The organism is Novipirellula herctigrandis (assembly GCA_007859835.1).
In the GTDB taxonomy this organism is placed as follows: Bacteria; Planctomycetota; Planctomycetia; order Pirellulales; family Pirellulaceae; genus Novipirellula_A; species Novipirellula_A herctigrandis.
In genome coordinates this window covers 950,453-1,008,123 of the sequence record SJPJ01000001.1, presented here as the reverse complement: position 1 = coordinate 1,008,123, position 57,671 = coordinate 950,453, and the positions used below count along the sequence as shown (strand labels likewise).

General features: G+C 52.8%; 39 protein-coding genes, 1 tRNA gene and 1 pseudogene (1 of these 41 cut by a window edge). 19 read left to right on the top strand and 22 right to left on the bottom strand.

Going from position 1 to position 57,671, the window contains the following annotated elements; genetic code table 11:
• The 3 genes from CA13_RS03405 to CA13_RS03395 all read left to right on the top strand — a co-directional run.
• Positions 1 to 588: the end of a CotH kinase family protein gene (locus CA13_RS03405; protein ID WP_146394600.1), read on the top strand. 1,332 nt of this gene lie to the left of the window's left edge; the window shows 588 of its 1,920 coding nt (coding positions 1,333–1,920); the start codon falls outside the window, past its left edge; it ends in the stop codon at positions 586 to 588.
• Positions 589 to 657: 69 nt separating this feature from the next.
• Positions 658 to 1,443 carry a polyphosphate polymerase domain-containing protein gene (locus tag CA13_RS03400; protein ID WP_419193884.1) on the top strand — a complete coding sequence of 262 codons (786 nt, stop codon included), beginning with the start codon at positions 658 to 660 and terminating at the stop codon, positions 1,441 to 1,443.
• A gap of 58 nt (positions 1,444 to 1,501) precedes the next feature.
• Positions 1,502 to 2,188 carry a DUF4956 domain-containing protein gene (locus CA13_RS03395; protein WP_146394598.1) on the top strand — a complete coding sequence of 229 codons (687 nt, stop codon included), beginning with the start codon at positions 1,502 to 1,504 and terminating at the stop codon, positions 2,186 to 2,188.
• A gap of 44 nt (positions 2,189 to 2,232) precedes the next feature.
• Here the strand turns inward: CA13_RS03395 and CA13_RS03390 are convergent, their stop codons facing one another.
• The 10 genes from CA13_RS03390 to CA13_RS03345 form a co-directional block, all read right to left on the bottom strand.
• The gene (locus CA13_RS03390) at positions 2,233 to 4,569 is read right to left on the bottom strand and encodes a serine/threonine protein kinase (RefSeq protein WP_146394597.1); all 2,337 of its coding nucleotides are present in this window, start codon (positions 4,567 to 4,569) and stop codon (positions 2,233 to 2,235) included.
• Positions 4,570 to 4,655: 86 nt separating this feature from the next.
• Entirely contained in the window at positions 4,656 to 5,336 is a 681-nt protein-coding gene (locus CA13_RS03385; protein ID WP_146394596.1) for a sigma-70 family RNA polymerase sigma factor, read from the bottom strand.
• A gap of 87 nt (positions 5,337 to 5,423) precedes the next feature.
• Complete coding sequence (locus CA13_RS03380; RefSeq protein WP_146394595.1) at positions 5,424 to 6,710, bottom strand: hypothetical protein; 1,287 nt, start codon at positions 6,708 to 6,710, stop codon at positions 5,424 to 5,426.
• Positions 6,707 to 9,265, bottom strand: coding sequence for a serine/threonine-protein kinase (locus CA13_RS03375; RefSeq protein ID WP_146394594.1), 2,559 nt, complete (start codon positions 9,263 to 9,265; stop codon positions 6,707 to 6,709). The genes CA13_RS03380 and CA13_RS03375 overlap by 4 nt, the downstream gene beginning before the upstream one ends.
• Positions 9,255 to 9,923, bottom strand: a complete 669-nt coding sequence (locus CA13_RS03370; RefSeq protein WP_146394593.1) for a sigma-70 family RNA polymerase sigma factor — start codon at positions 9,921 to 9,923, stop codon at positions 9,255 to 9,257. Before CA13_RS03370 ends, CA13_RS03375 begins: the two co-directional genes overlap by 11 nt.
• 215 nt (positions 9,924 to 10,138) lie before the next feature.
• Positions 10,139 to 12,064 (bottom strand): matrixin family metalloprotease, encoded by a 1,926-nt coding sequence (locus CA13_RS03365; protein ID WP_146394592.1) that lies wholly within the window; start codon positions 12,062 to 12,064, stop codon positions 10,139 to 10,141.
• Positions 12,065 to 12,175: 111 nt separating this feature from the next.
• A complete protein-coding gene (locus CA13_RS03360) occupies positions 12,176 to 12,661 on the bottom strand; it encodes a hypothetical protein (RefSeq protein WP_146394591.1) in 486 nt (161 codons plus the stop codon).
• Positions 12,662 to 12,916: 255 nt separating this feature from the next.
• Complete coding sequence (locus tag CA13_RS03355) at positions 12,917 to 13,495, bottom strand: RNA polymerase sigma factor (RefSeq protein ID WP_146394590.1); 579 nt, start codon at positions 13,493 to 13,495, stop codon at positions 12,917 to 12,919.
• 66 nt (positions 13,496 to 13,561) lie between these two features.
• Entirely contained in the window at positions 13,562 to 15,238 is a 1,677-nt protein-coding gene (locus tag CA13_RS03350) for a prenyltransferase/squalene oxidase repeat-containing protein (RefSeq protein ID WP_419193883.1), read from the bottom strand.
• Between the two features lie 325 nt (positions 15,239 to 15,563).
• Positions 15,564 to 16,178: a dioxygenase family protein gene (locus tag CA13_RS03345; protein ID WP_146403371.1), complete on the bottom strand. Its 615-nt coding sequence runs from the start codon at positions 16,176 to 16,178 to the stop codon at positions 15,564 to 15,566.
• A 1,149-nt stretch (positions 16,179 to 17,327) separates the two neighbouring features.
• On the opposite strand from CA13_RS03345, the gene CA13_RS03340 reads away from it, so the two are divergent.
• Complete coding sequence (locus tag CA13_RS03340) at positions 17,328 to 17,684, top strand: transposase (RefSeq protein ID WP_146403369.1); 357 nt, start codon at positions 17,328 to 17,330, stop codon at positions 17,682 to 17,684.
• Between the two features lie 30 nt (positions 17,685 to 17,714).
• Positions 17,715 to 17,894 (top strand): KOW motif-containing protein, encoded by a 180-nt coding sequence (locus tag CA13_RS03335; RefSeq protein WP_146394589.1) that lies wholly within the window; start codon positions 17,715 to 17,717, stop codon positions 17,892 to 17,894.
• A gap of 161 nt (positions 17,895 to 18,055) precedes the next feature.
• On the opposite strand, the gene CA13_RS03330 is transcribed toward CA13_RS03335, so the two are convergent.
• Positions 18,056 to 18,128, bottom strand: a tRNA-Arg gene (locus CA13_RS03330).
• A 140-nt stretch (positions 18,129 to 18,268) separates the two neighbouring features.
• Here CA13_RS03330 and CA13_RS03325 point away from each other — a divergent pair.
• On the top strand, positions 18,269 to 19,324 hold the full coding sequence (locus CA13_RS03325; RefSeq protein WP_146394588.1) for a thiamine phosphate synthase: 1,056 nt from the start codon (positions 18,269 to 18,271) through the stop codon (positions 19,322 to 19,324).
• Here CA13_RS03325 and CA13_RS03320 read toward each other — a convergent pair.
• The 3 genes from CA13_RS03320 to CA13_RS03310 all read right to left on the bottom strand — a co-directional run bounded on the left by CA13_RS03320 (position 19,310) and on the right by CA13_RS03310 (position 26,433).
• Positions 19,310 to 20,788 (bottom strand): hypothetical protein, encoded by a 1,479-nt coding sequence (locus CA13_RS03320; RefSeq protein ID WP_146394587.1) that lies wholly within the window; start codon positions 20,786 to 20,788, stop codon positions 19,310 to 19,312. The two genes, CA13_RS03325 and CA13_RS03320, sit on opposite strands and share 15 nt — an antisense overlap.
• Before the next feature lie 3 nt (positions 20,789 to 20,791).
• Positions 20,792 to 22,891: an AAA family ATPase gene (locus CA13_RS03315; RefSeq protein WP_146394586.1), complete on the bottom strand. Its 2,100-nt coding sequence runs from the start codon at positions 22,889 to 22,891 to the stop codon at positions 20,792 to 20,794.
• Positions 22,892 to 23,016: 125 nt separating this feature from the next.
• A complete protein-coding gene (locus CA13_RS03310) occupies positions 23,017 to 26,433 on the bottom strand; it encodes a tetratricopeptide repeat protein (RefSeq protein ID WP_146394585.1) in 3,417 nt (1,138 codons plus the stop codon).
• Positions 26,434 to 26,592: 159 nt separating this feature from the next.
• On the opposite strand from CA13_RS03310, the gene CA13_RS03305 reads away from it, so the two are divergent.
• The 6 genes from CA13_RS03305 (at position 26,593) to CA13_RS03280 (ending at position 34,180) form a co-directional block, all read left to right on the top strand.
• Positions 26,593 to 27,339: a lipoate--protein ligase family protein gene (locus CA13_RS03305; RefSeq protein WP_146394584.1), complete on the top strand. Its 747-nt coding sequence runs from the start codon at positions 26,593 to 26,595 to the stop codon at positions 27,337 to 27,339.
• 58 nt (positions 27,340 to 27,397) lie between these two features.
• A complete protein-coding gene (locus CA13_RS03300; protein ID WP_146394583.1) occupies positions 27,398 to 28,804 on the top strand; it encodes a UTP--glucose-1-phosphate uridylyltransferase in 1,407 nt (468 codons plus the stop codon).
• Between the two features lie 211 nt (positions 28,805 to 29,015).
• The gene (locus CA13_RS03295; protein WP_419193882.1) at positions 29,016 to 30,764 is read left to right on the top strand and encodes an efflux RND transporter periplasmic adaptor subunit; all 1,749 of its coding nucleotides are present in this window, start codon (positions 29,016 to 29,018) and stop codon (positions 30,762 to 30,764) included.
• Between the two features lie 65 nt (positions 30,765 to 30,829).
• A complete protein-coding gene (locus tag CA13_RS03290; RefSeq protein ID WP_146403365.1) occupies positions 30,830 to 31,579 on the top strand; it encodes an ABC transporter ATP-binding protein in 750 nt (249 codons plus the stop codon).
• Positions 31,580 to 31,670: 91 nt separating this feature from the next.
• Positions 31,671 to 33,002, top strand: a complete 1,332-nt coding sequence (locus CA13_RS03285) for an ABC transporter permease (protein WP_146394582.1) — start codon at positions 31,671 to 31,673, stop codon at positions 33,000 to 33,002.
• A 233-nt stretch (positions 33,003 to 33,235) separates the two neighbouring features.
• A complete protein-coding gene (locus tag CA13_RS03280) occupies positions 33,236 to 34,180 on the top strand; it encodes a hypothetical protein (protein WP_146394581.1) in 945 nt (314 codons plus the stop codon).
• A 16-nt stretch (positions 34,181 to 34,196) separates the two neighbouring features.
• Here the strand turns inward: CA13_RS03280 and CA13_RS03275 are convergent, their stop codons facing one another.
• Together CA13_RS03275 and CA13_RS03270 are read right to left on the bottom strand one after the other, a co-directional pair.
• Entirely contained in the window at positions 34,197 to 34,919 is a 723-nt protein-coding gene (locus CA13_RS03275; RefSeq protein WP_146394580.1) for an ABC transporter ATP-binding protein, read from the bottom strand.
• Positions 34,920 to 34,947: 28 nt separating this feature from the next.
• A complete protein-coding gene (locus CA13_RS03270; RefSeq protein ID WP_146394579.1) occupies positions 34,948 to 36,537 on the bottom strand; it encodes an ABC transporter permease in 1,590 nt (529 codons plus the stop codon).
• 154 nt (positions 36,538 to 36,691) lie between these two features.
• On the opposite strand from CA13_RS03270, the gene CA13_RS03265 reads away from it, so the two are divergent.
• A complete protein-coding gene (locus tag CA13_RS03265) occupies positions 36,692 to 37,636 on the top strand; it encodes a histone deacetylase family protein (protein WP_146394578.1) in 945 nt (314 codons plus the stop codon).
• Here CA13_RS03265 and CA13_RS03260 read toward each other — a convergent pair.
• Together CA13_RS03260 and CA13_RS03255 are read right to left on the bottom strand one after the other, a co-directional pair.
• Positions 37,610 to 38,314, bottom strand: a complete 705-nt coding sequence (locus CA13_RS03260) for a YggS family pyridoxal phosphate-dependent enzyme (RefSeq protein ID WP_146394577.1) — start codon at positions 38,312 to 38,314, stop codon at positions 37,610 to 37,612. The genes CA13_RS03265 and CA13_RS03260 overlap by 27 nt on opposite strands.
• Positions 38,307 to 40,202, bottom strand: a complete 1,896-nt coding sequence (locus tag CA13_RS03255) for a hypothetical protein (protein WP_146394576.1) — start codon at positions 40,200 to 40,202, stop codon at positions 38,307 to 38,309. Before CA13_RS03255 ends, CA13_RS03260 begins: the two co-directional genes overlap by 8 nt.
• A gap of 180 nt (positions 40,203 to 40,382) precedes the next feature.
• Here CA13_RS03255 and CA13_RS03250 point away from each other — a divergent pair, with 180 nt between their 5' ends.
• The gene (locus CA13_RS03250; protein ID WP_146394575.1) at positions 40,383 to 41,345 is read left to right on the top strand and encodes a YdjY domain-containing protein; all 963 of its coding nucleotides are present in this window, start codon (positions 40,383 to 40,385) and stop codon (positions 41,343 to 41,345) included.
• Between the two features lie 108 nt (positions 41,346 to 41,453).
• Here CA13_RS03250 and CA13_RS03245 read toward each other — a convergent pair whose 3' ends face one another.
• Positions 41,454 to 44,984: a PPi-type phosphoenolpyruvate carboxykinase family protein gene (locus CA13_RS03245; RefSeq protein WP_146394574.1), complete on the bottom strand. Its 3,531-nt coding sequence runs from the start codon at positions 44,982 to 44,984 to the stop codon at positions 41,454 to 41,456.
• Between the two features lie 180 nt (positions 44,985 to 45,164).
• Between CA13_RS03245 and CA13_RS03240 the strand changes: the two genes are divergently transcribed.
• The gene (locus tag CA13_RS03240) at positions 45,165 to 47,687 is read left to right on the top strand and encodes a c-type cytochrome (protein ID WP_419193881.1); all 2,523 of its coding nucleotides are present in this window, start codon (positions 45,165 to 45,167) and stop codon (positions 47,685 to 47,687) included.
• A gap of 87 nt (positions 47,688 to 47,774) precedes the next feature.
• On the top strand, positions 47,775 to 47,963 hold the full coding sequence (locus CA13_RS03235; protein WP_146394573.1) for a hypothetical protein: 189 nt from the start codon (positions 47,775 to 47,777) through the stop codon (positions 47,961 to 47,963).
• On the opposite strand, the gene CA13_RS03230 is transcribed toward CA13_RS03235, so the two are convergent.
• Together CA13_RS03230 and CA13_RS03225 are read right to left on the bottom strand one after the other, a co-directional pair.
• Positions 47,942 to 50,140, bottom strand: a complete 2,199-nt coding sequence (locus CA13_RS03230; protein WP_146394572.1) for a hypothetical protein — start codon at positions 50,138 to 50,140, stop codon at positions 47,942 to 47,944. The two genes, CA13_RS03235 and CA13_RS03230, sit on opposite strands and share 22 nt — an antisense overlap.
• Positions 50,141 to 50,204: 64 nt before the next feature.
• Entirely contained in the window at positions 50,205 to 52,994 is a 2,790-nt protein-coding gene (locus CA13_RS03225) for a leucine-rich repeat domain-containing protein (protein WP_146394571.1), read from the bottom strand.
• A gap of 793 nt (positions 52,995 to 53,787) precedes the next feature.
• Here CA13_RS03225 and CA13_RS03220 point away from each other — a divergent pair.
• On the top strand, positions 53,788 to 54,486 hold the full coding sequence (locus CA13_RS03220) for a PEP-CTERM sorting domain-containing protein (RefSeq protein WP_146394570.1): 699 nt from the start codon (positions 53,788 to 53,790) through the stop codon (positions 54,484 to 54,486).
• 133 nt (positions 54,487 to 54,619) lie between these two features.
• The gene (locus tag CA13_RS03215) at positions 54,620 to 56,227 is read left to right on the top strand and encodes a BNR repeat-containing protein (protein WP_146403360.1); all 1,608 of its coding nucleotides are present in this window, start codon (positions 54,620 to 54,622) and stop codon (positions 56,225 to 56,227) included.
• Positions 56,228 to 56,393: 166 nt separating this feature from the next.
• Here CA13_RS03215 and CA13_RS03210 read toward each other — a convergent pair.
• Positions 56,394 to 56,525: pseudogene (locus CA13_RS03210) on the bottom strand (ISAs1-like element ISRba7 family transposase); the annotation flags it as partial.
• 132 nt (positions 56,526 to 56,657) lie between these two features.
• Between CA13_RS03210 and CA13_RS03205 the strand changes: the two are divergent.
• On the top strand, positions 56,658 to 57,671 hold a 1,014-nt coding region (locus CA13_RS03205), incomplete at its 3' end, for a hypothetical protein (RefSeq protein WP_146403358.1).

The following is a 57,671-nucleotide window of genomic DNA, read 5'->3' as shown; positions in this document are numbered from 1 at the left end:
GCGGGTGGCCCTGGTGGCCCTGGTGGCCCTGGTGGTCGCGGTGGACCCGGTGGTCGGGGCCCAGGTATGGGTGGCCCAGGTGGTCGAGAGTTTGGTGGTTCTGGGATGCAAATGTCAGGTCGTCCTTTCGGGCAAAGGCCAGAGGCTAGAAATTCACGTCAACAGCAGTCGCGTGAGGCAGTGCCTGATGCCGGAGCCAATCGGGGGCGCCCTATGATGGCTTCATCGCCGCTTGAACTTGATCCGCTAGTTGGAATGGATGATGCGAGCAAACCGCTGCGAAGTAAAGTGCTTGCTGTAGAGAAGTACCGAGAGCAGTATCTGCGAAATATTCGTGAGATCGCTGACAAATCATTGGATTGGAGCCACATTGGTCCGTTCGTGGAATCACAATCGAACCTTATCAAAGAGTCGGTTCAGGCAGATACTCGAAAATTGGGAACGTATGAGGCGTTTATGGCTGCTGTTTCGCCAGAGCCTGAGGTCGCTAAGGAAAAGCAACCAGCGTTTCGAGGTGGCCACGGGAGTATGAATTTACGTGAGTTCGCTGACGGACGGCGCGCGTATTTATTGAAAGAAACTGAGTAGCGTTGGCTTTGGCCCGACGATGCAAATTGGTGCGGCGGCCGAAAGCCGCTGTTTGGAATGAAGGCAAACATGTCAAACGATCAAGCTGATACCTATAACAAACGTATCGAATTAAAGTACCTGTTAGATGAGTGCCAATCACAGCAAGTCAAGCTATGGGCACGCGAACATCTGGAGACCGATGCATATTGTGATCCGCAGCTTGGGGATAGTTACGATATTCACACACTGTATCTTGACTCAAGCGAACTCGATCTTTATTACCGAACCGGAGTCATTGGAAAGACGAAACATCGCATTCGTCGCTATGGTTGTGATCCTGGATTGTGGATCGAAACAAAACGTAAGAAGAAGTTTGTTGTCAAGAAGAACCGAACGATGGTGATTGACCACGAGCTTCATCCACGCGTGACGGCGTCTGATCCTAAGTTGGCGTTACAGAATGAATCGTCTTGGTGCGGCGATTGGTTTCTTGATCGGATCGCCAATCGACAACTTCAACCGTCCGTGCAGATTTATTACCGCCGTTTTGCTCGAACAGCGGTTATCGGTGGTGAGAGCATGCGATTGACAATCGACAGTGACTTGCAAGCGATGGCTTCAAGCGATTGGCGAGTCCGTGAACATGATTCTGAATTGATGAGCGCAATCGATAACGTTCAAATTTTGGAACTCAAGTTTCACAACCATATGCCGTACCTTTTCAAGGAGTTGCTCCGTGAGTTTCCACTTTCGATGACGAGCTTTTCGAAGTATAACGCTGCTGTGGAGGCGACGCGGACGGTTGCATTTCCGAACGTTTCGGATGCCCGGAAAAGCACCAAAACCGTACCGTTAACTCGGCTCGCGATATGAAGGAATTGTAGCGGCGCAATTTCGCCACTGCCACTTGTTCTCGTTAAGACTTTTTACAATGCCTGAATGGTTTTCAATTCAATCCACCAGTGTCGACCCCACCATATCCACGCTGGGTATGCGATTAGTCTTGGCGTGGTTAGGCGGATGGGTTGTCGCGTTTTTGGCTCGACGCAAAAAATCTTGCGATGATTCGGATACGCTAACATTGACGTTGGTATTGATGAGTATCCTGATTGCGATGGCGACTCAGATCATCGGTGACAATGTGGCACGAGCATTTAGCCTCGTCGGCGCTTTATCAATCGTGAGGTTTCGAACTGCCGTGCCAGCGACGCGCGATGTTGCGTTCGTGCTTGCAGCCGTCATTGTTGGGATGGCAATCGGAGCTGGCCAATACTGGGTTTGTGGTATCGGCCTTGTTACCGTCGCGTTGGCAACTCAGACCTGTCCTGCGGCCCAGACGAACGGAGCAAACCGTCGAACAACAAGCAAGGATAAAAATGATCAGGCATGGCGGTTATCGATCGTCGTGGGATTGCATCATGTCGCTAGTTGGGAGCAGGAATTGGAACGGGTAACCCAGAGCTATCAGCTAACGACTGCAGAGACGACTCGCCGTGGCGGAGCCTTGGAGATGGTTTACCGAATCGTTCCTCTCGCTGACACGGATATCGCTGCACTTATCGCCGCGCTCAATGCCACGCCCAACGTCCAGTCCGTCTCGGCAAAGCAGATCAGCTAGAGCATTGCTAAGTTTGATCTAGGTAAACAGTAACTTGAAATGCTCTAGCGGAACCGGAAATCGAACGGTTCACCTACGAGACCGTCCCAGATGCTGCGTTGTTCTGGTGTTAGGATTTCGATGATTTGTTTGACCGTTTCGTTGGTCGCATGTTGATGATCGAGTTCGTTCGATCGGCGGCCGCCCGGCACAAATCGATTTCCAAATCCATTCGGAGGAAGACCATTGCCTCCAGGGAGGAAATCGGGCGGCGGACCCTCAGGTCCAAATTCGCCAAACATATTTGGACGATCACGGCCGCGTCGCCGGGCGTCGTCTGGACCACTCGGCCCTTGGAATCCGGGCGGTCCGCCGCGGCCAGGACGCGTTGAGACGATGATTCGATTGATCGCGTCACGTTGTTCACGAGTCAAGCCAAGTGCCGTGACGATCTCTGATGTTTTGAACGTGAATGGCAACCTCTGTTGAAGAGATATTTGACGGAGTCGATTGAATTGATCTTTCGCCAGTTTCGCGGTAACAAACGAATCGAAAGAACGAACCAGATCATTCATCTGGGCATTGCTAGTATCGGAACTGGTCTCGCTGGATTCGGCTATCGTCCGGCGTGCGGTTCGGAATTTTTCGATCGCTTCTTCAATGGTGTTTTGGTTTTCGGGGGCCAACTGGATTTCCCGCTGCACGCGTTTATCTGACAATAAAAGCAGTACCGCGATGTTGTCGAGTACTCGCAGGTCGCTAACCATCTCCTCAACGCGTTCACTTGTGGCCGCCAATTCATTTGCCAGCTGGGGCTCGTCAGATCGCTGTTCAAGAAAGTCGCGATAGAATTCAAGTGAGGTTTCAAGAAAGCTTCGGCGAAGATCTTGAAGCTCCGGGCGATATGCCAACTCGCTTTCACTCAGACTGCTGAACGTGTCTACCGCCGACCTAGCTTGCTGGAAACTTGCTTCTGCTAATTGGCGTTGTTCGGTTGCGCGGTCAAGCGCCTTGCGCGTTTGCCGTTGCTCATGCCACACCATCAAAGTTGTCGCCAATAAGCCAATCGTTGCCAACAACAGTACGACGGATGTTGCCACGACGAAACCGCTATTGCGCCGACGCCACTTTGCAAATCGCTCTAAAGTGGTGGGGGGGCGAGCGGCGATTGGTCGATCGTCGAGCCAGTTTTGTAAGTCGTCGGCGAACGCAGCCGCATTGGCGTAACGCTCGGTCGATGATTTTGCGATTGCCTTACGCACAATCGTATCGAGTTCCGTTGGCAGCGATGGATCGACTAACTTTGGTGTAGCCGGTTCATGCTCAGCGACTTGGTTGAGCATCTCGCGATAGCTGTCACCTCGAATTGCGGGTTCCAGGGTTAGCAGCTCGTACAACGTCACCCCAAGGGAATAGATGTCGGTGCGATGGTCCATGACGGCGCGGTCCCCAGCGGCTTGTTCGGGACTCATGTATCGCAGCGTGCCGACAAAATCGCCCGTGCGAGTCAACTGCGATTCGGCTTCGTGAACCTGAGCGAGTCCGAAATCAGTGACCCATACTTTCCCACTTGAATCGAGCAAGAGGTTTGCCGGTTTGATATCGCGATGGATGACGCCGTAACTGTGAGCGTGATGGAGTGCCACGGCTGCTTGATGAGCCATGCGGACGACGGATTGGTAGTACCGCGTTCGCTGTGACTGGTTGGTATTCAATACGGTTGACTGCAATCCAAATGTATCGTCCTCTTTTTTGCCGAGCGGGTTTTCGGCGGTATTGTGTGTCTTTGGTTCTAGGGGGACAGGCGGAGTTTGTAGTGCGTCGCCACTCTGTTTGCCGTTGACCTCTCGCATATTGTGAATGAGCTCAGCCAACGTGTGACCTTCGATCATTTGCATCGCGTAATAGTGCACACCACGATCACTGCCGACCGCGTAGACCGGTACGATATTGGTGTGATGCAGCGCCGCAGCGGCATGAGCTTCGTTGCGAAATCGTTGCAGTCGCACTTCGTCTAGGCCGCTCGCAAACGGCAACACTTTTAAGGCAACGTGACGACCGAGTGACAATTGGACCGCTTCGTAAACGACGCCCATTCCCCCTCGTCCAAGCTCGCCAACGATTTGAAAGTCACCGATGGGTTTGGCGGTGAATTCGGCATCCGGAGCAACCATGCTGCTTGGTTTCGGGGTGCCCGCGCGATGAACCAATGCCAATCCTTCGAGTGCGGGCCGCAACTCCTTGGCAATATCAGCATGCTGACGCAAGTATTCTTCAAGCGGTGGTGCGGAGCCATCGTCAAGTGATTTCATGTATTGCTTGACCGCGCTAACCAAACGCCCGTCATCACTACCCTCCGTGAGCGGTTGGGGAAGATCTTCGGTGATGTCATCTTGTGGCATAATGCTTCTCTAACTTTTGCGGCGGCAGCCAAGTACCGTTGACCAATGAAAATGAAAACACGCTTGGAAGTCGCTGCGGTCAATCGCTAAGTCATTTTGAGTTTCAGCTTCGCTAATCCGCGGACCCATAGTTTTTCAACGCTGTCGACGCTACGGTTCATCATCCGAGCGACCTCCGCAAACGGTAATCCATCCACGTGACGCAGCACAATCACTTGACGATAATCCTCCGGCAATGATTCCAATGCTTCGGCTAACTGCAAGAACGCTTCGTTTCGAGCGAAGTGCTGACTCGGTGACGTCACGTCCCCCGCAATACCAGATTGCAAGAAACCTGACGCACTATTGAGTCCCTGATTGAGTGTTTGTTCCAAGCGTGGATCACGCTTTTGTGTTCCCAAATATTTCCTTAGTTGCATTGCCAGGAGATTCGAGAGAATTCCCCTCAGCCAGCCCGCGAATTCTTCAGGTGTGGTGCCGCGAAAATCCTTGATATTGCCGTGGGCCGCCAAGCAGACTTCTTGCGCCAAGTCCGAGGGGTCCGCTTTGGCTTGGAGATGATGATGCAGTTGAGTTCGGGCTAGGAACACAAGGTACTTACGGTAATTTGCCAACAATTCGCCAAGTGCCTCTGGGTCACCCTCTCGAGCGGCAGTGAGCAATCGCTCAGTCGGTTGATTCGCCCAATGGGAAGTTTCCAAAACACTCACATTCACATGAAGAACCAGCAGATACAACAACGGTGTGGTACATAACCGAAAGACCATTGAATTGAATCGCAAATTGTAGCGGATTGTCGAACCGTTTGGGAATGTCCTAACCAAAAGGCGGCTGTGGCAACCGAGTACTCTCCATCATGATGTTGATTGAAGCAAAGCCTGTTTGCGGCGGTGGGCCGTTAAGGCGAGGGTGCTAGCCACAATCACGGCGCCGGGGTAGGCGACTGCGGATACACGTAATGGCGGTTCCTCATGCAAAGGATCCCATAGCTTGGGCTGTTCGTCGGCGATTGCTGCCAATATCTTGCTGCGGATATCACTGGGGACGTTCGATACGTCCGACGCCGCGATTAGCTCGACTCGGCGGTGCATGCCAACGGTTGCGTCCAAGACGACATCGACGAAGGATGCGAACTGGTCTGTGTGCTGTACCAATTCTTGGTTGCTAGTCAAATCGATGAGCCCTGTTGTTGCTCCAAACCAACCCGCGATCACTTGGTCAGTATGTTTTGCGGTATCGACCCGAAGATCAAAGTTGGAAGGTTTCGCAGGCTCCGCGCCGGTGTCTTTCAATCGTCGGATGGTGTTGAGATCAATTTCCCATACCTCATCGGATTCTGGTGATTGAGGGTCTTGTGACTGATATTGTTCCGCCTCGTGGTTCAGTTCGCGACGAAGCAGTGGAAGGGAGTCGATCACCCCGGCACTGCGTGCGATCGTCGCATTCGTGTCGGATGTGGAAAGGTTGTCCGTTGAAACGGTTGGATCCGACGCGTCTGTGTCCGGAACGCCTGTATCAACGGCCTCGATTTCGGCATACTCAATCGCTTGAATGCCAATCGATTGAAAATCTTTCAGTGAAGTGGGGGGCCGTTCAGGCCTCGACGTAGAATCATTGGTCGATGTAGTCGTGACGTTCGCTGTGGGTTCCTTCGGATTTAGTTCGTCTTTCGATATGGGATCGGTTGCCCCAGTTTCGGTCGAGACGTTGCTAATCAAATTGATAGACGTTTCATTTAGGGTAGGGGATGCGTTTACTGCTGGTGACGTGTTGTTCGAAGTTGGACGTTCCGATGGTACCGTATTCGCGTTGCGATCTGTGGGTGCAACATAGATGAAGCTGAATTGAACGGAGTTCACGCTGGGTGTCTGTTCGCTATTCGTTGTTTGTTTGTCATGACCATCGTTAGGTCGGTTGAACTTCGCCCCGCGCTGCGCGTCATGAAAGCGTGGTCCGATCACGCTGCGATTTGATCTGCTTTGAACGTCTCGAGAATGGTTTGTTTGAACTTCTTGGGAGTGATTTGCCTGGTCGTCGAGGAAACGATTTGTGATAGAGTGTGACAGCATTCCGCCAGTTAGCAGACAACGGGCTTCCAGTTGTTCGAGCATCAGGACGCGAGAGGGAATTGAGTTGTTCATGACGCCGCTCCTTTGACTGCTGCTGCGAAGTTCTCTTCGTGTTTCCTAAGGTACTCCTGATACCGGCCAACTTCGGGGGCGAGCCGAACAGCGGTCGATTGAGCATTGATTGCTTGGCGGTATGATTCCGCGGCACCGTCGATGTCGCCCAATTGTTGTTGCAGGAACCCGAAATTGTTCAGCACACCACCAAGCATGCTTTGTGTTTCCGCGTCACCGGCGAACGATTCCGCGAGTGGACGTTCGTGTGCCAATGCTTGCTCGAAGGCACTGCGTGCTTCGGCAAGTTTGCCGGACTTTGAAAGCGAGAGACCGAGATGGTTCAAGCTGATGACGAGATCACGTCGGTACGTTGGTTGTTCAGGCCACCATGCTAACAATTGTTCGCCAATTTCGATCGCACGATGAAATGTATCGATCGACGCGTCATTTTGCTGGTTCCGAGATTGAGCGGAACCGAGCGTGTTGAGGGTCACGATTGCTTGAGTCGCAAGTTTTGTGTTTCGGCGGTCGGACTCGAGGGCCTTGGTTTGCTGGGTCAGGGCTTGGCGAGCATACCGCACCGCCCGATCCGGTGCGTGCTGGGCCAACAGGCCGGCGAGATTCGTTAGGATGTTCGCAGTTGTTGCGAAGTCCTCTAAAACGGGGGCGTCCAAGTGACGCGTGTCATACATCGGTTCCGTCACGTTTGCGTTCGTCGTTGCATTGTCAAGCAATGCGATCGCCTCAAGATACGTACGCTCCGCTTCGGCGATTGCTTCGGTCTGGGCGAGCAATAGACCAAGGTTATTCAGCGTGGTTGCAAGCGGCCGCCGCACCAATTGATCGGATTTCATTAGCTGCTTTTGCGTTACGATCGCTTTTGCAAAATAGCGGGCGGCTTCTTCGAGTCGCCCACTGGTCTGGAGCGACTGCGCCAAATTGTTTTGGCTGGTCGACCAATCCAGTTGCATTTGAGCGTTGTCGGGGTGCACGGCAACAAGGTCAGCATACAGTTGCTCCGACCGAACAAGCGAGTCAACGGCTGCCTCGTTTTGTCCTAGTTCACTCTGGAAATTACCGATTTTACCGTAGGTAATCGCAAGATCTTCTCGCAACTCGGGATCATTCCCAGCTTGCTTGGCAAAGGTTTGGTAGTAGTCAAGCGTTTCCGATAGCAGTTGGCGGCGAACGGGGCCAGCGGCAGGAATGTCAGCTAATAATTCTGCCATTTGCGACCCCAATCGATCGACTGCGCCGCGAGACAATTTTTCGGCACGTTCATTTCGCAGCGCCGATGAGGCGATAATCTGATTTTTTGCAGCAATCGTTGCTGTGCTAACCGCCAAACCGACAAAACCTAGTGCTACTGCCAAGATGGATACCAAGACTCCTTGTCGATGTTTAGACGCCCAACGCGAGATTCGATCGGTTACGGTCGGTGGGCGGGCGAACGTTGGTTCCCCCTCGACAACGCGGCGAAGGTCATCGGCGAATGCTTCGGCCGTTTCGTAACGACCATCGCGGCCTTTTGACATCGCTTTGGCAATCACCGTTTCTAGGTCACGTGGCAAGTCACCGCGAAGTTGCCGCAGCGGTGTGACTTCTCGTTCGTCGATCATTTTCAAAAGCGTGGGTGCATCGCCACCCTGGTGCGCTGGCTGCAGCGTAAGCATCTCGTACAACGTTGCCGCTAACGAGTAAATGTCCGATCGTCCGTCAACGAGTGCGAGTTGACCACGAGCTTGCTCGGGGCTCATGTATCGCATCGTACCAATCAGATCGCCCGATTGAGTCAGCGACACTTCGGTTTGACAGCGTGCGAGTCCAAAGTCGGTGATCCAAATTTTTCCCTGTTTGTCAAGCATCAAGTTGGACGGTTTGACGTCACGGTGAACGACGCCCGTTTCATGGGCCGCGTGTAGAGCCTCGGCGACGTCGATCGCCCACTCTGTGACCTGCTTAGCGTCGACTTCGAAATGTCGTCCGGTGTCATCGAAGTTCGCTGATGCTGCGACTTGTTCGCTAACCCATTGTTCGATCGATTCACCATCAATGTACTGCATGGCGTAGTAGTGCATTCCGCGGTCGGTGCCAACACTATGGACTGGCACGATGTTGGGATGCTGAAGCAGGCCGGCGGCGTGAGCCTCGTTTTTGAATCTTGCAATTTGCCGTGAATCCAACAGTGACGCCATCGGCAGTAGTTTTATCGCAACCCGTCGATTCAATGATCGCTGAGTCGCTTCATAGACAACTCCCATTCCACCGCGACCGATCTCACGAACAATCGTGAAATCGCCCAAGGTCATCGATTCCGAATTGGGCTTTGGCGCAGCCGCGAACCCGACAGCGACTCCATAAAGCGAATCGAGCTTTTCGAGGTACAGCGAGAACACATCTGCTAAATCGGGATGTTCCGCTGTGATGACGCTCGCATCGATTGGTTCACCTTGTTCGAGCCCGCAAAGGTATCGGTCGAGTTGTTCGGTCAGCCGTGCCTTTTGATCCTCGCTTAATTCACGAAGAGGTGCCGGTTCGAGACTGGTGTCGCAGTCAATGTTATCAACCATCATTGCCCAGGTCTCCATGCGTTTTGAACGCCTCTAACGCTCTTAGCCACAGCATCCGTACGGCGCCATTGGACCGATTCATTTGCTCCGCAATCTCCTCGAACGACAAACCTTGCAAGATGCGGTAAATGATCACATCACGGTATTGTGGCTTCAAAACGCTCAATTGGTCGGCAAACTCAACTGCCTTTTCACGTCTCTGCATCGGAGCACTGGGTGAATCCGTATTCGCAGCGATTGTTGCCGTCAAGTTGTAGGCGGACTTTTCGAGTCGGTCGGAGATTTGGTGAATCGAAACCTCACGACGAATGTCGCGTTTACCAGCTTTGACATGTTTGTTGTAGACGCGATGCAGCGTGTGGATCAAAATTTGCCGAAGCCATCCGAGTAACTCCGCTTGGCTTTGCCCGCGAAAGTCAGCAAAGTCTTGATGGGCCGCTAACATCGCCTCTTGGACGATGTCCGATGGATTGACACGTCTGCGGAGTCGATTGTCGAGCTGAGTGGTGGCAAGAATCGTTAGATAATTGCCGTACCATTGCAGTAATTGGCCAAGTGCTTCGCGGTTGCCGCTTCGAGCTCGGCAGAGAAGGTCGTGAAACGTGGCGTCCGAAGCCCAAGAGTTCGAGGTTTGTTGAGCGGCAAGAGAGTCAATGGACATGGCCGTTTCCGCGTTGGAGATAAGATGAGTGCTCTTATTGTTGGTAGTTGCGAAGGAAAAGGCAAACCGCCACACAAAAGTGCGGATTCTTTAAATCGCCCATTTGGACGTGCAGGCAACGGCCCTCGGGACGTTGCCATTCGTACACGCAACATAATGGGGATGCAATGAAATGGTGTCAAAGTTGTGCTCGTCTGTGTTGTTCTCGTCTGTCACTACCGTCGTGGTCTAGCAGCGGCAAAGCCGCGACCGATTTGGGCGAACACTTGATCGATTCCGCTTTCGTGACCACGACCTTGCGCGAACTGATCAGCCACGGACGGTTCGGTGTCGGACAGTTCCGTATTCCCTGAGTCGTCCGTGTTTCGATCGGCTAGCCAGGTTCCGATTTCACTGAGGGAAACGCCAAGGTCTGAATCCGCGTCGGCATCGGACAGTTTCGACCAGATTCGTTCTCCGACCTCGGATTCGGTCAGTAATCCGTCTGCGTCCGTATCGAGTTCGGCGAACTTTGTTTCTCTCGCCGTCGTGATGGCAGCACTGAGTTCCTCGAGCGTTATCAGGTCGTCGGCGTCCGCATCGACGCCCTTTTCAGTGAGCTTCGTCCAAATTTTTTCTGGTACTTCGTCCTGGGATAGGCTGCTGTCATCATTCGTATCGAACTTATCTAAGAACTTCTCGCCGTCAGCTTGGAATAATCCGACATGGCGTCCGAAGCGTGTCCGATGCTGATTCCCGCGACCATGATTCCCGCGACCATGATTCCCGCGACCATGATTCCCACGACCATGATGTTCACCGTCACAGATTGGATCGTCGCCATCGTCATCCGCGTTTTCATCATCCGCGTTTTCATCATCCGTGTTGTCATCATCATCCGTGTTGTCATCGTCATCCGCGTTGTCATCATCATCCGTGTTGTCAGCGTCCGATTCGTCTTCAATAATGCCACCGTTATCGACGGGGGTTTCCGTATCGTCGGAGTCGTCTACGTCATCGACGGGTGATTCGGTGTCATTGGATTCATCGACCGGCGTTTCGGTTTCATCGCTTTCGTCGCCAATTGCCTCGGTTTCATCCAATTCATCGACGGGTATCTCGGTGTCCTCCGTTGCGGTGTCCGTATCCTCCGTTGTCACAATATTGATCGAGACCATTGGAACGGTTTCACTGCGGTTCATGGCATTGATGATTGACAATGCGTCAAGCGGTGTAATCTCTCCGTCGCCGTTCGCGTCACACATCCCGGTGACGATCGATTCGTCACTACTATCGCTGAGTTGGTTGATGATGGTCAGCGCATCGAGAGGGCTGACGGTATTGTCATTGTTGACGTCCATTGGGTTGATGTAGTTATGGTACTGGGGGACATCGGCATCCAGTCGCCCGCCAAATCGATGAAAACGCCCGCCGCGCCGCCAGCGATGTCGAGGGAAGGGATCGTCGTCCGAATCGCCGGGATCGGTCGGGTCATCGGCTTCGTCGGTTGGTGTTTCGTCGGTTGGTGTTTCGTCGACGGGAGTTTCCTCTTCGGGCGTGACGCCTGAATCGACAGCCGTAGCGTACACACTTTGGATTGCCGCGACGTCCACACTGCTTAGGGTTGTGAAAACCTGGCTCGGCGAAACAAACGGCGCCAATACGCTACTGACGCCGTCCAGGTGATCCAGCCCGAGTGAGTGTCCAATTTCATGAGCGGCAACCCATACCAGATCAAATGCACGGTTGCCTAACGTGTTGCCAACTTCCCACGATTCCGATGTGTCGAATTGGATGTCGCCGGCAAGTCGCGTGGGGTTCACGTCATCAGGGAAATAGGCTTGCGCCAGTATGCCAGCGGAGCCGTCAATATTGGTGAACGAAATGTCGATGGAATCAGCAAGCCCGGCCCGGTCAGTTGGCGTGAAAGTGATGTCTGCGGCGTCGGACCAAGCCGCCAAAGCTGTCTCGATTGCAGTGTCGGTTTCCGCCTGAGTGAGCGAGCTAGGCGAATTCGCAATATGATACGTCAACTCGGCACTTCCCAATCCTGGGCCGTCCCAACCAAAACTGGCGGCAAGCACGCGGCGATGTTCGAGTGACTCCAGTGAGAGACGACGATTGTGACGCTTGGTTTGTGAACGTGCTTTGCTGATTGACATACCCGTTTCTCGGTTAAGGGTGGTTTCTCGTTTGAGCTTGATGGCGTGGCGTGGACTTTCGGCCACGGTTGACTTTTGGCAGCGACTCGAAGCCGCAGCGATTTGCGATCTTTATCGCGGGAACGGATTCGTTGAGACGAGACGGCTCGCCGTCGAAGTGGATGCCTCAGCCAATTTCGCTTCGTACTTAGCCTTCATCGCGGCAATCCGCGAGGCTCGTGCTTGACGCTTCTTTTCGGCCCTTTCCATTCTTGTCGCTGTCAGAACTTGCCTCTCTTCATCCGCTTGTTGCAGCAATTGCTGTTGACGAATCGAGTTAAGTTGTTGCTGCTGCATTTGCATCTGGCGCTGCATCGCGTACATCTGCATTTGCTGCAGTGCGATCGCTCGTTGGTATGAGTACGTGTTGGGGGAGACCGAACCAATCGATGCCAATGAACTGAGTGATCCAGTCGGTGAGGTTGGTGTCATTGAACGTATGGGAGGTCCGCCTCGCCCTCCGCCACCGGAGCATTGAGCGGCGACTTCGTTCGATGACGCCAACAAAGCCGCGAACAGGGACAGGATCATGGTTAAGGTCTTAGTGTGCGTCGACATCGGAAATCTCCCAGTGCGTTTAGAAGAGAGGGTTTGCAGGGATGTTGCTGTCATTGCAGATCTCGGCCGCCTTGGGTTGACCCGATTGGCGTGACGGAAATCACAGTGTTGAAGCAACGTCCTTAACTAGAAAGGACTGTTTTGCAGAAGCGTTGTCACGGAAGAGAAGAAAATTGAGCATTTTTTTGGAGGAGGCCATTTTCGGCGTGACGCCAACAAAAACTTGCGACATAGGCAAGTAACTTAATCAGCTAGCTATTCCAACCGTTCCTTCAGCTTTCTACGAGCGCGGTGCAGACGGCTGCGAACGGTCCCGGTGTTCGTCTGCATGACTTTCGCGATCGATTCGTAGTCATACAACTCGTACTCTCGTAAAATCAATATGGTCCGATGTAACGGATCGATTTTAGCGAGCGCCAGGCGGACTCGGCGGCATTCTTCATTCCGCTCCGCAATTTCCGACGGTGACTCATTCCGCTTCGCTCTTGGCCTTATTCGACTTTCTTCGATCGATCCAAGCTGTAGGGATCGATGTTTGCTTGGCACATACGTTCGTCGCGAATTGAGTGCAATCCGGTATAGCCAAGAATAGAATTGGCCATGATCACGTAGTTTTTCAAGATTCGTAAACGCCTTCATCCATGCATCTTGAACGATATCCTCGGCGGCGCAAGGGCACCCGACATTGATGCTGAGCGATGTATGGAGCTTGTCGTAGTAACGAAGAACCAATTGTTCAAAGCCGCTCGGCTCGCCACGGATCGCGATTTGGATCAACTCCGAATCCGATGCGGTTTGCGTATGCGAAGTCCGAGTGTCGAAAGCGTAGGCCATGAGGGTAATCTCAAATAGAAGCGTTGCCCTTTAGTTAACGAAATTATTAGCGATTTGAAGTCACCGCTACTCTTCATCGAGTGAATACAATGGCATATGGCGGTAGTAGACTTCCAAGCAGTACAGTGACATGCACGTTGTGTAGAGACGTCCGCCGTGTGAGCCCCATGCATCGCGAAGCGGTGACCAGCTTCCTTTTTCGTTGCCCCGTTGTATTTGCGTCGCTGGAATTCCGACTCGCATTGTCTCGTTCCACTGCGTCCACAGTGGTCCGCCATAATGATGCATTGCTTGGGTTGCGTAGTACCAGTAATAGACGTCCGGCGCACGCGTATTCAATGGATGATTGGTCGCCAACGATCCTAGTCCTTGCGCCATCCCAGGTTGGTTTCGATGCCAACCCAGATATTGGCGGCAGAGGATTCCTTCGGCAGTCATTGATGGCGAGGCAACTTCACCCAATTTGTACGCATACTGCGAATTGTAGTCGCTGCCGACCGAATCAAGGTACTTCTCGACATTATCAAAGACGTACCGCTCGACTCGCAAACCGGCCGCCTGACCGCTTTTCAATCCCATCACGAACCATCCGGTGACGGATGTATCCGAATCGAATCGCGGTTGGTAACGCCAACCACCTTGGGGTGATTGGGATTGCACGGCAAAGTCGCACGCCGCTTGAGCATGTGGGTGTAGCCAGTCGTCTTTCGTCATTGCATACAATTCACACAATGCGATCGTCGCTTGAGCTTGCGCATACATTTTTTGCTGGTTGTGGGTTTTATGGGCCATAAAGCCGCTTCGATCTTGTTGGGCGACCAGCCATGCCGCAGCCTTCTGAACGTGCACCCGATAGATTCCGCTTTGGTGCGTGTTACCCGCCCCCATGAATGCCAATAACGCCATTGCAGTCGCAGCGGTTTTGTTCTCGAACGGAGCACCGCTGCTATACGGCCCCACCAAACTCCAACTGCCGTCGTAATTCTGTTGTCGTTTGAGCCATTGAAGCCCCAATTCGACCGCCTTCTCGGTCTCCTCGGTTCCTCCGAATTCTCTTAGCAGAGCTTTCTTCATCGCCCCGCTACGACCGCCAAACATCGACGTGTCCATTGCGGCTAGCTTGGCGGAAATTCCGTCCGAAACAGACGATTGCTTCATTGCGTCAAGCATTGGTTCGACACTTGCAAAGGAAATGGGCTCGATCACGATTGGCTGGGGGGGCAATTCGACCGTTTGGATTTCTGTTTCATGGTCCGCCTCGCTTGTGAACTCATCTGGCAATTCAACCGGGGCGATCGAAAATTCGGTAAACGCCGCAACCGCATCTCGGTCGCCTTGACTTAATGACAGCAGCAGCGGGCTAGATTCGTCGATCGAGATCGTGATGAACGCAAGTACGAGTAACAGAATCAAATGCAAGACGGTACTGATAAGCCAAGCAGGGGTGTCCTCGATTCGCCGTTTGAATGCACGATAGCAGCGGACGCTTCGCTTTGGTTTTGCTTTGAATGGCTGTTCTTCCTCAATCAACGGCCACGCGATTGGAATGTTTTGGATCTCTGCAGATTTAGCTCTCTTCGGTGGCGTCTGTTTCGTCTTCGCAAAGGGTTGGCGAATATCCGTTCCAAGCCAACGTGGATGCATCGCATGTCGCGCTACGGCCGGTTGAGCCACAATGGGTGGTGCAATCGGTGGAGGTACAATTGGTGGTTCTAGCAGGCCGGATTGAGAAGATGCAGCCATTCGAGGAGCTTTCGTTAGCGTTGCGAAAGTAACATTAGATTCTTGTTGCCGTGAGGATAAGAGTTCTGTTTGATGAAAACGGCCGCTACCTGTAAGGGGAATTTCGATCCGTATTCGTCACACCCATTTCCTCACAATTTCAGTTTGCGGCCGGGGACCCCGTCGTTGGACGTCGAAAAATGACAATCTCGACTTACGCCTTTTGGGGATCCCCCAAACATGATGGTTTCTTGAAAAAAATGAGAGGGATTGCTCTCGATAGTGACTAGCGGAACGTCACTTGAATGTTTGAGAAGGTATCTGATGACGGAGGACGTCAATCGGATTAACGATCTGCAGGAGTACGGCCCAACACGATATCAAAATGGCATGCCAATTCACCGATCTTTGAATCCGGTAGTGGCTTGAAGTCGCCCAGAATCCGTTCTCGTTCCGCAACATCACCTGCTCGACGAAAGACTCCGTCGCGGGCGTTCCCTTCGTGGCCGCGAATCATCAATTGGGTTGTCAAGACTTCGTGTCCGTTTTGGGACACTTTGATGTGAATATGCGGAGCCGGACGCCCAGGGTAAGGGACCGGTTTGATGGTGCGAAAACGGTAACCACCATCCGACGCTGTTTCAAATTTACCGTAGCCTTGAAAGTTCTGGTCTTGCTGTTGTTTTTTTCGATCGCTGTCACGCGAATGCAGGTACACCGCGTTGGCATCACATTGCCAAATCTCGACCGTCGCATTTTGAACCTCTGACCCAGATTTGGTCAAAATGCGACCTGTCAGATGAGTGATTTCGCCAACCGCCGGCGTCGTGTTGTCATTGACAATGATCAAATCATTGTCCTGATCCAAAGGGAGTCGATCTGGAAAGAACGGTCCTTCGGTCAACCGCGGCGTCGCGAGTAGTTCTTCAGCGAACAAACCCGGAGTCGAAAACAGGGCCATGCCTCCGGCGGCAATTGCCGAACGTCGATTCAAGTGCGCATATTTCAAGGCTTAAGTTCCTGAAGCACGAGGATGGTGAAGGTGCCGCGATCTTGTCGGCGACCAGCAGAAAAGGGAAGTTGCTGGGGGAAAAGTTTGCGAGCGAATTCCTGTTAATTGTTACGACAATTGCCAGAAACCGCCATTGTTTTGTCGAAGAATCACAAACTTTGTGCAGACTAGCGGCAGCTGGAACCGCAGTAAGAAGCACGCCTTAGATGTGTTTTCACACTCTTTGCGTCAGCTTTTTGGTGCAAGAAGTAAAGCCTTACCAGAGGCTTTGATCGGACGGGGCGCATTACCTTTTGGTCGCGCGCTTCCGCTTGAGGCGTATCCGCTTGCACGATACCAATGGACGGTTCCGCCTGATCCTCGGCATTCAAGATCCTCGGCATTCAAGAGTCCAAGAGGGATCTCAACTGTCCTTGGGACAATCGTTGCTAGCCGCCTAAACGGCTGGCAAGCAAGTCTCTAACTGGCCTCACCTGGTTTTTTTCGCCAACCCGATTTTGCAGCACTGTGATGCAAGGCAAAGCTAATCGTGTTAGGCCCAGGCAATACAGGCGGCATCAATGTCGACTAAATAGATCGTGATTTCTAGTGCGCAAAAAACGCTGGCACACACTCTTTCGTGTCTCGGATCTACTCGTTGTAGTGAACCAAACATCACTGCCTTGTTGCTCGCTTGGCAGTCAGAAATTGCTTGGGCGAACTTGCGTGTGTCGGACGATGCACTGATGTCAACTACAAAAGTGTGGGGTCATCAGCTAGCGACCTATCGATTGTGTCTTCCAAGCTGAGGACTTCAGTCGCTGTCGTGTTGCTTAACAAAAAAAAATTCTCCAAAATGGGACGAAATGCTAAACATAATTTCAGTCTTACCCATTGGCACGTTTGTGCAGAATCCACTCACTTATGCCTAGTCGTATCCACCATTAAAGGACCGTGAAGCTCTCGATTCAAACTGCGAACAGAAAAGGTCATAACTACGATTGGTAGAGCAGTAAGATCCTTAAGCAATGGAAAAATGATGCGTAACAAAGCACTCTATTTCAATCAGTCATGTCCGGTGTGTGGACGGAGGCTTTGGGTTCCAATTGAGTTGCTACGATTCAGCGAGGCGATCTGAAGACGGGTCGAGCCTGGGCCATCAAGGAAAGCTTTCTAGACTTTTGGACTTACGTCGACGCCTACTCGGCAGAGGACTTCTTCGAGCGTTGGTGCGGCTGGGAGATCCGAAGTCGTCTCGAACCGATTAAGAAGGTCGGCAGGATATTGAAGTCCCATATGGATGGACTGTTGAGCGATTTTCGATACCGATTTACCAATGCCGTTGCCGAAGGGTTCAACAGCCGAACCAAAAGCAATAGATCAGAGGCAAGAGGCTTCCGCACTTTCAAGAGCTACCGCCTACGAATCCTCTTCTTTTGCAGCAAACTGGAAATGATGCCGAATACCTGCCACTAAAATTCCGGAAGAACCTCCACAGGCGCTGCGATGACGATCGAGTCACGGCTCACACCGGGAAAAAAAGTCCGGGTGAAGTCGGGAGCGTTTCAAGGGCTTGAGGGGACCATCATTAAAAGGAAAACCGGTAGCCGCCTGTTGATCGCCGTGCACTACTTGCATCAAGGAGTGTCGGTCGAAATTGATGACTTTATGGTTGAGCCGCTCTAGGTATTGGGTATGCAGCGAGATGACGCATGCATGCGTGATGCGCCATGCAGGTGGGATGATTGTGCGCGGGCAATCCATTGTGACAGCACGCTTGATCCAGGCGTGCGGATCCAGGCGTGCGGATCCAGGCGTGCGGATCCAGGCGTGCGGTTACCGAAAAGCACCCTCGAGAGGATTCGAACCTCCGACACCCGCTTTAGGAAAGCGGTGCTCTATCCCCTGAGCTACGAGGGCCCCTCCATACCGAGGGCATGTGCGAAAGTTTGAAGTGTGACGCGGGAAGTGTGAAGGGGGTGTTCTCGGCGGATGTGTGTGTTGCTGCTAAAATAGCGGATCTTGCTGGTTCAGTTTCCTCATTTTTGCTCTTGATTTTCATGAATTCTTCCTCCCTGCGTGCGATTTATCGGATCTTGGATGCTTCGATCAATCGAGCCACCGAAGGTGTTCGGACGCTCGAAGAATTCGCTCGATTTGACCTCGAGGATTCCAAGCTGACGGAATCATTCAAAACGATCCGGCATGATTTGAGCACCTCCGTGAACCGCTTTCTGTCTCGCGACCAATTGCTTGCCTCGCGGGATACCCCGGGTGACGTGGGGACGAAAATCGAAAACGATTCCGAATACGAGCGGGCCGATGCGTCGGGCGTTGTGGCTGCGGCAGCTTCGCGTGTCCAGCAGTCGCTTCGAGTGATCGAAGAATACGGCAAAACAATCGATGCGGCGCTGGCAAAAGAGGTTGAACAGATTCGCTACCGCGCTTATCACCATTGTGCGTCGCTTGAGTTACGAGTCGACACGAGTGATCGGCTTGGGCTGCTCCGGCAATCGCGTCTGTATTTTCTGATCGATGCCCATGCGAGCGAAGAGGCATTTGTTTTGTCCATCCGGGGGCTATCGGACGCCGGGGTCGATATTTTTCAACTGCGAGACAAGGCGGTCGATGACCGCACGCTCTACTCTCGATCCGTTGTCGCGGCCAAAATCGCGCGCGGGCTTGGTCGGCTCTTCATTGTCAACGATCGTCCGGATATCGCTGTGGCTGCTGATGCGGACGGGGTTCACGTCGGGCAAGAAGAGTTGCCGATTTCGATTGTTCGGTCGATGGTCGGCCCCCGCCGAATCGTGGGCCTTTCGACGCATTCGGTTGACCTGGTCGACTCGGCCGAATCCGGCGGAGCGGACTATATTGGTTGCGGTCCCGTGTTTTCGAGCCGAACGAAGCAATTCGATCAATATGCCGGTACTGAATTCTTGAAGCAAGTCGCCTCGCGCAGCCATCTTCCGGCGTTTGCGATTGGAGGAATTGATTTGACGAACTTGTCCCAAGTTATTGATGCGGGGTTCAACCGTGTTGCGGTGACAGGAGCCATTCGTGATGCGGAACACCCGCTTTTGGTGGCGCGTCAGATCAAATCACAACTCTTGTAGCGCGACGCCGCCTGTTGCCTTGGCTAGCTTAATCAAGTCGTCGTTGCACTCTTCAACGATGAATACATGCAGCAGGATTCCTTTAAGCTCTTCTGGCTTGACATTGATTCCGTGATCGCCATCGGTCACGATGATCAATTCAGGTTGCTCCGAACTAATGTCGCTCACCAGGGTTTTGATTCGCTTGATGCCTTCTCGCAGAGCCAAGTTTATGTCGGTATCGTCGCCCATGAAGAATTCATAGTGCATTTGCCGAATTTGCTCGCGGGCTTCTGCGACTTCCGAGATGACAACCTGATCGTGAACAACGGAATCGAAAAAACTGTAGCCGAGGATGGCTTCGCGCCGCGAAACCGCTCGCAATCGATTTAGCAGAATGGCTAGCAGTTTGTAGATCCGTTCGCCCTGTTGCATCGATTTGCTACGATCCAACATGGCGTAGAAGAATTGCTTTTTGTCGCTTCGTTTGATCTTTTCTCGCACCATGAAACTTTTTGTTGCCAAACGATAGCGAAAGTACTTTGGAGCAGCGACCTTCAACGCCCATGCTGCTGGCGCGATCTTTGGCAACTCGTCGTACGATTGCATCATCCGCATACGTGTTTGATCCCCATCGGGCGAGGGAATCATTTTCTTCTCAAAGCGTGGCTGAAAGGCAACGTATTCGTTTGCAATCCGCGAAATCCTTAGCAACGCTTCCATTCCGGGTTCGGCCAACAATCGCGAGGCGACATCCAGGCGACGAACGGACAACGGGTGCATTTCCTTTTGCTCGGGCTCTTTGCGAATGCCGCCAAAACAATCGGAGAATAAGGAAGCGATGCGGCCACGTGTGTCGATGTTTTCGACGAGCTGGATCGACGTGACTCCACGATCCCGTGACATTTGTTCGTGGTCGATCTTGTCGGTTGGCTTTAGCATGCTTTCGTCGGGCAAGCATTCAAGTAAATCGACCTCGTCGGCTTCCAATCCTCCGACTTCGCCAAGTGCCCAATTGATTTGGCGAGTGATCGTGTCGGGCGGAATACCAACGGCGACCGATCGTTTGGCGGTGGAGATGACGGCGACGTTTGCAATCGCTCGATCCACATCGGTACGTCCACGGATGTGATCAAATTCAACGTCGCGAAGGGCTTGGGCAAGTAGCAAGTAGGTTTCGATATCGCGATCTGACCAGCGGAAAACTTCATCAAGCCATGTCGTCACTTTCCACATTCGCAGTCGGTAGGTGAACCGGACTCGTCGTTCGATTTCGCTCGCACCTGCGAGTCGGCCCTCGTCGACCAAGTGGACACCGTCCCAAATCATTGGGACTGCGACGTGATGCATTCCAATCGCATCGAGCTTGTTGATGACTTCGGCCGTGTTGATTTGTTGACGGCGTTCACTCGATTCCGGATAGCTGACGTGAGTGTGATAGCGAATAAAGTCGCGAAATTTTCGCTCGACACGGATGCGATCCATCGACTAGCTCCCCGCTTCGATTTCGGTTGCCAATTCGTCGACTAAGGTTTCGCTACGTTTTTTCCATTTTTGCAGGGCTGGATCGGAAATTTGCAGATGTAGTAATTCGTGCTTCAGTGAATCCATGCTGCTCATCAAATCCACCATTGCTGTGATTGCTTCGTCGTTGACGTCGCCACGAGCTTCATCGTCAAGCTGTTTCGCCATTTCGAATTTGGCGTTGATCTCTTCCATTTTTCCCTGCAACCGCCCCGCACGTTCGTCGATATCGCTTAGCAACACTTCGACACCCCCTTCGAGAAGAGCTGACCGGATCATCGCTTCGACATCTTTCTTGTACGATTCCATCCCTTGGACGTTACGAATCGTCAGAATGTCCTCGACAATCATTTTGCGTCGCCCATGTCGTCCGACGCTGTTGGCTGCCAGTCGTAGTCCGCCCAATGCGATACGTGGCGACACGTGGAACCCAGCGTCACGTTCGTCGTTGAGGTCGGCGATGACGTGTGCGTAAATGCGGTTGAGTTTGCGGCGGTCGGGCCCAGCGTCCGGGTGCGTTTTGCTGAACAGGGCCTCATAATCGGTTTGCTCGTAGGATGGCCAGCGGACTTCTAATTGCAATGGGAACCGTTCGAGAAGTGCTTTGACCGCGTCGCTGTCTTTCGCGAATTGACGCGGGTCCTTGTTGGTACATGCGACGATCGATTTGGACATCATCGGAACGCCTTGGTTGCCGTTCATGAAAACGCGTCGAGTAAGAACGTCTTTCAGAGGCAAGAGGGCTTGGCTTGATGCGTCGAGAATTTCTTCGAGGATGACGACTTCGTAGGGCAAGAACGACCGGTCGGTGTCGTATTCCAAGCAAACATCAAGTTTGGCGATATTTGGGCCGCCCCAAAGCCGGTCTTCGGTCATTCCTTCGCCGAATGACTGTAAAAAGATCTCGTCTTCTTCGTACCCCAGTGCTCGTAACGCGGTCATAACCATGTCGGATTTTCCATGGCCGCCCGGTCCCCAAAGAAGGACATTGCAAGGTTGGAAAAAGGCGTGGGTAAGGACTTGGACAATTTCGTCAGCGTGAATGAACCTCGATTCGAGAGTTTCGCGAACCATTTTTGGGATCTCGCGGCGCGGCGTCTTAAGAGGGCCCGCGTTGTGGTGCGAAAAATCTTGTTCCGAAAGCGGGATGTTGACGAGTTCCTTCGAGGAGGCACTGTCGACAGACTTTCCGCCCGGGAGTTGCTTTTCGATGCGTCGAGCCAGATCCGCTGTGTAGGATTGCATTCCCTGAACGAAGCGAATGCTTTGGAATGCGTCGGGCGTGATGATGTCGTCGCCGTGGATACGGGCGGCGTTGGAGACGACTTCGAGTGATTGAATGGCCATCCGCGGCGACATGATAAATGTTTTGTCTTCGTTGAGCCCCGCGATGACTTTGGAAAGGAGCGTGTGGAGTTGTTTGCCGCCCATGCTCGCACCGGGGCGAACTTTGGCGAACAATTCTCGGTAGTGCTTCGCTTCGTAACCAGGCCAACGGACTTCTTTCTGTAACAAGAATCGTTCCATCAACGCTTGAACTGCATCGCTATCTTCGGCGAATTCCCGAGGGTCTTTGTTGGTGCAAGCGATGACGACCTTTGCCGACATCTCGACGCGTTCGGGGCCGTTCATAAAGACGCGACGGGTCAAGACATCTTTTAGTGGCAACAACGCTTGGGCGGGTGCGTCGAAGAGTTCTTCGAAGATGACAACCTTATACTGTGGGGCCAGGAACGATCGAGTCGTGTCGTAGCGCACACATGTATCGAGCGACGCCATGTCCGGTCCACCCCACAAGCGGTCTTCACTCATCCCTTCGCCAAACGATTGGATGAAAATTTCGCTTTCGGCAAGTCCTAACCCCCGCAGAGCAGCAACGGCCATTTCCGATTTTCCGTGACCGCCAGGCCCCCAAAGCAGAACATTGCATGGCTCGTAAAAGGCAGCCGACAATAGGTCCGCGATTTCATCGCAAAACACAAACTGATCTCGAAGTGCCGATTGAATCGTCGGCAAAATGTCTTTACGAGGCGTCGAAAGCCAAAAGGAATCAGGTGTAGCCAAGAGAAATGATTAGCTATTGAGGATTACGCTGGAAACACCATCGGGATTTCCGGCATTGGATGAGAGATAGACGACGAAATTGCGAGAGTTGCCGGGCTTCCGTTAGTCGGGCCCGCCGGCGTTGGTTACTCCAAATATCCAGCGTAGCACGTGTACTCGATCCCTGCTTGGACCAACGGGTTAATCTTGCTGTCTTGTTTTGGGCGGACGAAGATGTCGTAATTATCAACGTCGACGCGAACGATTTCCGCCGGAATTTTTTCGACGCCGTTTTCACAGGGGACGCTCAAGGTTACCGACAATGGAGCCCCCTGTTGTGTCAGTCGTTTTTCCCAATCGTCGATCGTGGGTGGATCGGGGGAGTCGGTGTCGATTGCTTTTTCCACCAAGTCCACATTCGGTATGTCCAAACCGAGCGGCACGCGACCGTCCCATTCCAACCTTCGCCGCAATTCAGGTCCTGTCCAGCAATGGGAGCGGGGCGACCATGTAAACAGAATCGCACTTTTTCCGGCGGCCTGTGCAGCGATTTTAAACAATCGTTCTTCTGCCTTGGGATTCTCATCAATTATTTCGATCGACATACGACGAAGCTTTTGATCCAACGCAAGCTGAAGATCTTTGGGCAACTCTTTGAGTTCATATTCAGGATGCGACCAGAGTATCAAAATCCGATTGCCACTTTGCGAACTCGCTAGCCATGCTTGTTCCAGTTTGCGTGATTGGCCGTCAAACGGTTCGGCCGAAAACGGCTCGCCCAGTGCGGCTTCGAGCAATTGCTCGATTGCATCGCCACTAATTTCGCCGCCATCACCCATCACTAAGTCTCCACTGGACGCAGTGTTGCTGCCAATCACCAACGGAAACTTTTTCAACAAATCGATCAGTTTCGGCTGATTGCAATACCATTGCAGTCGGCTGTTGTTGAAAGATCGATTGAGGAACCGAGTCGCTTCGTCTCGATCGAGAGCGTCCATTGCCTCGTTCAGGTTATCGAATTGACCTGTGGCCAAGTCGAGTGACACGGTCAGGGGAATTGCATCGTCAGTAGGTGGAATCGAAGCAAGCCATTCACGTGCTTCTTCGATTCGACCAGCGCGTGCCATCGCGGTGATAGCGTTTTGGATGCGATCGTCGTAGAGCCACGTTTCGTCCGAGTCGGTATGGGCGACACATTCCTTGAGTGCCGACGCGGCCTCGTCGGCATTCCCTTGCGACCATTCGAGCATTCCGACTTCTTGACGAATCGATGCATAGATATCCCCCGAAACGACGCCCATCTGATTCGCTACTGCTTGCCATTGTGCGCATTGATTAGGATCGCGCAATCGAACCGATTCTTCGACGGCGGTTGAGATGAACGGTCCGATCGATTCATGGGCGAGTTGATCGAGATTTTTTGGCGGTTTTGATTGGCTGAGGACACAATCGTTTGCCCATCGGCGAACAATCGCAGGTCGCAGATAAGATTGGTCGTCATCAATCACTGTGTTCGAAAGGTCCAGTGCATCTAGGTACAACTGATCGCCTTGTACGGGATCATTGGAAACATAGGCTTGGTGTGCTAGCAGTCGCAGTTGCTGCAGGCGGACCGAATCAGATGGTGATTTCGATGTGGCATTGAGGAACGCGGTGGCGATTTCCGGTCGATTCGAGGTGAGAAGATAGTCGCCGACTTGCCAATGGCGGTTCAGATCATCGGGCCAACGCGTTGTCACGTCCGCAGGTCGTCCGAGTTTCAACAGCGTCGTTGCGATATAGTACTCGGTCGTGTCCTTGATCCATTGGTCGTCTTCTTCGATCGCATTGGTGTTGTTCAATTGCCACGCTAAGAACGTCTCGAAGTCCGCAAGAGCACTCTCGTTTTGGCCATCTTCGTAAAAGGCAAAACCACGCAGCCCAGCCGCCCAAGGATTTTCAACAAAGTCGGTTTGCTCGGAGAGCGCGTCTATTAGTTTCCTGGTATCGCTGTAGAGAGCATCGTCGTAGGCGCGGCGAACGAGCTTTTGGGTCGTGGCCTCGATGTCGGTAGATTCGGCGAATAGTTTTTTGAATTCGCTTTCTTGAAGGCGTAATGCCAAATAGTCATTCGACGCAGCCACAGCCAATTCCTCGAGCTTCACCGTCTTTTGGGCGGCGAGAAAATGAATAGCCGCTGCCTCGTATTCGTTGTTGGACCAAGCCAAGTTGGCTGCTGCCATGTCGGCTAATCCCATGGGCAAATCGCTTCGTGTTTCGATTGCATTGAGAAGTGCTTCGCCGAATTTGGTGTTGTCGGCCGCTGTGTCGAGGATACGTGTCCAACCATTTTCGGTTTCGGCTTTCTGTTGAACGTTAAGCAGGACCTCAACATCTTTGGGCCGCGATTGACGCAGCACACAATTGGCGACCGTCGGATCATGGGGGATCATTGGCAGTGCTTTGATCGCCAAATCAGCCGATTCGTCGTCACGACCGAGTTCATTATAGATTTCGGACAAAATCCACTGTGTGTTTGGGTGGTCGGGCGATTGGTTCTGCGATTTCAACGCGGCTTGCAGCGCCTCTTCGTTTTGGTCGAGACTCCATAGGCAAACCGCCATCGACGGCCAAACCCCCAACATTGCGTCGGGGTCTTGGATCGCTTTCATCGCGGCGATCGCCTCGGCATATTGATACATTCGCATCCAAGAGTGTGCGGTGCGAAGTTGGAACGAGGGGCGATCCGCGGCAAGCATTAGTGTTGATTCGGCGCTGCGGACGATTTGTCGAGCTTCCTCGTGGCGGTCTTCTTGCCAAGCCGTTTCGGCGTCGACCAGTAGTTCGAGTGCCGTGTAGTAACCGTCGTCTACGGGTGGTTCACCCTTCAAATAGGCCGCGTACTCGTCCGATTCACGCCGACCAAATTCGAGACGTTGCCAATCATAGAACCTCCACTTTCCCTCTTCCTTGACCAAGAACCACTGGATCGTTTCGACTTGATTGTCAGCAGAATAACTCAATAGATCGACTTCGGCCAAATCGCCAGAGGCGTCCAAACGCACGTCGAGGATCCGGTAGTGTGCGTCAAGAGCCTCGGGAAAAATGGGACTTTCGTTCAACCAATTTCGCATCGTGATCCGTTCGATAAGGCCGAAGTCACTGGTACAGAACTCGCTCTTTCCGACCGCTTCGATGAACACGCCCGAGCTAAACGGAACGTCTTCTTCGGCGACTAACGCATCAGCCGATTTGCGGATAAAGGAATCAAGTGACGACTGGGGCACCACTAGATCCGAAAGCGGGTCGGTGGCAACCTTGGCAAGTGATTGATTAAAGTTGGCTAGGTCGCTTGGGAAGGACGGTGGCGTTTCGGGCAGCGTAACGTCGCTCGGCGGTTGCGCTATCCGTTGCATCGCGATGAATCCGACCACGCCTAAACCGCCGCAAAGCATCACAGTAAACAAAGCGATCACGCCGAGTACGACGAAGATTCGTTTGTTGGAATGAGTGGGATTCGCCCGCGAATTGGGGGGGATTGGGGGAGGCGTATGCGATTGCGAAAATGGGTTGTCGTTTGACACGTGCGATCCATGGCAATGGTTGATGTCGATCGGTCTAGTATGTCTGATAAAGCGATTTTACAGGACATTGCGAAGACATAGTAGGCAATGCAGCGGCAAGTCAATGCACTGGCAATATGTGTGGTTGTCCGTTTTTAACGAATCGATCACAACTAGCGAATGCAAATCCTCAAACATGCTCTATCGGACCCGGCTGACCAATTGGCTCTTGATGAGTCGTTATTGTTAATGGCGGATGAAGCGAGCAAGCAAGAAGATTCGTCTGCGAAACGATCAAACGAAGTCATTCGCGTTTGGCAATTTCGCGATCCGGTTGTCGTGGTCGGGCGGTCTTCGCGGGTGGCAGAGGAAGTGGACGTTGCGTACTGCCAAGCGGAGTCGATTCCAGTATTTCGTCGTTGTACCGGCGGTGCTTCGATCGTCGCTGGGCCGGGGTGTTTGATGTATAGCGTTGTACTCGATGTCGATATGCGGCCTACGATTGGTCGGATCGATTTGGCTCATGAATTTGTCATGCAACGTGTTTTACAGGCTGTCCGTCAACAGTTGCCCGATGTGGCGTTTCAGGGTACCTGTGATTTGACGTTTCAAAACAAGAAGTTCTCGGGCAATAGTATGCGGATGGTGCGTCATCATGTCCTGTACCACGGTACAATCCTGTACGCCGCCGACCTCGACCGAATCGCCCGTTGTCTAAGGACGGCACCGCGGCAGCCCGACTATCGCCAAGGCCGCGAGCATTCGCAATTTATCACGAATATTCCTGTCAATCCGGAAGTTTTAGAGCAAAGTCTGTATGAAGTTTTTGGGGCAAGTGAGGTGTCATGCGACAATTTGCCAGTCGACAATATTGCCCATTTGCGCGAAACTCGCTACTCAAATCATGGATGGAACTTTCTGCGATAAGTGGTATCTTTTAGCGGTTCGGTCGTGACCATTTCAACGAACCTCTAATTGAACCATTATGAATCTTGAAGCTCTGAAAACTCGCCTCGCAGAATTCTCACAATCGCATGTCCTTCAGTTTTGGGACCAACTCAGCGAAGTCGAGCGGGAATCGTTGGTCGGTCAATTAGAGGAGATTGATTTTGCACAGCTCAGCACACTGATTGCAGACGAAGACGAGAAGCCTGACTTTGCGGCGATCGCCGCGACGGCCCAGGCACCACCGGCGGTTTTGGCCGATGGGTCGGGGGCCAGTTGGACGGTGGACGAAGCGACCACGCGAGGCGAAGCAGCACTACGGGCCGGTGAGGTTGGTGCGATTCTTGTCGCTGGCGGACAGGGAACTCGGCTGGGCTTTGACCGACCGAAAGGAATGTTTCCGGTTGGTCCCGTTTCGAATCGGACACTGTTCCAAGTGTTTGCCGATCGTTTGTTAGCGATCGGGGCAATTTACGGCGCCGCGATCCCGTTCTACATCATGACAAGTGACGCAACCGACGCCGAGACGCGAGCGTACTTTGAAGAGAACAATTACTTAGGTCTCAAGAAGGAAGACGTATTTATTTTTCGCCAAGGGACGATGCCGGCGGTCGATGCGAATAGCGGGAAATTGCTATTAGCGTCGAAAGCTTCCTTGGCACTCAGCCCCGATGGGCACGGTGGCACGGTTCGAGCGCTCGATCGGAGCGGAGCCTTGGCGGATGCGAAAAAACGCGGTGTCAAACATCTAGCTTACATTCAAGTCGACAATCCGCTTGTGAATCTGTGTGATCCCACCTTGATTGGTCATCATTTGATGAGCCGAAGCGAATTGACGACCCAAGTAATCCGAAAACGCTATCCGATGGAAAAGGTCGGAAATATTGCGATCGCGGATGGTCGAGTACAAGTAATCGAATACAGCGATTTGCCGGAACAAGCCGCCGAGGCGCGAGACGCCGATGGCGAATTGAAGTTGTGGGCCGGCAGTATCGGCGTGCACGTGATCGACGTCGATTTCCTGGTGCGGATCGCGTCCCAAGCGAGTGCATTGCCGTTCCATCGGGCGTCCAAGAAGGTGCCGTATCGGAACGAGGCGGGCGAGCGTGTTGACCCAACCGAGCCAAATGCGGTGAAGTTCGAGAAGTTCATCTTTGATTTGTTGCCGAGTGCCAAGAACGCGTTTGTGGTGGAGGTATTGCCAAGTGACGGATTTGCACCAGTGAAAAACGCTGACGGAGCCGAGAACGACACGCCGAAATTGTCACGCGAGGCGATCGTTGCACAGCATCGGCGATGGCTCGAGGCCGCTGGGGCACAGCTTGGCGAGGAGGTCAAAGTCGAAATTAATCCCCGATTTTCGTTAACACCCGCCCAGTTAGCTGAAAAGATTCCTGCGAATCTGAAAATCGATGACGATCGATACTTTGCCCCCGAGTTACAATAGCGTGGTAGGTCTGGTTTTTGACGCTGGCCTGAGAAGGTTTTAGTACAGCCTTCGGGCTAATTTGATTGCGTTTTATCGGTATCGGGCTCGGACCACCCATTAGGGCGGCGCCGAGGTTGAAGCTGTCGATCCGCGCGGAACTTGCCTCGGTTTCCGGGGTTTGACCAAATACGGTGTATTCCCCCCCCATTGTCCCCCCCTCCCTAAAAAAATGAATCTATCTTTCTATTCTGTTCCCGGCCGGCCTCGGCGTGGGGGACTGATGATCGGCTTATTGGTCGTCTTAGTTGTTGCAGCTACCGCGGGGTGGTTTGGGTATTCGTATGTATTCAACGCGGAAGACGGTGTTTCGCAAGCTGACCTGATCCAAGGCGAAGTCACGCGTGGTTCGTTCGACCATATCGTTCTCGAGCAGGGGGAAATCGAAAGCAGCAGCAATATCGAGGTCCTCTGCGAAGTGGAAGCTCGCGGAGGCGGTGGCACTCCGATTCTCTGGGTGATCGACGAAGGGACTCGCGTCAAGGAGGGAGACAAGTTAGTCGAACTTGACTCGTCAGAGCGTGTGTTGGAGATGAAAGAAGACAGGCTTGAGGTGATTACGGCCGAGTCGAATGCTGCCAGCGCGAAGGCGAATTTGGAACAGGCAAAAATCTCGCGTCAAGAATACGTTGAAGGTGTTTTCGAAACAGAAAAAAAAGCGATCGAAAGTGAAATTGCGATTGCGGAACAAGATCTTCGCAAAGCTCAATTGGCGCTTCAAAGTAGCGAACGGCTTGTAGCCAAGGGGCTCGTCAAATCGTTGCAATTGGACGCCGATAAATACGCGGTGGCCAACGCAAATAACCGTCTCGAATCTCATATTGGTCGGCTTCGCGTGCTACAAGAATTGACCAAAAAGAAAATGTTGGTCCAATACGACAGTGACATCGATGCGGCTAAGGCAGCTTTGTCGGCGCGCGACAGTGAATTGCAAGAAGAAAGCCAAGACTATGCCGAAAGCCAAGACCAAGTCGATAAGTGCATGATTTACGCGCCCGCCGACGGCGTCGTCGTTTATGCGAATCGATATAGTAGTCGCGGTGGAAATTCCGAATTTGTTGTTGAAGCAGGGGCGCAAGTCCGCGAACGACAAGCGATTATTCGTTTGCCCGACCCCACTCGGATGCAAGTCAATTGCAAAGTGAACGAGTCCCGAATCACGCTGATCCAATCAGGCATGCCAGCGAAAATTCAAATTGGCGCCATTGCGGGGATGATAGTCAATGGAGCGGTCATTAAGGTCAACCGCTATGCGGAACCGGGAAGTTGGTTCAGCTCGTCGATCAAAGAATACGCCGTTTTGGTTGAGATCATTGACCCGCCCGAAGAGATTCGAACGGGGATGACGGCCGAGGTCCAGATCTTTGTCGAGCAAATCAAAGACGCCGTCCAAATGCCGATCCAAGGTTTGTACGAGCATGGCGGACAAATGTTCGCGTTGGTGCAAAAGGGGCCGCAGCAGTTCGAGACTCGTGAGGTCGAAATGCGAGCGACGAACGATAAAATGGCCTGCATCTCCGAGGGAGTTGAAGAGGGAGAGACAGTGATTTTGAACCTTCGGTCTCATCTGAATTTAATGGATTTGCCGACGCTCGATATAGCCGACACGAGCGACATGTTGGAAATCGCACGCGATCGCGCCGCCGAGGCTGCAAAACGGGGAATAGAAGCCGGTGCAGACAACGGGGCTTCGAACGTGCAAGGCCCAGTGGATGGCCGCTCGAATCCCGGCGTTTCAGGCGGTGGGCGTCCCGGAGCTAGTGGCGCCGGAGGTGCTGCGCGTCCCGGAGGCGGTAGACCTCCCGAAGGTAGTGGCGCAGGACGTCCCGGAGGCGGAGGCGCAGGACGTCCCGGAGGTAGTGGCGCAGGAGGTCCCGGAGGCGGTGGTGCTGGGCGTAATAGTGGCGGAGGCCCACAGTGAGCACGAAGGAAGCGTATTCACCGGGCGATCAGCCATTTGCATCGGAGCCGGTGTCACCAGCGAGAATGGCGACTTCGATTCGCGATCTAAAGAAAGAGTATGTGCTCAAAAGTGAAACCGTTCGCGCTTTGCGCGGCGTGTCATTTGATGTGCCCGAAGGAGACTATGTTGCGATCATGGGGCCTTCTGGGAGCGGCAAAAGTACGCTTCTGAATTTGCTCGGATGTTTGGACAAGCCAACCGCTGGATCACTGATGCTAGGTGACGATGACATTAGCGTGTTATCCGATGACGAATTAGCCGAGATTCGCAGCGAACGGATTGGGTTTGTATTCCAGTCCTATAATTTGATCCAGCAATTGAGCGTGGTCGAGAATATTGAGGTGCCGTTGTACTACCAAGGCAAGCTCGGTTCAAGCGAGCGTGAACGGGCAATCTTATTGGCCGAACGAGTCGGTTTGAAAGACCGGCTCGACCATCGGCCTGCCCAATTATCGGGCGGCCAGCAACAACGTGTCGCGATCGCACGCAGTTTGATTAACGATCCCTATTTTATTCTCGCTGACGAACCAACCGGTAACTTGGACTCGGTCACGACCGACGAAATTTTGGAGATTTTCGACGAGTTCAACAATGAAGGACGCACGATCATCATGGTCACTCACGAAGATGATTTGGCCGATCGAGCAAAACGAATCATTCGGCTCAAAGACGGCATGTTGGCACTCGATGCAAAGGTTAGCGAAGAAAGACGGGACGAAACACGGCAAGCCCAACGACTCGCAGTCGAAGAGTTGTTGGCAAAGACAAATTGATCCATCCGTTCATCGTTTGCCGCTTGTTGAAACGGGCGGCCCGCATCTTGCCAAACACGAAATTACCCTTCCTTAATAGAGACACTTCCTAATGCTTTGGTTGAGAACCTGGCGACTCGGAATCAAGAGCCTTTCGCTGCATCCGCTGCGCACATGCTTAACAATGCTTGGTATCTTGATCGGCGTTTGGGCAGTGATCGTTTTGACAGCCGTTAGCCAAGGCGCAAGCGATCAAGTTCAAAAGCAAATTGAATCTCTTGGGGCAAACACGATTATTATCCGCAGTGTAAAACCTCCGGAAGAAAAATTAGCGGGAACGGCCGCCAGCCAATACGGGCTTCTGCGTAGCGACCTTGAATTGATTCTTGGAAGCGTTCCGACGATTGCTGCAGCAGTACCGATTCGTGAAATTCGACGTCAATTTACCTATGGCGATCGGTTGGTTGACGGGCGTTTGGTTGGCTGCACTCCTCTTTATGACGAGGTCAACCAACTCAAAATTCGCCCGAACGGCGGCCGGTTTCTGAGTGATGCCGATGCAATCCAAAAAGATACCGTTTGCGTTATCTCGGAGGGTGTCGCCGAAAAACTTTTCCCTTACGAAGAACCGCTCGGCAAGAGGGTCTACATTCCGGAAAACCAGGACTTCTTTAAGATTGTCGGCGTTTTGGAACATCGCAATGCGTCTGCGGCAATCGGTGGGTCGCTCGATTCGCAAGACTTCTCAGCCGATGTTTACGTTCCGATCGAGACACTGCGTCGCCGCGTTGGCGATACGATTGTGACTCGTCGAAGTGGCCAATTCCAAATTGAAATTATGGAATTGAACCAAATCACGCTACAAGTTGAAAGTGTCGACCAAGTCCGTACCACCGCGGCGATGATTGAATACATGCTTGCGCCTAAGCACGAAGAAACCGGCGATATTGCTGTGGTTGTGCCGCTCGAACTGCTAGAACAAGCACGCAATTTGCGATTGATGTTCTTGGGGATTGGTGTTTTGATCGCCTGTATTTCGTTGATCGTTGGTGGCATTGGGATTATGAACATCATGTTAGCCAGTGTGACCGAACGAACCCGTGAAATCGGGATTCGGCGCGCACTGGGTGCCAAACGCGGTGACATTGTTCGACAATTCTTGGTCGAGACTCTGGTGTTAAGCTTTGCCGGTGCTACGCTTGGGATCTTTCTCGGATTCCTTGGGCCGGGGATGTATCGCGGGCTGATTGCTTCGATACGCGTCGGTTTTCCCGATAAGTTCGCGGCGCTTCCTGATGCGATTCGAGAGGCCGAACCTTCGATCGTTTACGAGACGATTCCGCTTGCGGTATTGATCGCCGTTGCCGTTGGATTGATCAGCGGTTTGTACCCCGCGATTCGCGCCGCACGGATGAATCCGATCGAAGCATTGCGTCACGAATAGTCTCCTATGGCGGGTGCCGTACTGCCATTTGTTCTGGGGCAGCGTGCCATTTAGCGAGCTTTCGCGTGGTAAGAGGCGATTGTATATTGGTGCACAACGCACCAACACGTTCGCCTACATTTCAAACGCAGAAGTGATGGGCGATGATGCCCCCTTACAGAAAAGCAGTCGAGTGAGAATACTCTCGTGTTCGCTCGCCTCGTTCACCTATTTCTTTCCCAAAATCGGTTACTATGCAAAACGAATCGCCTGTCCCAATCACGTTCGCCCAAGCGATGCAGACTACCTTTAATGACGCGCCAAATGAAAGCCAAGTCAAGGTGTATGGCGTTCGCTACGTTTTTGTTGTCGATGACGACGGCAATGAATTCTATGTGACACGATTGGGTTGGCGGTTGCTTGAAAATTTGCAGCCCGAGAATTGGTATTCTGCCAAGGCCTATTCGAAGAGGGGAGAGCGGTTGGTCGAAGGCAGCGGTGTGGTTTATCGCGTTCCAACGGAAAACAAAGACGGAGTCAAACAAGATTTGGTCGTTAAGTTTTCGCGTTTTGCCGAAGAAGTACCACTACAAGTGGCCAAGACCTTCCCCGATAAGATGCCGGCCGAGGTGGTTGCTGGGGCAATGTTCAATGATCCGTTTCAAGAGTTTGGGTTGTTGGTGGACCTTAGGAACGGTCACTTTGGCCGAAAAGAATTGCAAGTTCGAACGAAACATCCGATTTGTATTTTCAGCCCTGCGCGGAAATGCGCACCATGGCGACTGGGGCGTGAACGAGGGCGGTTTGATCGTTACCGAACGGGAATGGCCGCTAACTTGGACTCAAATTATTCCAAGATTGATTTGGACTTTGAACGCCAATATGTCTACCTGTTTGCATGGATCAAAGGGATCAATGCCGATGTCAGTGCCCAGGAAGGCTTGATCACTAAGGAAGAAGCCGGCGAAGTGACCATGCAAGCTGCTAGTGACTTGCGAGAAAAGGGTTTCATGGTCTTGGATAACAAACCGAGTCACGTCATTCTGCGACAACGAAAAAAGAACGGCGAATTGTTGCGACGCAACGGTAAGTTGGTCTACGGTTTGATCGATTTTGAGTTATTGATGCGGACCGAAGATTACAAGAACTTTTTACGCAACCGAGAGAAAGAACGGGCGGCGCAACAGCAGCAACAGTAGTCGTTGGGCGTGCCGTTTACGCCACGTTGCGCGATGGTTTTTTCGTTTCCAGTAGTCCGTCTTGCATGCGGTAGCACACGTCGGCACTCTTGGCGATCGCATCATCGTGAGTGATCATCACGATCGTAAGATTTTCTTCTCGACTCAGTTGGTCGAGCAGGCTGAGGATCGTTTCGCCCGTATCGGTATCGAGGTTTCCGGTTGGTTCGTCGGCAAGCAATAGCTTCGGATCGGTCATTAGCGCCCTGGCAATCGCAGCCCGTTGCATTTCTCCGCCGCTCATTTCGGTTGGGCGGTGAGTAGCACGATGCAGCAATCCGACTCGGTCCAACATCGCCTCGGCACGAAGTCGTGCTTCGCGGCGGTTGCGGAAGTAGTTCCACAAGCTTTGCCCGATCATCATCGGTGCAAGGACGTTTTCGATTGCCGAGAGTTCAGGCAGTAAGTGATAGAACTGAAAGATGATCCCGATGTCGCGATTTCGGTAAGCATCCCGGCGTGCTCGAGACGCATTGTCGATGCGCTGGCCTTGAAAGATCACTTCGCCTGTGTCGGGAGTGTCTAGCGTAGCGAGTATATGCATTAGAGTGCTCTTCCCGCTGCCTGAACGACCAACCAGTGCGTTCACTTTTCCAGCGGTGATATTCACATCGACGCCGCGTAAAACGGGAACTTCGATGCGGTCTTTGTGGTAGCTCTTGTGGATGCCACACGCTTGCAGGACAAATTCGTTTTTCATGTTCTCAAGTCAGCTAATGCAGGTCGGTTTATTCGAATCGCAGGGCTTTGACGGGGTGCATCCGAGCGGCACGAAGGGCTGGCAGCACACTGGCCATTGCTGCGATCGCAACGGCACCTGCCATCACCCAGCAAAGGGTAAATGGATGAATGATCGTCGGTATTTTGGTGAAGTAATAGACGGTCGGATCAAAGACTTCTTGGCCAGTGATCTTTTCAATTACCCCCGCAATTTCGTTGATGTTGCTAACGAATAGCAATCCACCAATCAATCCCGCACCGCTGCCAACAAAGCCGAGCAAGAGTCCATAACTGAGGAAGATGCTCATGACGCCGCGGCCCGATGCACCGAGTGCTTTGAGCGTTCCGATGTCACGCGTCTTTTCGACCACGATCATGAAGAATGTCGCCAAAATTCCGAAACCCGCTACAGCGATGATCAAGAAAAGCAGGATATTTAGGATCGTCGTTTCGAGTCGGACGGCGGCCAATAACGGTCCCTGCATGTCTTTCCATGTTTGGATGTTGTATGCATAAACGTCCGGTGGGAATCGTCGGCGGAGCATATCGCGAACCTCGTTCAGGTTGGCTCCTTCGATCAATTTCAATTGAATCGTTGTGACGCTTCGGATCCCCGTTTGCGGATCAATCATACCGCGAAAATCTTGCAGTTTATCGAGTCGGACAAACGCGAATGTGCTGTCGTATTCGCTCATCCCCGATTCGTACAAATCGACGACGGTGAATTTTTGGTTGATGACTTTGGTGTTGTCCGATGCGTTGGGGAACATCATGCGAACATCGTCGCCTGGGCGACAATAGTAGTGGTCGCGAACGACGTTGTCTTCGTCTCGAAGTTTGGTGCTGCAGGTGGAAATCCCCAGGATGATTCCGGGGTACTGATCGACGGCGGCGTCAAATTCCTTGGGGCCTTCACCGTTGGTTCCCTCAAGCATTTCCGGTGAGAAGAACGGCGAGATCGTCGGGCCATCCGACGCAGCGACGGCCGGAGCGTTGGCGGGTGGTTCTTCGCCCCGTTTCTTTGCCAGTTCCGCATTGGCTTTAGCTTTGAGAACTTCGATTCGTTCTCGTTCAAGCTCAAGAGCTTTCTCGTATCCGGCTTTAGCGCGGCGGTATTCCCAACCCGATGCCGGGAAACCTTCGCGGTCCGGAGCGAACCCCTGTTCACGAAGATCAAACGAGACGGACGATTGGTTTTCCGGGTGCAGCAGGAATTGCCCGAATTGGCTGACCGTGTTGTAGGTTTCCGGATCGAGGCCAACTAAGTTGACATGACGCGCGATTTGTTGGCCATTGAATTCGATGCCTAGCATGCTAGGAACATGAACGCTGACCGAGGAGCCTGCGATTTGATCGCCACATACTGATTCGATTTCTTCCAGGTGGCGTTCTGGGTCGGGCATGCCACCACTGATGTGACATTCGATCAAGATGTCAGACGCCAAACCGTGGAGCCGGTCATGCATTTCAGCAGAAAACCCGGCCATGACACTGTTGACAACGATCAATGTAGCGACGCCAAGCGTTACGCTGATGATTGACGCGAGCGCAATGTAGCGAGTCCGCAAATAACGGAAGCAGAGCAACCAACGATACATAGCCGTTCCTTTGGCGGAGCAAGATGGGAATCGTCCTGACAATTGACGTGCTGGGAGTGTAGAACAGAGAGCGGGGCGGGGTAAACGCCATTAATCCCCGTAAAAGCATGATCTTGAGGTGCAAATCGACGATTTCTGATATCTTTCAAAACTTATGCATCTCTACTACACCGACCATTTTGAATTGCCGCTACCAGAGGGGCATCGATTTCCGATGTCAAAATACCGCTTGCTGCGCCATCGAGTGGTGAACAGTGACCATCATCGCGACGATCCACTGTTAGTGCCGCCTGCGGCGACCGACGACCAGCTTTGTCAGTGTCATACGGTAGCTTACGTCGAAGGAGTCAAATCAGGCTCGTTGTCCACTGCCGAGATTCGGCGGATTGGGTTTCCTTGGTCGGAGAAGATGGTCGAGCGGTCGCGGCGAAGTACCGGGGCGACCATCGCCGCGGCTCGCGCAGCCATGGTCGAAGGGATCGCGGCAAATTTGGCCGGTGGCACGCATCACGCGTTTGCCGATGCGGGTGAAGGATACTGCGTGTTCAACGACGCCGCCGTTGCAGCAAAGACACTTCAAGCCGAAGGGGGCATACGCAGCGCGTGTATCATCGATTTGGATGTTCACCAAGGGAACGGAACGGCTTCGATATTGGCGAACGATCCATCAATGTTCACGTTCTCACTGCATGGCGTGAAAAACTTTCCGCTACGGAAGATGCCTAGTGATTTGGATGTCGGGTTGCCAGACGGGACCGGTGATGAGGATTATTTGGCTGCGTTGGCCGACGCACTTGCGATCGTCGAGAAGAATGGGCCATTTGATTTGGCCATCTACTTGGCCGGTGCAGATCCGTTCGAACATGATCGGCTTGGCCGATTGTCGCTGACCAAGGCGGGCCTTCGAAAACGAGACGCGACCGTGATTGATTGGTGCCAACGTCGATCGATTCCGCTTGCGATAACGATGGCAGGTGGTTACGCGCCCTCGGTCGAAGATATCATCGAGATTCACGCGGGGACGTTAGCATTGGCGACGTCGGCATTGGCAAACGAGTTGGAGTTGAAACGGTTACCTAACTCCTTCGAACAATCTTGAACCGATCCGTACCATCGTTGCGCCTTCGGCAATCGCAGCGGCGAAGTCACCGCTCATTCCCATCGACAATTCGGGCAGTGAGATCCCTAGCCGCTGCTGAAGATCGTCGCGAAGGCTGCGTGTTTGCGCGAATTGGGCTCTGGCATCTTGTTGGTCGGTTCCCCATCCGGCCATTGCCATTAGACCAACGACGTTGACTCCTTCGCTTGGCAAGTGGGTCAACAAATGTTCGACTGCTTCAGGCGATAAACCGGTCTTTGCTTTTTCGCCACTGATGTTCACTTCCACTAACACCGTCGTGGTCCGCCTTTGCAGGATTGATTCGTCGGCAATTGCCGTCATCAATCGATCGCTATCGACACTGTGAATCAATGGACTTAACGGCAACGATCGGCGAATCTTGTTTCGCTGCAAATGCCCGATCAAATGCCAACGCACATCCGCGGGAAACGTGACCGCTTCATTTTTCTGCCAAAGTAATTGTGGTCGGTTCTCACCCAGAGCGTGACAACCGGCTTGGGCCAAGGCAAGCGTCGTTTCAGCGTCAACGTATTTTGAAACGCCCACGACGTGTACGGAATCGGCTGGGCGGCTTGCCGCATCGGTGGCTGCGTGGACATCGCGAACGACGGATTGCCAATTTTGCCGGATTCGATCCTTCGTTTGCTGATCAACCATCGTTGGACTCATTATCGTCGACGGTAACCAATTCTTCCAAATTACCGTCGCCCATATCGAAACGGGCAGCAAAGAAGTCGGCAATCAGATGTTTTCCCAGGACGGTGCGACTACGGCGGTTGCCAAGTGATCGATACAGCATCCATTGCTCCGAGCCGATTTGAACGCGATACCCTACCGCTTCGCGAGCGGGACAGATTCGTCGTTCATCGGCGACCGTTAAATTTCGCCAAGTGCGTTTCCGCTTGAATCGGTTGGTTTGGAAATCAAACCAGAGTGGACAATAGAGCGCGCCGGAGCCAACGGCCTCGACTACCAATGCATCGTCATCGGTGGACGACAACGTAGCCATCGTTGGACCGCTGCTCCACTCCGATGCCGACAATGGCATGACGAGCGCTTTTGGTTTTCCGGTGGTTAGAAATACTTCGCGAGTCTCTGTTTCCGAAACGACCGAAACGTCTTCGGTCGTGGGGAAACGTGTGCGATAGAGAATCTTTCGATTCTTATCGTCGCTTTCCAACGGCATTTTGGGCATCACGCTGTCGGCGAACACCAAGCAGCGATCTTCGCGAATCAGCAGCCATTGTCGTTGCAGCACGACGCCACCGGACCATACTTGTTCGATTTCCAGGTAGTGGACATCGTCGTCGGTATGTTCACATGTAAACGTCCATTCGCCGATCGGTTCTTGTGGTTCACCGTCGATCTCGATGGTGGTTTCGATTTTGCCCGCGGCGATCATGGACCGACCGGCATGCAATTCGATCGTGTTGTGGATGCCGGAATACTGTAAATGCGTCCGTCCGCGGCGCACGTCCCACTCCGGCAACAGGATTGCTTGTTTGGCTTGTTCACAATGGCAAAACGATTCTGGCAACGAGACTTCCCACGCCAACCGGCCACCTGAATGTCCCTGTCCGAGTGCCGCCTGCATTGCTGGATGAAGCGAGCTGGGAGCGAACTCCGTGGCTTGCATTAGCACACCGTAGTCCTTCAAGTCATCCGTGATTTCTTTCGGCGACTGTTGGCTGAACGCGGCTGTGCCGTCGGGCGTCGTCATCGCGGCGGCCCAAGTCGCGATTTCGTCACCAATCGAAGCGGCGCTGAGGTTGGATTTTTGCTTCGTTGTCTTTTCGATAAGCCGTTTGCATCGCAGCAGCGAACCGAGAACCAGTCGCACGTTTGAAGGCTCTGACAAAAGCATCGGTAATGCCTCTTCGTTGCGCTCGACCCAGCGACGAAAGGACTCAATCGATGACTTTTTCAGTCGCTGACAGGAAGGCAGATCGGCGAGCCGCCACGCTAACGTCAAGCCGAGTTCAGCTCCTCCGATCAGCAGCGACGGTGACGCAGGGGCGGTCGTCTGCAACGTTGATTCGCGATACTGTTGCAGCGTTCCGAGTAGATCCCACCACAGCGCGGGTTCGAACTGTTTGGCAAGCATTGGCATCGCGGCGGCCCAAAGAATGGCGTCGTGACAGGCAACCGTGTCGCTCGGGCAACGAGCGAGTCGATCGATGATTTGCTTGGCCGGTTCAACGAAATCGATCGGACGGGATGACTTGCGACGTTTTGGTTTCTGGTCACATGCAAGTTGGCTCAATGCATCGCGAAGCGGGTCGACTTTTGCATCCAACGATGTAGCTAGTCCCCATCGGTAGACATTGCCACCGATTGCCGGCTTTCCAAAGAGCATCCTGGCGGTCAACTTTTTGTTTCGGGCCGCGACCTTTTTGCGCAGCCGTTTCCACTGGTCATCATTCATGGCGTGTGAAACATCGGGAATGTCTTTTGGCTCAACGGTTTTGGTGGAGATTGGTTGTCCGCTTTCGCCCCCTTGCGCACCAGCCGGGGCGTCTAGCGAGGCGGAGGTATCGGTCGACATAAGTTACAAGTTTGAAAGAAGATCAGGTTGGTGGAATACAGCTCGGCAACGAGGGCCAAGAGGTGGTAGAGTATAGCGAAACGGTGGAGTTCTCGTACCTGACTGTGAGCAGGCCCAGGGAATAACAGGTCCCGAGAATCCGCAAACGCGTCAAACCTGCCAAAAGCCCGAGTTTAATTGATGAAGATTCGAAATAGCTTGTTTTGTTGGATGTTCTCAGCGAGTTTGGTTGCTTTTGTCACTGTCAATGCAGCGGCACAAACGACCCCCAAACCAACTGCCCCCCTACCCTCACAGCGGTTGTTGCCGACTCAGGCGGAATTGACTGAAATGATGGACGAGGATGAGGATGAGGAGAAGCCGGCGGAAACGCACAAGGCTCTCGAAAATGAGCCGGCGGTTGAGAATCAAACGTCTGCTGAAAAGAAGCCGACAGTGGAAGAGGCTCTGCGCGACGCTTTCTTGCCGCCTCCGCACGCTAGACCACTTCGCAAAGATTCGTTTCTATGGGTCGATCGAGACAAGAAGCGGGTGTATATCGATGGTTATTTGGCGATGGACCGCGGACCACTTGAGATGTTCGCATGCCCGCGAGGTACAAAAGAGCACGAGTCGATCGTCGCGACGATTGCCCGATCCAGCGAAGTGCATGCTGCGTTATTGGCCGTTGGCACGATGCCAGGCACGCCGGTCCGGTTTGATCCTGAATTCCTGCCGCCGACCGGTCAACGCGTTCGCGTTTGGGTGTCGTGGCGAGATGAAAAGGGAAAGTACCACGTTTCGGATGCCAGGCGATGGGTGAAAGAAAGCGAAAGTGGCAAGCAGATGCAGCCCGATTGGGTCTTCGCAGGTAGCGGTTTTTGGACCGACCCCAGCGATAACAAGCAGTACTACCGAGCGGACGGTGGCGACATGATTTGTGTCTCGAACTTCAGTTCCGCGATGTTGGACATCGGAGCAGCCAGTAGCGCGAGTGCGGATTCGCTGCTCTACACTCCCTTCACCGGGCGAATCCCGCCAAGGCATACCTTGGTCCGGTTGACACTTGTTCCGATCCCCATCCCAACGGACAAACCCAAACACGAAGACGCCATCGACCCGGACAAACCGCCGGGCGATGAAATATTACCAGTGAAGAAGTAGAAGCGAGATTTCAAGCGTTGTGTTGAAGTTCGTCGTTTCTGTTTCGAAGTTGCCACGCACCAAATTGGGGGCACTTGAGGCACCCCACCGGTTGAGCTCCAACGCGTGCTATTTTGATGAACTAGCCAATCGGCCTAGCATCGCTTTGTCTTTCATGCTTGGACGCATCGGATCGCACCCGGTCGTTCCGACCAACTCTTTGACGTAATTGGGGGACTCCACTCGTGCACGCATTTCTTTGACGAATGCTAGACGTTCCTGCAATTTCAGCTCACACAAAATGTCGGCACTTGCAGAATCCGCCAAGCTCTTTTCGATCCGTTGTTCAAACTCCTTCCAATGCGCCACATCGCGATCTCGTTTTTCTTGTAGCCGACGGGCGTACCAATCACTGGCTAGCAGCGAATCTCGCGTGAACATTTCGCGAATCGACGGATCGTCGATTGTTTTGCCTTCGAAGTCGCCATACGCCATGATGCTCAAGATTGCTTGTAGCGGCGGACACGCCAGCTCGAAACCGCCATCTTCGAAATACGTCTTCGCTACACGCTCTTGCGCTTCGGCAATGTAGCGAATTCCATCAACATACGAATCGTGGTCCTGCAGTTCCGGTTTCAAGATTTCCTCGGAGAAGACCTTGGCTGGATTGTCAAACACACGTGCTAGATAAGTGCGAACAAATTTGCGTGTGATTCGGTAGCCTAACCGGCTGGCAGGTACGTTGACTCCGTCCACTTCAAAATCTTCCAACTTTTCGAGCATCTTTGCTTGGATCATATGCTGTGGGTCGCGTTCGTTAGGCCCAAGCCGGCACCATACTTCGGGGACTAACAAGGAAATGTCGTGTCCAACCTCAAACCGTGGCCCAACATACCCCGCAGCCGTGCTGAATCCGCCGAGTCCCGTCAAAATCATCGAGGTAACCACGGAGTTCAAATCGATCGATGGCATCAGTGCATTGAATGGACCTTTGGTCAACGCGCCTTCGCTGCCCGCACCTGTCGTGCTGGGGCTCTTGCCGGTTAACGAACATACGAAGTCCATCAACAATTCAGGTAAATCTTGGTAATGCAGTGGCGAATAGACCGCCAGCGATCGGAAACCTGCCACCGGATCCGGCGGATTGTTTCGGCGACCGCATAAGACGGCGCCAACGGGTACGTGAATCGGTGCATCGGCAGGCAAACTGCGATGCAATTGCATGCCGCGCATCGCGACGTAGGTGTCTTGGGACCGGACCATATCAGGCCGATCTTGCAAGTAACGAGGATTCTTGGTTCGTACACCGTCAACGATTCGTGGGTCGGCAGTGGAAACCACATAGCCCTCCGGTTTCGCCGCTGCTTTTTGTAGAAGTTCGGCCATGGGGCCAGTGAACTTGTCAAATTCAATCGCGTCGTCGACGATTCCACGGGCTTGGTCGGTCGATAACGGTTCAAAGTTACTGATGAAGTTGCCCGGTCGCGATAAATCCCATTCCGTTTGCTTGTCGAGTCCCCGATGGACGGCGTCGTCGGGACGTTGGAATAATCGGTATTCGCAATTTTGGACGAACTTGTAGCTGTCCGCTGGCATCACGCCGTCGCCAACTTCGCCTGCTGCGATGCGAGGGACGACTACCGAACTACTGATGTCATCTTCACGCTGAACCTTGTCGGCAGCGATGAAATCTTGACGTAGTTTGAAAGTACGCCATCGATTTTCATCAAGTCCGACCCGCAGGTAGGTTCCGACCAAAGATCGTTCGTCCATTTTCAGTTCATGTCCAGGCGAACCGTTGACGATATCGACGCCAAAGAAGTCTTGCCAGTGATCTTCCATCCCCGGGTGCATGAATCGTTTAATGATTAGCGCCAACGCATAGACATGGTCGGGAATGGTGCGAAGCCATTTGTTGTAGTCTTCATTGAAATCGGGCGATGGTGTCAGAAGCTGGATCACGCTACCGAGGCTACGAGTATGGTCAAGCACTTTACGACTTGGCTTTTCGGTGTAGTCGGTCCGCCCTGTATATTTCTTGGACCAACGGTCATGGTAAGAACGGGAAAAGATCGCTTCGAGTTCCTTGAAATCTTCTTCACGATCCTTCACAAAAATCGGACCGTAGAGCATGTAGTCGCGAAGACTCTTGCTGATTTCACTCTTTCCGCCGCCGCTGACGGTGCACGGTTTGTGACAAAAAATACCTTCACCTACCGAACCGATAAGACGCCACGAAGGCGCCGCGGGGTGTTTTTCAAGACGAATTTTGTAGCCACTCGGCGCGATGTAGACCTTTTCGGGCGATAAGGGAATGCGTTGGTCCTTCCCGTCCTTGGTCCAATGAATGCAACGCTCGAACAGCGTGGCGTTGGCCGTTTCCGGAATGTAGATCACATCCGGATCGGTTTTGTCGATCCCGTAGCCTTCGGGTTTAACATCGATAAACGAGGCGTAATCCTTGGCAACATCCGCGAACGTTCGCCCGTTGTAACGGCGGCTGTCGACTTGGAATTCCTCGCCGAGCGAATAGGAAGCGAACGCAACGGCGCCTCCTGCGTGCTCTTCTTCGCAGCCTCCCATCAAATTGGTTGCGTAGCTGATTTGAGTTTTGACTTCCTTCTTGCAATAGCCGAAATAGTTGTCGGCAATCAAGGTTACGACAACTCCCGATGCATCGCGACACGTCAACTTGAAAGCACCGCCATCGTTGTATTTTTCGGATTTGTCTTTCCAGCACATCGAATGGCGCCGTTGACGCTCGTTTGCATCATCCCAATGCGGAAGCCCCAATTCCTTTTTGGTCAGCGTGATTAAATGGGGTGCCAAGATCACGCACCCGGTGTGGCCGCTCCATCCGTGTACGTCTAGTCCCGCGTCATTTCGCGGCGTGAGTGGATCCCCAGCATTACCGAAGATCGATTCAACAAAGTCAAGGTTGCTGACGAGAGAACCGGGGGCAAAGAACCTTGTTTCCATTGTCTTGGCTTCACAGTACGGTTCAACTGCGGGGCAAACCAAGGGCCGAAGTAACAGCGATACCCAAGTATGGGATGGGTTCGCCGAAGTCGATGTGTAGGGCAAAAGGGTCATCTCCTCGGGCGGCGACATGGCAGCACGAAATAGATTCGCGAACACATGCTTGGGCACAACCCGTTTGTCAGCCGGAATCGGAAGACCGCCTGAAACGACATGAAACGTCCCGGCCGTCGTCCGGCGGTCCGCTCGAGGGTTATGCAGAACGCCGTTGAGGCATCGGTAGGAATTGACCAACGGGTTGCTGAATTCGTGTCCGTCCGCTGGCAGGCTCAGTTCACGTCCCATGCCGTGTCGGTCCAAGGTCAATGTGCGACCGGGCAAACGCAGGAGCTCGCCGTCGATAACGTCTTGAAAGTACCGATTGAGGAACTTTTCGATCCGCGAATCGACCGGGGCACGGTATTCCGCCAACAGTCGATTCTTGGTTCGCAAACTTTCGAGAATCCCAGCCGAAAAAGCCGTCATCGATTGTTCTTGTTGACTGTCCGGCGGTAACAACCCGGCGGACGCCAATTGCAAAGCGATGTAGTCGTGAAGCTGTTCACGTCGAGTGGGGGCGTTGGCAAATTCGCGATCCCAACCTAAGGCTCGCTGTAATTCGGAGTTGGCGGTCTGTGGCATGTTTCGCTTGAAATTGAAAAGGTTTTGAGAAGAGACTGCTGGATCAACACTAGGATGCTAACGCGAACATACTAACGATCCAAGTCACTTTTGTAATGGGACAGGTATCTATCCCGCTGAAAGGCTATACTGTGGGACATTCTCCCTCAAAAGATTCTGTCCTCTTGGAAAAATGTCCTGATGCGAATTCGCGGTCTAAAAAAGCTGGTACGAATGGTTTCGATCCTTTTGTTCGTTTTCCTTTTCGCTTGCTCTTTCCTTTTCGCTTGTTCCGAGTCCTATGCCCAGCGCTATCATGCAACGCCGGCGGACATGTTCGCAACGGTGGACGGATTTCAGGCTGAATTGGTCTACGACGTTCCCAGCAAAACCCAAGGATCATGGGTCAGTTTGACCGTTGATCCCAAGGGCCGGTTATTGGCGTGTGATCAATACGGTGGTCTGTTTCGGGTGGATGTTTCCGGGGCGGAGGGGGCAGCTTCGAAGCAGGTCGTCGAAAAAATGCAGGTCGATTTGGTCGGTGCCCAAGGTTTGCTATGTGCGTTCGGGTCACTGTATGCCAACGTCAATATACGGACGGAGGATTCCAACACGAACGCGTGTGGGCTTTGGCGATTAACCGATACCACCGGCGACGACCAATATGATAAGAAAGAGCATCTCGTTCCGCTTGATGGGGGAAGCGAGCATGGACCACACGCATTGATTCTGTCTCCTGATGGCGAGCGAATACTAATGTGTGCCGGCAATAACACGCCGCTACCCGCCGCCATCACGCGGAGCCGAGTTCCCCGGGTATGGGGCGAAGATCATTTGCTCGGCCGAATGCCCGATGCTCGTGGCCACAATGCCAATCGGATGGCTCCCGGCGGTTTCGTCGCCTCGGTCAAGCCGGACGGCAGCGATCTTGAATTGATTGCGACCGGTTTTCGCAACGAATATGACATCGCTTTCAATCACCATGGCGAGTTGTTTTCTTACGATGCCGATATGGAATGGGACATCGGTACGCCATGGTATCGTCCAACACGAATCAATCATGTCATCAGTGGTGCGGAATTCGGATGGCGAAACGGAACCGGGAAATGGCCTGACTATTACCCCGACTCGTTCGGTGCCGCAGTCAATATTGGTCCCGGTTCGCCGACCGGAATTTGCTTTGGCTACGGTGCCAAGTTCCCACCAAAATATCAACGCGCATTGTTCGTTGCGGATTGGAGTTACGGCAATCTGTATGCCGTGCACTTAGAGCCTAGCGGCAGTTCCTACACTGGATCGTACGAGACGTTTGCTACCGCAGCTCCCTTGCCGGCGACGGATTTGGTGGTTCATCCCGATGGAATGCTCTATTTCACTGTTGGCGGAAGAGGGACTCAGAGTGGACTTTACCGGATTCGCTATGTTGGCGACGAATCCGTTGAACCGGACGTTGCGCTAGAGCAAGGGACTGCGTCGGCATCGTTACGCGATCTTCGCAACACGATCGAAGCGACGCATGTTTCGCCAATCGCTTCGACGGTCGACTTGGCGATTGAGAACCTTGGGCACGAAGACCGTGCCATTCGGTTTGCGTCTCGGACCGCGTTGGAGCTTCGTGGTGTGGATGTGTTGCGCCACCAAGTTCTAAAACTTGAGGACAAGCAAGCAAGGATTCTTGTCGTCGTCGCACTGGCGCGGCATGGAACCGAAGCGGATAAGCCTGCGGCACTCGCCGCGTTGAACCAGATTGATTGGGACGGACTTTCGATCCATCAGCGAACGGACATGTTAAGAGCGTATTCGCTCGTTGCAATTCGGTTGGGCGGCATCGCCTCGGACGAGGCGATGCCGATTCTTGATAAATTGAATTCGCGATTTCCCAGTGGAGATAAACAGATTGATCGGGAATTGGCGGCGCTATTGGTTTACCTCAACGCGCCCGAGATCGTTGGTCGGGTGGTCACTCAGATGGAACAATCGCCAAGCCAACAGAGTCAAATTCACTATGCGTTTGTGTTGCGTGAGTCGAAGCAAGGATGGAGCGAATCACTTTTCGAACGCTATTTTTCTTGGTTCCGTGATATTCAATCCGCTCGCGGCGGTGCCTCGTTCGGCGGATTTATCGAGAACATCAAAACGGCGGCCTTGGGGAATGTGCCCGAGCAAATCAAGACCAAGTTGGCGGACGTGATTGATCCGCCATCATCGGACGAGGCGGCCGAGGTTTCGGCACCAAGACCGCTGGTGAAAGAATGGACGGTTGATGAGTTGGAGGATGTTGTTGCCAATCCGAGCACGATCGATTTGCAGCGTGGGAAATCGGTTTTTGCCGAGGCACAATGTTTCAAGTGTCACCGAATGGGTTACGAGGGAGGCATCCTGGGGCCCGATTTAACGGGCGCGGGCGGACGATTTACACCACACGATTTATTGGTCGCGATGATCGAACCGAGCAAGGAAATCAGCGACCAATACGGTGCCACTCAGTTTTTGACCGACGATGGTCGAGTCGTCGTCGGGCGAGTGGTCAATCTGAGTGGTGACAAGTTGCGGGTGATGACCAACATGCTTGATCCTGCTAGCCAAACCAGTGTCGATCGGAGGACGATTGAACAGGCGAAGCCGGCAAGGAACAGTATGATGCCACAGGGATTGCTCGATACGTTCACCAGGGAAGAGATCGCCGACTTGGTGGCCTATTTGCGAAGTGGCGGAAAGATTTGATGATTCAAAAATGCCGCTGACCCACGAATCGATTTGTGTGTGGACTGCACTTCACGCAAATCAGACGCACGGTGTGTTGGGGCGTCCATGAGACTTATTGGATTGTCTGCGGCAAGCATAACGGCAATCGGCATCGACCACCTTGTGAAACAGCGTGGATTTGGCGCAGCCGCTATCCATCACGTACAAGCGATCGCTCTGAATCGTCCGCTCCATGACCGACCGCCATCGGCCGCGATTTCCGCCGCCATGTTCTATTTCTCGTTGTTCACATAAATGATGAAGTCTTGGAGGTCGCATGGTTTATCGGATTTGATCGGCACGAACCCGATCTGTCGTTTGATGTGCATCGCAACGTCCGTAGCAACATCGCGGTTCTGATAGGCTGCTGCAATACAACCAAGACCAAACAGGAAGTCGGCGCTGGCTTGGTTGCTCTCGATCAGGTCATGTGTGCCGCGAAACAGGCGTTCGGTATCGAAGGGGAATTTGGGCATCAGCTTGACTGCGATGGGAGTTGCCACGGAAGCGATTAGCTTGGCATACGTTGCATCGCCCTGATCTCCATGTAAATCAGCGATTGAACTTGAGTACAACGGATAGTCCTCTTTGGTTTGAATCCAATTCGGCTTCACTAGAAAAGCGACGCTGTAGAGTGTTGGAAAAAACGAAGCATCCGATTCAAGCGACATTCGAACATTCTGTTCCATGGAATCCAATTTCACAGCTTTGAGTGCAGCCAGCGTGTAAAGGTGATTGGCCAGCGTGTGCGGTGTCTCCGCAGCATTCAAAGGAGCGAGATCCTCTTGCGCGGCTGCCATGTGCTGTTCCTTATTAATATAATCAACATATCCGGCACGGATGCGTCGTTGTGCGCTAAGCAGCAATGCGGCTTCACTGCCTTTGCGATACCAATCGTCAAGCCTCCTTATCCTCTCCACCTCGTTCGGTTGATACTTTTCCAGCTCAGCCCAAGCACGACCGGCGTCATCGATGAATTGCGCGTACAATTCGTTAGGACTCAGGCCAAAATGCGATTGTCCTTGGCGCGAAAGGTAGTCTGTGAGAGCTTCGATTTGTTCGATCGTTCCGTGTCGAACCAGATGTTGGCCAATTTCTCTCAGGAGTTCCGCGTCACGAAAGCGACGCTCATCGCGGCTGTAGACGCGAACGGAACCTGAATCGTAGACTGCAACACGAAGCCCCTGGTCGCTCAGCTGAATCGCACTGGGAGAATTGCACTCAGAAAGCACCGCAGCGGAACTCATTCCTCGTACTCGTGGCAGCACTTCGGAGAGCACATATTGGGTCTGTTTTTGCTTGGTTTGCCGCTGACTCAGAACGATGATCGCCGGCCAACTGGCCTGCTTGTCAACGGGCATCGCTACGTCGAGTGGATTCCAGAAGAATCCGGATGCGGTGAAGTTCTTTGTTTTTTGTATATCGGAACCCCTCCCACCAAACGACTCTCTACATTCTGTCACCGTATTCGCCTGGTAAAAGAATGGATTGCTGAACAAATAGTTCTTATTGCGATCATTGCAAATGAGGAAGTCGCGGGTAAGTGTATCAAGGATCGTGAATGTCTTTTCGAATTGAAGCCCGTTCAGCGGAACGGTACAGAGTGTCGGTGGTGCGGCAATCAGAAGTTCGGTGCCAGTAAAGTTGATCGCGATTTTTGGCGATTCGCCGCTCAGACGCTGCGGATACAGTTCCAGTTGAGAAAGACCATCGTTGCAAACGAACAAAGCCCCTGTGTCTGTAAGTGCACATATCACATTGCTCCCGGATGCACGTAGCCACTGTCGGATTTCTCCCTTCGGCCTCGCGATTGAATTGACGACGTCACCATTGGGTAGGGACAACCGGTAAAGTTTCTCGTCATCCGCGACGATGACATGCCTTTCGTTTTGGTCCAACATCACTGCCGTGACGTCCGCCGATGGCAATGGCTTGGGTTCACCTCGCATCGTGCCGCTGTTAATGTCCCAGATCCTCAGTTGGTCCGAGACGGTGATCAAGCCGGAACCCGAGCGTGATATCGCAAAGGCAAATTTCCCCGGCAAGTTTTCGGAGGGCACACGCATTAATATCGGCAGCGAGTGTTCTCCTTCGGCGAAGCTATCTCGCAAGTGGCGCCGGAGTCCCGGTGCAAACGGCTCGAAGTCCAATTTTGCATTGGGGTCTCCCTTTGGCCACTTGATTTGTTGCGGATCCATTTGTTGGATAAACGCAAAAGGCAAAGGACGCGAGAGCGATAAATAATCTTTTTTCACGGGCCAGTTGAAATCGGTCTCGATATTCGATAAATCCTGGTTCTCCGACCAGTGCGTGTCGAAAGACAGCGGCTGAGCCGTGTCACATCCAAGTGAAAGGCAACTGACAAGGCCGACTAGTATCATCGCCGATGGCAACAGCGGGAAAATCGTTCGTATGCGACGAGTACTGGTCATAGGATTCACTTATTGGAGTTCAAGATTCGTTCCGAAGAGGGGCTGACCTTTTTGGAAATACGTTCTAGGAATCGGAAAGGAAGTGGAGCCGTAGGGCATCTTCATCCACCAATGGATTTTCATTAATTGCATCCGGTTCCTGGCGGCGTTCCAGTGTCAGTAGTCGCATCTCGCTGGCCAGTTTTACGTAAATTTGCGATGGCACCTCGGCAAGCTCAAAATCGAATCGCAGTTTGGGAAAATGTTTCGCAAGCTTCAATACACCGATTCCGTCGATCTTTCCGTCAGAGACCCTTAGACGCTTCAAATTTGCTGCCTTCAGGATTGTGTCGGCCATTTCTAAGTCGATATCGACTCCGATAAAATCCAACTCGATGATGTGCGGCGTTTTTTTCAACAGAGCGGATAATTGTGCAGGCGTTAGCTTGACATGGGGGATGCTAAGAATCGCGAGACTCCTGCTCTTGATCCGTGTCGAGAGGTCGTCTGCGGTCAAACCAGCGGCGCTAAATACGAACGTTTCCAATTCAGGGGACTGCAGAATGTGCCGAATACTGGCTGCGGTGACGTTCGTATCACGTAGATTGACACGCATCAGGTGGCTGGGATTCAATGTTGTGATCACTTTATCCGTGACTTTCGTGCCAGGGATGCTCAGGTGCACCAACGACTCGGACTTCGCCAGCGGCTTCAATCCTACATCGGTCAAGCTCGTGTAGGGCAGCGCAACGTGAGTTAGCGTCGTGCATTGATCGATCCACCGCACGTCTTCATCCGTGATCGAGGGGCCGCCGACACCTATCGTCTGTAATCCAGACAAGCCTTCAAGCGTAGCGTTGAAAACCGTCCGCATCGCGATTAATTCAGTCAGCTTGGGGAGATTCCTGACGTTCAGACTTTGCAGCGGATGCATGAACTTCAAGGTGCCCTCAAGCAGTTTGAGATTGCTGAGATCGACGTTGCGGCAAACCCAAGTATCTTCGGGAACCGCGAAAGTGTACTCAGTGAGATGGGGAGCATTGTTACGCAGTTCACGTAAATGCTCATGATCATGGAGGGTCAGTTGGTAGTCTGCCAAGCGACCAGTAGAGAGATGCTCTAATTCAGGTAGCTTTTGTGAGAGATCGCCAAGGACGTCTTTATCAAACTGACCTCTGCCCAGCCTGAGTTGCTTCAACGCTGCGAGGTCGAAAATTGACTCCATGGTCGCATCGGACATCGAGGAGCCCGTGAGATCCAGACTCTTGATCAACGAGTTCCCTTTCAATGGAGAAAGGTCAACATCGCGTAGCGGCAATTCCTGTAGATCGACTTCGGAAGGCCCCTCACTTTTTCCGAGACCGTTTACCCACTTCTGCACGACGTCAGGCGATTTGACTTCGATTTCATTGATGACTCCAGAAAAGTAGCATTGGTTTCTGTCTGCTCGAAATGCAAGCTGAGGCGTTCCTCGGTAGTAGACTTCCTCGAGCGTGGGACCGTACGCACGCGCTTCGACAAGTTTGGGCGCATTGTCGATGTGCAACTTCGTCAGCCATGCGGCTTCAGGCCCGGTCTGGAATCGGGATACCCGTGATCGGAAATAGATATTGTCATGACACAGGTGTGTGAGTTCGGGTGCGTTGACGATTGACAACTCGAAGGCTTGCATTGAATCGAGTGTCAGGTGTTGGAGTTCGGGAAGATTTTGCAGTTCCAATTTGACTGGGCTATCGTTCATCAAATGGGAGCATGACCGAATGGTTAGCTCTCGCAGGTGAGGCCAGTCGGTAAGCGCAAGTGAGTCTGAGTTGCCTGGTCGAGGACGCGGTAGCTCGAGCGAAAATAGATTTGCGGACCATGGATAAGTCGGCGCCAGGTCCTCCATACGAACCAGGGTATCGGCAAGGCTAAGACAAATTAAGTTTGGCAGGTCGCCTAGCAGTTCAAGCCCTGCGGTGTCGATATTCGTTCGTATGAAACTAAGTTCGCGAACTTGAGGCATCGAAGCAATCGTGTGGAGCAGCTGATCGTCGATCATGCGGCCTCCAATTCGAATGTCCATCAACTGCGGCATCGTGCGCATCCGCTGAAGTTGTTCCAACGAGTACGTGTCGCCGCCCAAACGCAAGCACTCCAGATTCTGGATCGCAAGAGCTTCCTCAACGATCGAATCCGATGGTTTATTGAGGTGTACTTGGTATATTCGCACTGAAACGCCGGTTACGCTCTCGGGCAACAGTTTGGCAAGCACTAGTGGAATCCGGCCCTCCGCCATAACATATCCTTGCGTCGCCAGCCTCGACGCCAATTGAATGTGTTTGTCTTTCTGACTCGCGGAAATTTGCCAAAGGCCCAATGGAAGTGCAGCCAGAAATGTCAAGAACAACAAATCGCGAATGGATAGCTGGCGAGTTTTACCTGGAGCCCGCCTCCAATATGCGCCAGCAAGAACAACGACGGTAAGCGTCCCACAGGCGAGAATGTTCTTGAGAAGAGTCCAACCGTCGAAACTCGTCGATACGCTGTCGTCCGAATGCGTCCGCAGTCGATAGTAGGTTTGTGGGTATCCGGCACTCTTGACTAGGCGATGGGTGTCTTTTTCCGTTTCGAATTGAACTTTCGTGCCAAAGCGTTTCGGAAAGACAACTTTTTGTTCGAGCGGATAGTTCGCGAAAACGCTGGCCGCTATGCAAGCGACGGCCAAGCAAGCCAATAAAAACACGTCGCCACGAGAGAGACGTTTTACTACGTGCGCAGGCAAAGCCGGTTCGCTAGTCTGCGCGCCAGGCAAGTCGATTGATTCCACAAGTGAGTCGCTTGATTCAACACTTTCGGACATGTCGTGGCCCTCAAATCCCGTTTTGATTCGCATTAGAGATACCTGCTAGTAAGTAGCATAAGTCGCGAGCATTCCTAATGCAATGCGCGTCGATGCATCGGCGCAAGCGGGCTAAGAGGCTTGGTGTACTAGCGCAATGAGGTCAAATCAAAATGGGGCGGGACCAATACGGTTGGGCGCTTTACTTGTTGTGTCGTATCCGATTCAAGACCAGGGCACAGCCGGGATGGATTGTAGCGTCGCGATGCCGTCGAGGTGCCTGTCCGCATGGGGGGCCGCGCAGCATCTAACGCAGGCAAGCAATGATCGCTCAGTAACATTGAATCTCGATGCCGTTTTGGCTACGAAAGATTCAAATGACTACCGCCTAAAAACGGCTTGAAGAATTTCGAGGTTGAGAAAAGGTGGCATTTGTGGCAGAAGCCTTTTCTTCGCTGATCGCTTCCTAAAGACTGCGCCGATTTGTTCGCTGCGAGAATGATCTGCCAGGTCGCAGGATCGCCGTCGTGCTGAGTTCATCGCGAGTGAAAATTCCGCAGCCTGATTTGGAACTGTATCCGATCGAGCCCCTTGCTACAGGTCCGTCTCCTGTTGCCGGTCATCCGAGCCATCTTAGCGTTTTGGCCAATCGCAGTCAGAAAGAGCTTTCTACTGAGCCGACTCGGAGCACCATCAACGGCTTCATTTGCCGTGGTAATGGGGGCAGGGGAGGGGGAATTACCCATTTTTGGAGATTTTTTGCGCGAAAAGTTAGCTTGAGAGCGGGTTAATCAAAGCGAATGAACATCTTTTGAGGCATTTTTATTTAAACGAAGAGAGACTAACTATGAAGAAGATGGTTTTTTTGGGAGTCTTTGCCCTATTGGCAATGCCCCAATCCACACAGGCTGCGGTCGTCCTAGCGGTCGACAATTTCCGGAACTTGAATCCAGGCGACCCTCCGGCCTACATTGTTCAGGATAGTATTGACCTGATCATTAGCCGTACGAATATCGGACTCAACAGCATCGGTTCGACAGACGGCACTTTTGGTAGTTTGGCATCTCCGGCGGCGAGCACTGGCACTGCAAATAGTTCGGAGTCGTTTCGCTGGGTGAACGGTATTGCGACAGCCACCCTTGATTTCGCCTTCACCGATACCAGTGGCGCTGACAGATCGCTAACAACCTTTCATTTCGATTCTGGCGCGACCCGTCCAAACGCGGCTCGCAATTTTGAATTGTTTTTGGTTGACGGAATGACCGAGACTTCACTTGCTTCGGACGTGATTCCTTCAGCGGGCGCTGCAACTCCCACATACGCAGACTTCGACTTGGGTTTGGGCGGCTTGACTCTCGCCGCGAACAGCACCGTTAACCTGAGTCTTCGTTTCACCGGAGGCGATGGTAGTGGTGGTCATCATGGCCACTTCGACAATTTGGCCCTAAGCGCTGTCGCCATCGCCGTACCAGAGCCTTCGTCGGCTGCCATTATCGGCTTGATTGGCATTTACGGCTTGGTTCGCCGCAGAAGAACAGCTGCTTAATCTGGATCCGTTTCCGGATCTTCATTTCCAATAGCGATCACCGCAGTGAGGTAAGTCTTCATCGCTTGCCTTAACTGCGGTTTGCTTACAAACAGATAAGCGATTGCAAGGCTCTTTGCGGTGAGAAGAAGAAATGCAGAAGCACAAGATGATGTTGTTGGTAGCCATTCCTGTAACGATGTCATTGGGATTGCTGGCACAGGCTAGGGTAGCGTATGCCCAAATTGCCTTGACGCCTCATGCCGATATGGTGCTCGACACACAAGCTCTGGTCTATCCCGACACGGCGTCGTTCGGGCGAGATGTCAACGGTTCCCCCTACCGAACGGAACCTCTGGTCACGTTTGGCGATTACCAGTTTGCAACTTGGTATCACGCTGGCCCGGGCACCGGAGATAACTCTCAGGAAAACATCTATATCTCACGAAGACATTTGTCGGGCAACACTTGGGAGACGATTGATACAGGTCAACAGATGCTAAACGGTGACAATAGTTGGGACTCCCACAACGTCATCTCAATGGGGATTTCCAACGATGGCAGAATTCACTTGGCCTACGACATGCACAAACACGGCATGCGTTACCTGTCCTCGCAGGCAGGTAAAGCGACGACCTCGTCTGCTAATTGGAATGATCCCGGCTTTACCATCTTCAATTCCGAGCGAGACTCGTTGAATTTTTCGGGAACAGGCCTGACGGACGTCACGTATCCGCGTTTTGTCAAGAATGGTGACGACATGTTGTTGACGTATCGTTCCGGGGGCAGTGGCAATGGGGACACTGTTTTGGCCCGTTACGATTCGGATGGCTCGACGGTCCACAGCCGTTGGGTTGATGTGAACGGAAATAACGGCGCAAACGTAACCCAAACAATTATCTCTGGTTCAACCGGAAGCTACACCAGCCCATTTCAAACACCAGAGACCAGCAATAATCGCAATGCCTATCTTAATGGGATGGACGTTGGGCCGGATGGAAAGATTCACATGACCTGGACTTGGCGTGAGAATTCTCAAGGCAGTAACCACGACATCAATTACGCCTTCAGTGATAACAATGGCGCGACATGGAAAAATAACTCAGGGCAAAATTTGGGAGCCACTATTTCTATCAATTCGCCCGGAATCATTGTTGAATCGCTCGATCTGCATCAGGCGTTGATCAATCAACAAGGACAGGCGGTCGATAACGACGGTGGTGTCCATGCGCTGATGTATCACCGGCGACAGGAGCCAGGGTTTGAATGGCAAATCGGCGATGGGCTATTCTTCAAAGGCGATTCGGCTTACTTCCATCACTATCGCGATCCCGTTACCGGTCAGTGGACTGAGAGTATGTTGCCCACTGATCGACCCGTCGGTTCACGGCCCAGTATCGGATTTGACGGTGAAAACAATCTCTACGCGGCTTATGTGTCTCGCGCTGGCGGAAACGATATCCTGACGATTGCCATGGCTGAAAAGATGATGTCGAGCGGGTATATGGACTGGAAAATCGTGCTAGAAGATCATCGGGATTGGGCTGGCACACCGCTTCTGGATCAAACAAGACTACTGGACGACGGAATCATTTCGATTTACCTGCAACAAGACACGAGTTTGGCTGGACGAACCGGAACCAATTTGCATGTTCTGGAGTTCGCGATCGCCACGGCAGTTCCCGAGCCTAGTAGTTTCGCCGTGCTAAGTATTTCGTGTTTATCACTGGTTGTCTTTCGTCGTCGAAGGCGAATCGCGTAGCCTGGCTTTAGCACGAACGTAGTCGTTCGAATTTGGACTTCGTACCACCCTGACCTTCGGGATGCCGTTGATGGAGGGCATGTGTAGCTCAGTGATCCTCTTTTCTTCTACTTCCTCTTTTGTTCTTCGCCACATCGATCGCTACCCCACGGCCATCGCATCAAAATCACGCTCCGAATAGGAGTTTTTCGAGAAAGTCGGTGTTCCAGCCGGCTGCTTTTCGCTTGCTCTTCAAACTCGACTTCGACGTGTCCTGCTTCAGCAGTGTAATTACAAACCGTCTGGTGAAGCTCAGGTTTTCAATTGAGATAAAGAATAAAGAATAAAGAAAAAGAAGGAGAGAAAAAGAAGGAGCCATCCAAACTCTATTGCCTTACTGCTTGGGATTTGCTAGAATTCTCGCTGATCAAGTCTTTTCCAGGAGGTCGTTATGCCACGTAAACCACGCTATGAAGTCGCTGATCCCGCTGAAGTTCAGGTGTTCCACGCAGTTCAACGCTGTGTAAGACGTGCATTCTTGTGTGGCGAAGACCCGTTTTCCGGTCAATCCTATGAGCATCGCCGTGGCTGGATTCGTGATCGATTGGAGTTTCTGGCGGGGATTTTCGCAGTCGATTGCCTGACCTATACAGTGCTCAGCAATCATCTGCACCTCGTTTTGCGCAGTCGGCCTGATGTGGTTGCTCAGTGGACCGATCAAGAGGTGGCGAGGCGATGGCTGAGGCTGTTTCCTCATCGACGCAAGAAAGATGGGTCGCCCGAGGAACCGACGAAGCCGGAAATTGACATGATCGTCAATCAAGCCGAAGTGTTGGACGAACGACGGCGGCGTCTCAGTGACATCAGTTGGTGGATGCGATGTACGGCGGAGAACATTGCTCGACGAGCAAATCGCGAAGACGAGTGTACCGGGCGCTTTTGGGAAGGCCGATTCAAATTGCAAACTCTGTTGGACGAAGCGAGTTTGCTGGCTTGCGCAGCCTATGTGGACTTGAACCCGATTCGTGCGGCGATTGCCGACACGCCTGAAACCAGCGAATACACGGGTGCAAAAGATCGAATCGATGACTTGGCCGAGCGACAAGATCGGACTCGGCCGAGTACTCATGATTGGGAGCGGAGTCGACGTCGGCGGAAGAGCGGTTGGATGAGTCCGATCGAGATCGACGAAAAGAACGATGCGGTCGGGCCGTGTGTCGATCCATCAGGTCGGCGGGCAAGTACCAAGGGTTTCTTGTCGGTCTCGATGTCTCGCTATTTGGAACTCTTGGATTGGACGGGCCGGCAGTTGCAACGCGAAAAGGTTGGCAAGATACCCGACCACTTGGCTCCTATCTTGAGTCGCATTGGACTCGACACTCATGGTTGGTGCGACATTGTGAAGAAGTTTGGTCGCGTCTTTAAGCGGGCGGCAGGAACTCCAGAGAGCCTTGCTCGTGAGGCT

Bases quoted from the DNA above. Each gene is read 5' to 3' on its own strand.
- CA13_RS03385 (WP_146394596.1), bottom strand. From the start codon at position 5,336: ATGGTCTTTCGGTTATGTACCACACCGTTGTTGTATCTGCTGGTTCTT.
- CA13_RS03250 (WP_146394575.1), top strand. From the start codon at position 40,383: ATGAAGATTCGAAATAGCTTGTTTTGTTGGATGTTCTCAGCGAGTTTG.
- CA13_RS03290 (WP_146403365.1), top strand. From the start codon at position 30,830: ATGGCGACTTCGATTCGCGATCTAAAGAAAGAGTATGTGCTCAAAAGT.
- CA13_RS03235 (WP_146394573.1), top strand. From the start codon at position 47,775: ATGAGACTTATTGGATTGTCTGCGGCAAGCATAACGGCAATCGGCATC.
- CA13_RS03375 (WP_146394594.1), bottom strand. From the start codon at position 9,265: ATGATGGTTGATAACATTGACTGCGACACCAGTCTCGAACCGGCACCT.
- CA13_RS03400 (WP_419193884.1), top strand. From the start codon at position 658: ATGTCAAACGATCAAGCTGATACCTATAACAAACGTATCGAATTAAAG.
- CA13_RS03215 (WP_146403360.1), top strand. From the start codon at position 54,620: ATGCAGAAGCACAAGATGATGTTGTTGGTAGCCATTCCTGTAACGATG.
- CA13_RS03245 (WP_146394574.1), bottom strand. From the start codon at position 44,984: ATGCCACAGACCGCCAACTCCGAATTACAGCGAGCCTTAGGTTGGGAT.
- CA13_RS03365 (WP_146394592.1), bottom strand. From the start codon at position 12,064: ATGTCAATCAGCAAAGCACGTTCACAAACCAAGCGTCACAATCGTCGT.
- CA13_RS03225 (WP_146394571.1), bottom strand. From the start codon at position 52,994: ATGCGAATCAAAACGGGATTTGAGGGCCACGACATGTCCGAAAGTGTT.
- CA13_RS03345 (WP_146403371.1), bottom strand. From the start codon at position 16,178: ATGGCCCTGTTTTCGACTCCGGGTTTGTTCGCTGAAGAACTACTCGCG.
- CA13_RS03325 (WP_146394588.1), top strand. From the start codon at position 18,269: ATGAATTCTTCCTCCCTGCGTGCGATTTATCGGATCTTGGATGCTTCG.
- CA13_RS03305 (WP_146394584.1), top strand. From the start codon at position 26,593: ATGCAAATCCTCAAACATGCTCTATCGGACCCGGCTGACCAATTGGCT.
- CA13_RS03270 (WP_146394579.1), bottom strand. From the start codon at position 36,537: ATGTATCGTTGGTTGCTCTGCTTCCGTTATTTGCGGACTCGCTACATT.
- CA13_RS03395 (WP_146394598.1), top strand. From the start codon at position 1,502: ATGCCTGAATGGTTTTCAATTCAATCCACCAGTGTCGACCCCACCATA.
- CA13_RS03300 (WP_146394583.1), top strand. From the start codon at position 27,398: ATGAATCTTGAAGCTCTGAAAACTCGCCTCGCAGAATTCTCACAATCG.
- CA13_RS03255 (WP_146394576.1), bottom strand. From the start codon at position 40,202: ATGTCGACCGATACCTCCGCCTCGCTAGACGCCCCGGCTGGTGCGCAA.
- CA13_RS03360 (WP_146394591.1), bottom strand. From the start codon at position 12,661: ATGTCGACGCACACTAAGACCTTAACCATGATCCTGTCCCTGTTCGCG.
- CA13_RS03355 (WP_146394590.1), bottom strand. From the start codon at position 13,495: ATGGCCTACGCTTTCGACACTCGGACTTCGCATACGCAAACCGCATCG.
- CA13_RS03230 (WP_146394572.1), bottom strand. From the start codon at position 50,140: ATGACCAGTACTCGTCGCATACGAACGATTTTCCCGCTGTTGCCATCG.
- CA13_RS03320 (WP_146394587.1), bottom strand. From the start codon at position 20,788: ATGGATCGCATCCGTGTCGAGCGAAAATTTCGCGACTTTATTCGCTAT.
- CA13_RS03280 (WP_146394581.1), top strand. From the start codon at position 33,236: ATGCAAAACGAATCGCCTGTCCCAATCACGTTCGCCCAAGCGATGCAG.
- CA13_RS03335 (WP_146394589.1), top strand. From the start codon at position 17,715: ATGACGATCGAGTCACGGCTCACACCGGGAAAAAAAGTCCGGGTGAAG.
- CA13_RS03265 (WP_146394578.1), top strand. From the start codon at position 36,692: ATGCATCTCTACTACACCGACCATTTTGAATTGCCGCTACCAGAGGGG.
- CA13_RS03220 (WP_146394570.1), top strand. From the start codon at position 53,788: ATGAAGAAGATGGTTTTTTTGGGAGTCTTTGCCCTATTGGCAATGCCC.
- CA13_RS03275 (WP_146394580.1), bottom strand. From the start codon at position 34,919: ATGAAAAACGAATTTGTCCTGCAAGCGTGTGGCATCCACAAGAGCTAC.
- CA13_RS03390 (WP_146394597.1), bottom strand. From the start codon at position 4,569: ATGCCACAAGATGACATCACCGAAGATCTTCCCCAACCGCTCACGGAG.
- CA13_RS03370 (WP_146394593.1), bottom strand. From the start codon at position 9,923: ATGTCCATTGACTCTCTTGCCGCTCAACAAACCTCGAACTCTTGGGCT.
- CA13_RS03285 (WP_146394582.1), top strand. From the start codon at position 31,671: ATGCTTTGGTTGAGAACCTGGCGACTCGGAATCAAGAGCCTTTCGCTG.
- CA13_RS03295 (WP_419193882.1), top strand. From the start codon at position 29,016: ATGAATCTATCTTTCTATTCTGTTCCCGGCCGGCCTCGGCGTGGGGGA.
- CA13_RS03380 (WP_146394595.1), bottom strand. From the start codon at position 6,710: ATGAACAACTCAATTCCCTCTCGCGTCCTGATGCTCGAACAACTGGAA.
- CA13_RS03260 (WP_146394577.1), bottom strand. From the start codon at position 38,314: ATGGTTGATCAGCAAACGAAGGATCGAATCCGGCAAAATTGGCAATCC.
- CA13_RS03350 (WP_419193883.1), bottom strand. From the start codon at position 15,238: ATGGCTGCATCTTCTCAATCCGGCCTGCTAGAACCACCAATTGTACCT.
- CA13_RS03240 (WP_419193881.1), top strand. From the start codon at position 45,165: ATGCGAATTCGCGGTCTAAAAAAGCTGGTACGAATGGTTTCGATCCTT.